Genomic DNA, 57,671 nt, shown 5'->3' with positions numbered 1-57,671 from the left:
CGGTGGTCACGCTCACCGCGTCGTAGGTGAGCCCTTCGACGCTATGCATCACCAGCGTCTTGATCTGCGGCACCAGCGCGCTCGCATCCGAATCCGGCCGGTACTTGATGAACACCGACGCCGAGGACGGCTTGATCTGCTGCGCGAGCGGATCGTTGTTCGGCAAGACGATCTGCACGCGCGCGACGATCACGCCATCGATCTTCGACAGCGTCGACGACAGTTCCTGCGACAAGCCGTAGATGAAGCGCACGCGCTCCTCGGTCGGCGTCGACACGAGGCCGTCGCGCTTGAACAGGCTGCCGAGATCGTCGTAGCGGCTGTGCGGCAGGCCGCGCTCGCGCAGCACCTGCATTGCGCGCACCATCTGGTTGCCGTCGACTTCGAGCATCCACGTCTTGCCGGCGTCGGCGGTCGCCTTGGACGCGTCGATGCCCTGTTCGAGCAGCGCCACGACCATCTCGTTCGCGTCCTGTTCGGTCAGGTTGCGGTACAGCTCCTTGTTGCACCCGGCGAGCAGCACGCAGACGGCCAGCGCGGCGCAACATGCGCCGGTCCGCAGCGCGCGGCCCGTGACGAAGACACTCTGTGCGCGCATGGCCTACTGGTTCTTCATCAGGGTTTCGATCGACGATTTGGACGAGTTGACGACGCCCATCTTGGCCTGCATGTCGAGCTGGGTGGTCGCCAGTTCGAGCGTCGTCTTCATCGCGGCGGCGGTCATCTCGGGCAACGACATGTTGCCCGCCTGGCTCGACAACGCGACCACGTCGTTCACCGACTGCTGCAACTCCGCGTCCTGCGTGACCGCCATCTTCGCGATGACATTGGTGTTCATGTCGTCGCCGTGGACCGGCGCGGCCATGCGCGGGTTCTGCATCATCGAGGCGAAGCGCTCGCCGGCCTGCTGCAACGCCGGGTCCGCGCCGGGCTGCGTGGCCGGCATGGAGGTGGCGGCCTGCAATGCGGCCTCGAATTGTTTGCTCGTGACGGGAAGTGTCATGTTCAGCCTCTCATCGTTCGATGCCCGCCGGCTTCGGCGGGTCGTGCTCAGATGCGCAGGTAGCCCTGCTGCCCGACGACGTCGTTCTGCGCGGCGGCGGTGGCCGCGGGCGCCGCCACGGGTTCCGCGGATTCGTCGGGCAGTTCGTCGTTCAAGGTCGCGATGGAGAGCGGCACCTCGAAGGTCCCGCCGTTGCGGTAGGTGCGGATCGCCTCGCGCAGATCCTCGCGCGCCGACAGCGCGCGCACTAGCTGGCGCGTGTCGCGGTCGGGATTCTGCGCCAGCGCCGCGCTCGCCCATTGCTGCCAGCCGGTGTCGCCCTTGACGGACAGACAGAAGGCGAGCAGCGCCTTCGCATACGAGAAATGCGGCGCCTCCTCGATCACGCGCGAGAACACGCGGATCGCGTCGTCCCAATGGCCGCGCTGCATGTACAGCACCGCTTCCATCGTGTCCAGCTCCGCCACCTGCGGGCGCAGCAGGCGCAACGCGTCGAGCACCAGTTCGATGTCGTAGGGATCGGCTTCGAGCGTCGGGAAATTGTTGAGCAGCGCGCAGGACAGGCTATCGATCAGACCGCCCACGATGGCCTGGCTGCAGTTGAGGTAGTTCGGCGTGACGGTACTCATGGCGCAAGACTCCTGCGGATGAACATGTCGATGGATACGTCGCGAACCGCTGCGGCACGAACGACGTCCAGCCCCGGCCCGCTCCATGCGAGAGCGATGCGCCCAGGATACCGGCTTCGCACCGCCGGCCAACCGCGCGACGCGAAGAGAACACAGTTCGCGCGAAGCAGGAAGCCAAGCAGGGAGAGAAGCAGGAAGCGAAGCGGAAAGCGCCGCGCGAGCCGCGCGGCGTCGCTTCGCTTGCCGCATGCGGGCTTCGCATCGGTTGCGCGCTACGCCGCCGGCCCCGCTACCGTCAGGCTTCGAGTGCGCCAATCCGCGACACGGCACGGCCTCGCGCACCCGGCCAACAGACCGGACCTCCATGAGCGAACAGAAGACCGAACAGCCTACCGACAAACGGCTGCGCGACGCCCGCAAGGACGGCCAGATATCGAAAAGCACCGATCTGGTCGAGGCGGCGACGATGGCCGTGGTGATCGGTCTGCTCGCGCTCGCGTCGGCGAGCTTCGCCGGCGCGTTGCGCGCGATCGTGATCACCGCGCTCGATTTCGTGCCCGGCCGTCACGACGAGCCGCTGATGTTCGGCCGGCTCTTCGAGCTAGGCAAGGAGGCGCTCGTCATCGTCGTGCCGTGCGCCGGCGCGGCGGCGCTGGCGGCGATCGCCGCACTGCTTCCGCAGGTCGGCTTCCAGGTCGCGACCAAGCCGGTCGTGCCCGACCTGAACCACGCGAGCCCGATCGAGGGCGTCAAGCGGATCTTCTCGTGGCGCACGCTGATCGACCTCGCCAAGATGATGATCAAGGCGGCCGTGATCGGCGTCGTGATGTGGGTGACGATCCGCTGGATGCTGCCGCTCATCGTCGGCTCGCTGTATCAGCCGCTGCCGGAACTGTCGAAGCTGTTCTGGGCGTTGCTGGTGAAGCTCTTCATCGTCGCGGCCGCGGTGTTCGTCGTGATCGGCGTGGTGGACGTCAAGCTTCAGCGCGCGCTTTTCATGCGCAAGATGCGGATGTCCAAGGTCGAGGTGAAGCGCGAGCGCAAGCAGATGGACGGCGATCCGAAGATCAAGGCGGAACGCCGCAAGCTCGCGCGCGAATTCGCGACCACGGCGGCGCCGCAGCAGCGGGTCGGCTTCGCCAACGCGCTGATCGTCAATCCCACGCATTACGCGGTCGCGATCCGCTATGCGCCCGACGAACATCCGCTGCCGCTCGTGATCGCGCGCGGCATGGACGAAAGCGCCGCGCAACTGCGGCGCTTCGCCCGCGAGGCGAACGTGCCGATCATCGGCAATCCGCCGGTGGCGCGCGCGCTCTACAAGGTCGGCGTCGACGAGCCGATTCCCGACGAACTGTTCGAGACCGTCGCCGCGATCCTGCGCTGGGTCGATGCGATCGGCGCGCGGCGTGACGACGGCGACGGCCGCGACAAGCAGCGCGCCGACATGGAGAATCGCGATGTTCAAGGCACTTAAGCTACCGGCAGGCGGTGAGATCGGCATCGCGATGCTGGTGGTCGCGATCATCTCGCTGATGATCCTGCCGCTGCCGCCGTTTCTCATCGATTTACTGCTCGCCATCAACATCACGATCAGCGTCACGCTGCTGATGGTGACCATGTACGTGCCGAACGTCGTATCGCTCTCGGTGTTTCCCTCGCTGCTGCTGTTCACCACGCTGTACCGCCTGTCGCTGAACATCGCGTCGACCAAGTCGATCCTGCTTCACGCCGACGCGGGCAACATCATCGAGAGTTTCGGCGAACTGGTGGTGGGCGGCAATCTGGTGGTCGGCATGGTGGTGTTCGTGATCATCACGACCGTGCAGTTCATCGTGATCGCGAAGGGTTCGGAACGGGTCGCCGAAGTCGGCGCGCGCTTCACCCTCGACGCGTTGCCCGGCAAGCAGATGAGCATCGACGCCGACTTGCGCGCGAATCTGCTCTCGCCCGAAGAAGCGCGCCGCAAGCGCGCGACGCTCGCGGTCGAGAGCCAGTTGCACGGCGGCATGGACGGCGCGATGAAGTTCGTCAAGGGCGACGCGGTGGCCGGCCTCATCATCACGCTGATCAACATCATCGCCGGCATCGCGGTCGGCATCGCGTATCACGACATGAGCGCGGGCGAAGCCGCCAACCGCTTCTCGATCCTGTCGGTCGGCGACGCGATGGTCTCGCAGATTCCGTCGCTGCTGCTTTCCGTCGCCGCGGGCGTGATGATCACGCGCGTGTCCGACGAGCGCGACGCGCGGCCGCTCTCGCTCGGCGACGAGATCGGCCGGCAGTTGTCGGCCAGCGCGCGCGCCCTCTACTTCGCGAGCCTGCTGCTGCTCGGCTTCGCCGCCGTGCCCGGCTTTCCGTCGATGCTGTTCCTGCTGCTCGCCGCGATTCTCGCGTTCTCCGGCTATCGGCTGGGCAAACGTCAGCCGGCCGCGACCTCGCACGCGGGCGAGGCCGTCAGCGCGATGCAACGCGCCGGCTCGAAAGCCGACACGCCCGCGATCCTCACGCGCGCGCCGCAGTTCGCCTGCCCGCTCGGCGTGCGGATTTCGCCGGACCTCGTCGCGCGCCTGTCGAGCGCGGCGCTCGAGCGTTCGTTCGAAGCGGAGCGCGCCCGTCTGCAACAGGTGTTGGGCCTGCCGTTTCCCGGCATCACGATGTGGACGTGCGACACGCTGCCCGCCTCCAGTTGCGAACTGCTGATGCACGACGTGCCGTACTGCGCGATCGAACTGCCGCCGGGCAAGGTGATGCTGCCCGACCCGGCGCTGACGGGCACGCACGAACCGATGCCCGCCGAACTCGCGGCGCTCGCCGAGCGCGGCGAGAAACGGCGCGGGCTCGACGGCGGCGCGGGACCGACCTGGTGGATCGACGAAAAGACGCTGCCGCCGAAGATGTCCGCATGGCGTGCCGAGCAGGTGATCGCGCATGCGTCGGTGGCGATGCTGCGCCGGCACGCGTCGCTCTTTCTCGGCATCCAGGAGGTGCAATGGATTCTCGACCAGCAGAACGCCGAGTATCCGGGCCTCGTCGCCGAAGTGCAGAAAGTGCTGCCGCCGCAGCGCATCGCCGACGTGCTGCGCCGGCTGCTCGAAGAACAGATCTCGATTCGCAACGTGCGCAACATTCTCGAAAGTCTCGTCGTGTGGGGCGCGAAAGAGAAGGACATGCTGATGCTCACCGAGTACGTGCGCGGCGACCTCGCGCGCTTTCTCGCGCATCGCGCGGCGGCGGGAAGCCGGCAACTGCCCGCGGTGCTGCTGGATCTGCCGGTCGAGCAGCACATCCGCCAGGCGATCAAGCAGACGCCCACCGGCAATTTCCTCGCGCTGCCGCCCGACGAAGTCGGGTTCCTGATCGACCGGATCCAGTCGTTCGTCGGCGATACCCCGCGCGAAGGCGTCGCGCTCGTCACGTCGATGGACATTCGCCGCTACGTGCGGCGCATGATCGAGGCGCGGCTCGGCTGGCTGTCGGTCTACTCGTATCAGGAACTCGGCGACCATGTCGAACTGCAGCCGCTCGGCCGCGTGACCATCTAGCGCGAACGGCCCACACGCACATGGCGATCATCGAACCGCGTCCGCTGCGCATCATTCCGTCCGCCGCCGATACGCATCCGGCCGCGGATGCGGCGCGCGCGCGCCGCTTCGATTACGCGGCGCTGGTGCGGCGCGGGCGCGCGCCACGGCCGCCCGCCGAAGCCGGTGAAAGCGCCGGGTCCGCGCCGGCCGATGCCTCGGGCAGCGAGGCGGACAGCCGCCGCGCCCAGGCCGGCTGGCTCGCGGATGGACAGGACGACGAGGCCCAGGCCGAAGCGCAGGCGAGCGCTGACGACACCTGCGCGCCCGACGCCGGCGCACTCGCCCACGAAGCGTTGCTGCGCCGGCTGCCGGGCGCCACGCTTCCGGCCATCGACGCACTGTTTCGCACCCAGGGCCATTTTCTCGAACTCGCGCGTTCGCTGGCGCGCGAAGTCGCGGGCTTCTGCGGCGACCCCGCCGTTGCGGACGCCGGCAACTGGGAGGTACGCATGCCGCTCGATAGCCGCATCCTGCCGGACACGACGCTGTACCTGTCTCTTTCGCGTTTCCTGTTGTCGCTTCGGTTCGACACGGGCGGCATCGAGACCCGGCAGCTACTCTTCGACCACAGTGCCATGCTCGAACGCGAGCTGGACTCGCTTCTACGCGCGTGGGGCACGCCCCGCGATATCGAACTGACGGTGTGGTGAGCGCACCGTTTTCCAGGCCGACGCTGGCCGTCACTTCCGCCGACCGCTGCATGGATTATTCGATCGTCGAAATGCCGGGCGCCGACGTTGCCGGAGCGCAAACCGCGGATGCCGCTCTTGGCGCTCATGGCGCAAACACCGCCGCCGCGCCGATCACCGCGTTGCCGATCCGCGCGGTGCCGCCGCTCGCGGCGCGCGCCGCGCGGCTCGTGTGCAACGCGCGGACCGCGCAGCTTCTCGGGCATGCGGCGGGCGTCAACGAATGGCAGGCCACGGTCGATGTCTCGCCCTCTCAGCCTCACGCGCGCTTCGAGCAACCCGGCACGCTCGAACTCGCGCATCCGTCCGGCGAGATCCGGGTCCTGTTCGACCTCGCCGCGCATCCGGCGCTCGAGATCGCCGCGTCTCCGGCCGGCCAGGGTCCGGCCGTGCCCGGCGACACCGCCCGCGCGCTGCGCGCCGCGGTCGCCGGCGTGCTGCTCGATCCGTTGCTGCAGCGGCTCGCGTCGCTCGGGCTGACAGGCGTGCATGTCGCGCAACTGGTGCGAGGCGCGCCGCGCGAGGCCGCCTCCGCCGAGGTCGCCGCGATCGATCTGACGTTCACTTTCGACGGCCGGCCTTACGCGGCCCGCGTTCTGCTTGGCCGCGCGTTGCTCGGCACGCTCGAAGCCTTGCATGCGACGCACGGCGCGGCGCTCGCCGCCGCGACACGCGCGTTGGCGAGCTCGTCCGAACGTTCCGCGGGTCTTGCCGGCAGCCTCATACCGGGAAGGCTGATACTCGGCCGGCGGCGGCTGCCGGTCGACACGCTGCGCGCGCTCGCCCCCGGCGACGTGCTGCTGCGCTCGCTCGCCGGCACGCTGCGCACGGTGCTCGCCCGCGCCGGCGAGGGCGCGAGGGAAGCCGCCACCGGCATCGTGGCCTGGGGCACCCCCGGCCTGATGCGGGTCCATGCACCGGTCAGCATCGACGGTCTCACGCTATCCATCACGAAGGAGCCCACCATGACCGATGAGCTGGATCCCGTTCGTCCGGACGATCTGCTTGCGCCCGATCAACACGCCAACGCGATCGAAATCGGCGAACTCGATCTACCCGTCCAGTTCGAAGTGGATACCGTGGCGCTGCCGCTCTCGCAGCTCTACGCGTTGCGCCCCGGCTATGTGCTCGAACTGCCGACGCCCGTGGCCGACGCGCAGCTCAAGCTCGTCACGCACGGCCAGACGATCGGCTACGGCGAACTCGTCACGGTCGGCGATCACCTCGGCATACGGATTCTGCGCATGGCGCACGGCGATGGTCCAGTTCAGTGACTTCACGGGCCTGCTGATCGTCATCATCGCGATCAGCCTCGTGCCCTTCGTCGCGATGGTGGTGACCTCCTACGCCAAGATCGTCGTGGTGCTCGGCCTGCTGCGCAATGCGCTCGGCGTGCAGCAGGTGCCGCCGAACATGGTGCTGAACGGCATCGCGATTCTGGTGTCGCTGTACGTGATGGCGCCCGTCGGCATGCAGGCGATGCAGTCGATGCAGGGCCAGCCGGTGGCCGGGCAGCCGACCCAGGCGCTGATCCAGGTGTTCAGCGCCGCGCGCGAGCCGTTCCGCGTGTTCCTGCAGAAGCACACGAACGAGCGCGAGAAGCGCTTTTTCATGCGCTCGGCGAACGTGGTGTGGCCGAAGGAGAACGCGGCCAGCCTGCATGAAAACGACCTGATCGTGCTCGCGCCCGCCTTCACGCTCACCGAACTGACCGACGCCTTCAAGATCGGCTTTCTGCTTTACATCGCGTTCATCGTGATCGACCTGATCATCGCCAACGTGTTGCTCGCGATGGGCCTCAACCAGGTGACGCCGACCAACGTGGCGATTCCGTTCAAGCTGCTGCTGTTCGTCGTGATGGACGGCTGGTCGACGTTGATTCACGGCCTCGTGATGACCTACCGCTAGCGCGGCATCGCACTTATCGCACTGACTCGCGGAAACTGCTCGCATGGATATCGACACGCTTGTTCGCTTCACGACCCAGGGCATGCTGCTGTGCATGTACGTGTCGCTGCCGATCGTGATCGTCGCGGCGCTGGTGGGCTTGGCCGTGTCGTTTCTGCAGGCGATCACGTCGATGCAGGATCAGACGCTGTCGCATGGCGTGAAACTGATCGCCGTGACGATCGCGATCGTGATCGCGGCGCCCTTCTCGGCGGCCGCCATCCTGCACTTCGCCAACGAAATCATGCACACGGCGGTGCCGCAATGACGCGGATCTCCACGCCGTCTCCCGCGCCGGCGGACCAGCCCGAACTCGCGCGCGAACAGGTCCGCAACGATGCGGGCACACGCGCCGGGGCGCAGTTCGCCGCGCTGTATCGCGGCACGACCCGCTTCGCCTATGCACGCACGCGCAGCGCGAGCGCGCGCCGCGCGTTGCTCGCGCGCAAGCTGCGCATGGCGGTGCCGCGGCCCCTCGTGGCTGCGGGCGAACCGGCGCGCGGCGCGGGCGCGGGAGGCAGTGGGCGGATCACGCGCGACGGCGGCGGAGGAAGCGGCGGCCAGTCACAGCATGGGCACGATGGCGGCGACAGCAGCGGTAACGGCAACGGTAGCGGACACGGCGGCGCGGCATCGTCGCGCGGCGAGATCGGCATACGCAGCAGCGGCAAGACCGAAGTACCGCTGCCCCGGCGCGGCGTGTTGCAGACGTTTGCCGCGTCGCAGCCGCCCGATGCGGATCTGTCGCACACATTGCCGAAGCTGTGGTGCGACGCGCTGCTCGCGTTGCGCGACGAGCTTGCGGCCAATCCCGAAGCGCGGATCGATGCGCGTGTGCATGAGCGCTTCATCGATCTGCTTACTGTGCAGCGGCAGTTGGGCGGGAGCGAGGGGGCTAGCGGCATCGACGGCGACCTGGGCGCGTGGCGTCAGCGTCTGATCGACGCCAGCTCGGCGCGGGCGCAGCCGCCGAAGACGATGCCCGCTGCCGTGGCGACGCCAGGAGAACCCGGACGCGTCGGGCGTCTGAACCTGCTGATGCTGCCGCTGCTGCTGATGTACAGCCGGCCGGCGACGCCCGCGATGCGCGAGCGCGCGCTCAACCTCCGCACGCTTCAGCGCGGCGCGGCCGTCGCGGCCGGTGCGGCGGACAAATCGCGCTGACGATACGCCGCGCAGTTTCGCATTCCCGTTACGCGCTTCACATTGCGCGAGGCCATCGTGCCGCACGCGTCGCTGCCGGCCGGTCGATCCATCGCGCTGACGATACGCCGCGCAGTTTCGCATTCCCGTTACGCGCTTCACATTGCGCGAGGCCATCGTGCCGCACGCGTCGCTGCCGGTGCGCGCGACCCATCGCGCCGACGCCGACATGAGGCCAACCGTGACGCCGCGCAGTTTCGCATTCCTGGTACCCGCTTCGCATTGCGTGCTTGCCCGTCATGTCGGACCGCTAGAGTAGGTGTCGATCGGCGCACCCACGCGCGCCGCCCCTTCTCGATCTACAGGCGCTCCATGACGAAGCTGCTGCGAATCCTGACTGGCACGCATGCCGGCGCGGAATTGCGCCTCGGTATCGGCACGCACCGGATCGGCGCGGACGACGATGCCGACATCCGCATCTCCGACTGGCGCGGCGACGACGTGCTGCTGGGCCTCGACGAAGGCGGCATCGTCACCGCGCGCCGCCTGACGCCGGTCACGGTGGAGGCGGACGACGCGGCGAACGCGCGGCAAGGCGAACCGGCCGATCTCGACGAGGAACCGGGCACGGTCATCCTGATCGAGTTCGTGCCGATGCAGTTCGGCGACACGGTGTTGTGCGTGGGCTCGACCGACGCGGCCTGGCCAAGCGACCTCGATTTGCTGTCGACGCTGCTCGTCAAGCCGGACGAAACGCGGCGCGCCGCCGAGCGCTCGCGGCGCCGCAAGATGACCGGCATCGTCTCCGCCTGCGCGATGCTGGGCGGCGTGATCGTGATCGGCTGCGTGCTGCTGACCACTGTGGTGAGCCGCGCGGCCCTGCCGCACGATGCCGGCGATCTCGCGCAGCGTGTGAACGTGGCGCTGCGCGCGGCGCATATGAAGGAACTGACCGCGCAGGCGCGCGGCTCGACGGTGAGCGTCACCGGAATGGTGGCCACGCCCGAGGAAGACACGCAAGTGCGCAAGCTGTTGACGCGGATTTCGTCGACCGGCATCGTACGGCGCTACGACATCGCGCAGAACGACGTGCGCAACATGGAGGATTCGCTCGCCATGCCGGGCGTGAAGGTCGCCTATGTGGGCCGCGGCGCGTTCGAGATTTCAGGCAAGGTCGCCAATCCGCGCGATGTCGAGAGCGCGCTGTCGCGCATGCGCCGCGATCTCGGCGAGAACGTCAAGGATCTGCGGGTGCGCGTCGTGCAATCCGAGGACGGCATGCCGTTGCCGACGGCCTTCTCGCTCGTGATGTCGTCCGACGATGTGCGCTACGCCGAAACGCCCGATGGCGTGAAGCATATCTACACGACGCCGGAAGCGGCCGCCGCGGCCTCCGGTCCTGAAGCGGCGGCGTCGGCCCCGGCCACGGAGATGTCCGCCGCTGATACACCCGCCGCTGCCGCCACCGACACGCCCGCCGCTGCCGCGGCGGCGTCGGGCACGCCCGTCGTCATCACCACGGGCGCGGCGCGCGGCGTGATGCAACCCGTCGAAGACATCGCCGCCGAGCCGCCCGCGCCGGCGCAGGCCAGGACCACGGCGTATCTGCCATTACCGAAGTGAGGTTCCGAGATGACCAACATGTATGCGCCGCTCGAAGCGTGCGCCACCGATTTCAACGATCTGCAGAAGACGCTCGCGGACCCCGACGGCGGTCCGCGGCTTGCCGCGATCCGCGAGGCGCTGGAGGCCACGGCGAAGAACGTCGGCGAAACGAACGGCGCGACCGAACTGGATCGCAACAATCTCGCGAAGCTGTACCGTGGCCTGCTCGCAGCGAGCAGGATCGTCGCGCAGCTCGCGGACAAACGCGGCGCGGCGTGACGCGCGCGGCACCTGGCTAGCCCTGTCAGGCGGCATCCGCGCCGCGAGGCAGAGCAGCATTTTCAACCTGAGAGTGAGGAGGTCTTATGGCTGTCGCAGGCACAATCGGAGCCATGCAGGGGATGGCGGCACAAGGGAGCGCCGGAGCCTTGGGCGCGGCCCAGGCGACGTTGCAACTGTCGCTGGCTGGCGCATTGGCGAACGTCGTGAAAGGGATGGGCCAGGCGGTCCAGAGCGGTACGGGACACTGACGGGCGTTCTTTCGGCTCGACAGCGTTCGACACCCTCGGCATCGTCGGGGTGTGCTCATCCTGCCTTACCGGCCGGCCCGCGGAGCACCGCGCGCGCCGGCCGTTTTCATCGCGCGCGCCGGTCATGCCGGCCGCCCCTCCCTTTGCCCGCACCCGCCCTTGGATACCAACGACACGTCCGAACGCTATGCGCAACTGATCCGCGACCTGTGCGCGACCGTGGGTCTCGCGGACGCCGAGCATGTGCTGCGCACGCGTTCGATCGAAGTGGAAGGCTTCGACGTGCGGCTCGAATACTTCGAGAACGATCTGGAGGCCATGTACGCCAACTTCCACTACGGCACCGTGACGGCGGGCCGCACGCTGGTCGTGTTTCGGCTGATGCTGGAGGCGAATCTGCTGATCTACGCGCAGGACCAGGCGCAGCTCGGACTCGATACGGATACGGGTGGGATCGTGCTGGTGCTGCGCGTGCCGATGACCTATGACGTCGACGGCAATACGCTGGCCGATCTGCTCGCCCACTATGCCGAGCATGGGCGGTACTGGCGGCAAAGCATCATCGAGTCGACGGATGAGATGTTCGAAGGCATCGTCGCCGGCGAATTTGTTTGGCTGCGGGCTTGAAGGGATGATGCGTGCGGTTGCGGGTGCGGGCGCGGGAATGACGGTGATGTGATGAGATGTCGCGGCAATGCGGATGGCCGCGCATTGTCGGATGCCGCGGGCATGCGTGGATGAGCTTGTGTTTGTCGGCGGTCGCTGGGCCGTGTGGGCGGCAATGCGGATGTGCGGCGATCATCAGATGCCGCGGGCATCCGTGGGTGTGCTTGTATTCCTCGGCGGTCGACGGGCCGGGCAGGCGGCCACGCGAATGGCCGCGATCATCAGATGCCGCGGCCATATATGGATGTGCTTGTATTCCCTCGGCGGTCGACGGCCGGCTAGGCCCGGACGCGTCGACGGCGTTAGGGATCGTTAGTGCGTCGCACCGTGAATCGTTTCGCCGGCACGTTGCATCACGCTAGCCAGCGCCATGAGGTGCTGGTGCTGGTCGAGTGCGTTGGCCGGGTTGAGACCGGGGTCGAGCATCGGCCCCGCGAGTTGCGGCTGCACATCCGAAGACGGCACCGGCAATGGCACGCGGCGCTGCGTGACCAGGACACCGCGCAGAGCGTCATCCGACAGGTTATCGCCGGCTTTCACGGCCGCCTGGTTGATCAGCGATTTCTTCGACATCGGCACCGGCAGTCTGTCGCCGTCCGTTGCCGTGCTGAACGCGCCGGGTTTGCGTGCGGCGCCGAGGCCGCGCAACGCGACGAGTTCGCAGCGCAGCGCGACGGCGGTCGGCGTGACCGGAACGACGGCACTGTCCGCGCCCGTGCGCGCATTGTCGTTCGTGCTGTCGACGCGGCCGACACTCCCTACGGGCAGCGCGGCGATGGCTTGGGTGCTCACGATTGGACTCTCCATCTCTCCATCATTTCGGCGCGGCAACGAACCCATGCCGCGGATGTCACCACGTTAGCGTTGTGCGTCGGCACGCGGCGAGCGCGGCACGAAGTCGCGACAGGTGATGCGAAGCACGCCGGGACGGTTCGAGGGATACGCGAATCGGTGGGACACGTGTCGCGCGCCCCGCTCGGCGCCACCGGCCGCACTCGACCTCATTCGGCTCACTCGACCTCATTCGCCACACTCGACTCATTCGCCTCATTCGCCTCATTCGCCTCACTCGACTCACTCGACCTCACTCGACTCACTCGACCGCGTTCGACCGCGTTCGTGCAACGCCAGCCCGCACGTTCGCATTAGCACATGCCGCTTCGCGGCAATCCGCTCAGCACGCCCGCCGGCGCTGACAATGGCTCGATCCGATGCATGGAGGCGACCCATGTCGACATTCCGCTTTCCCGGCCTGATCGAGTCGGACGAGTTGCTGATGCGGCCGCCCGAGCCACGCGACGCGCAAGCCCTGTTCGACGACATGCTGAGCGACGTCGCCACGACCCGCGACCTGAGTTTCGCGCGCCACACGCAACTCGACGAAACCCTCGCGTTCATCGACGAAGCGCAGGAAGGCTGGCGTACCGGCACGCTCATCCGCTGGGTGCTCGAAGACCGCGCCAGCGGCCGTCTCACTGGCCTCATCGAACTGCGGCCGCATCCGCCGCGCGTCGAACTCGGCGTCGTCATCAGCCGGCGCGGTGGCGCGCGGCGGCGGCGCGCCGGCCTGTATGCGCTGCGCAAGCTGCTCAAGTGGCTGATCGCGCAGCCGCCGTTCCTGCGCGTCTTCGCGTACTGCGCCGTCGACGGCGATGCGCACAGCAGCATGGAGCGGCTCGGCTTCACGCTCGAAGCGAAGCTGACGAACCACGAATGCCGCCCGAATCTGGGGCTCATCGCCGCCGACAGCTACCTCTATGCGATGACCCGTCCGCTGCATCCGCCGTCCGACACGCCGGCGATGCGCTGGCTCGAAGAGCACACGAGTCTCGAAACGATCTGACGCGAGAACGCGCGGCTGGAGGTGACAATTGCCGGCCGGCTAACCCCTCACCCCGCTCACCGCGACGGAGCGCTCGCCCCAGCGCTTCGCATTTCAGCGCACACATTCGGATCGCCCCGCACCCCGCAAAACGGCATGACACATTCGAAGACGATAGTGCAACGCGGCTCCCTCCTACCGCGTCGTCATGTCCCGTCATCGCCGTATCGATGTTTCGCCTGTCCCGCACCTGAGCGAGGCCGCAGCCGACGCACCCGCCCCGGTCACGGCCGAGACGGTCAAGCCGACGCCGCGCGGATGGTCCGGCTGGCTGCGCGCCGCGTTGCCGCGTCCGGCGCGGATGACCGGCGCCCGCCGCGTCGAGTTCAGCACCGCGCTGTTTCAGCACAGCACTCACGGACGCTCGTCCGGACCGGAACATCATGCGGACGGCGACAGCCGTTTCCCGCCCGCGGGCAAGAGCCGACATGCACGACGCGAAACGAGCCCGTTCGCGGCCGCCGCGCACGTGACGGCGCCCGCAACGGTGTCGCCGTCCGCGTCGAGCGAAACATGCGGGCAACCAGCCGACCCGCCCGCGCGGGAAGCCGCCGCGTCATGGCGCGCGACGCCGCTCGACGCGATCGTCTCGCGTGACGATCTCACCGCCTACGTGCAACAGCAATTCACGGACGGCGCGCCGGACCCCGCCGGCGAAGCCCACGCACTCGCCGCCCGGCTGCACGACTTGTGCCGCTCGAAAACGTCGCCCGCCGAGCATGCCGCCGCGGCGGTCCTATCCGGACGGCATGCGCGCCCGCCCGAAGCGACCGACGGCGGCTACCCCGACGCGCTCGCGGCATCCCGCGGCGCGTTGCTTGCGCAGGCGCTCAAGCTGGCCGGCGTGACGGATCTCCGCGCCGCGCCTATCGCTTTGCAACGCATCGGCATGCTCGACTTCACGGCGCCGCGCCGTCGTCGTTCGGATGGCCCGGCAGAGTGCGAAGCCTGGCGCGCCGCGCGCCTGCTCGCGCGCTCCGGTGTCGGGCGCGAGGTGCTCGACGCCTTGCGCGCAGCGACTCCCCAGACTCCACCGACTCACCACGACGAACTGCACCGCTTCGGCGTCGAAGCGCTGCTGACGAGCTGCGAGGCGCTCGATCCGGCCCGCCACGCCGATCCCCACGCCAGGCCCGATGGCGCGCCAGGCGCCGTCGCCGCGCGCGCGGGGCTGGTCGCGAACCCGCCGCTCACCGCGGACGAGCCCGGCGTCACGGCGCTCGCGAAGCGCGCGTTCGACGCCGCCGCGACCCTGCTCGAACACGGCCGCGACGCGTTGACGCCCGACCAGAAAGGCGCCCTCTTCGCGTGGCGGCAAGCGTTCACCGAAGACGGCCGGCACACCGACCTCTCGCAGGCCAGGCAGCGTCTCGGGCGGTTCGCGGGCAAGACCATTGCGCGAGTCGGCGAAAAACGCTGGAAGACGCTGCTGCCGCGCATGTTTCGCGGCAAGCACGGCTCGCCGCTGTCCGCGCTGCGCTTCGGCACGCAGGGCGTGCCGCGCAAGACGATCGCGCAGGAGCGCGCGAAGCTGCGCGACACCCTGCAGGCGGCGTTGGCGCAACTCAAGCGCAATCCGGCGATGGACCCGCGCGCGGCGCTCGCTCACGCACGGCCCGAGGCATCGCTGGCGGAACTCGCGGCGCTGCATGTGTGGCTGGAGCGCGGCGGCTTTCCGCCCGGCCGTCTCAGCGACGCGACGCTGCGCGCGATCGCCGAGCGGGCTCACCAGATGGCGGATGAAGCGACGCGGTTGCCCGATCCCACGGCGTCGCCGCCCTCGCCTGCCGCCGGCGTCAAGGTGCCGCGCCGCATCCGTGCCCGCGTGCGCGCGACCACCGCGCACTGGCTCGAGATGACGCCGCAGGAACTCGCCAGGACCAAACCATTCCGGACGATCGCCAAACGGCCGTTCACCGTCGAGCGGCTCGCGGTGTGGGGCAAGGTCGCCCATGTGCCGCACGACGCGCCGTTCTGGAACACGGTCGACGAACTGCGCGCGCTCGTCCAGCACGACGGCGCGTCGAGACCGGCGGACAACGTCGACGACGTTCGCGAGACGCTGCTCGACGTGGTGAGCAATCTGCAGTCGGGGCAGCGTCTGCGGCTCACGGACGGCGGCCGCCAGGGGCTCAGCACGCGCGGCTTGAACGTGACGGTGGAGACGCTGCTGAAAGGGCACGCGGTGCCGGTGTCGCCGCGCGTGGACCTGCGCGCGTCGCGTACCCGCGAGGCGGTCGTCGAGGTGAGCCGTTCGACGCACTGCGTGTCGCTGTTCGTGGGCACGTCGAAGTCGAGCATGCATCACGTCGGCGCCGGCCTGCTGGTCGGCTATGACGTCGAGACGGCGCTGACCACCGTGCGCGCGGGCCTCGTCACGAACGTGATCCTGCATGCGCGCGAGTTGTCGGAGCCGCGCGGCGTGTCGCTCAGGGTGGCGCGCCGGCTGCGGCCGGACGGGACCGGTTACGACGACGATGCGATGCGCGCGAAACTCGCGGCGCTGGTCGGGCATCTGTTCGACGAAGCGGCCGGCGCGCACGACGACGGACCGGCCGGCGTGTGGAACCGCCTCGCACAGCGCTACTGGGACGACCCCGACGTATCGCTTAGCTGGACCGACGGCCACGCGAGCAACCGGCGCCGCGGCGCCACGCTCGACGTGAACGCAACGGTCAAGGTGGCGAGCCTCGGCGGCGAAGCCGCGCGCGATCCGCACACGGGCAAAAGCGTGCGGCATCTATCGGCGCGCGCCGGTCCGTCGGCGGGCGGCGGCTGGGAACGCTCGCGCCAGAAGGCCGATATCGTGGAGCGCAGCGGCCGCGTGCGGATCGACGAACATCGGGTCGGGCTCGGCAGCCAATGGCAGGTGCGCGGGGCCATCGCGCCGGGCTTTTCGCATCCAGTGGGCGCGGACGGCCGACGCTCGGTCGGGCTGTTCTCGATCGACGCGCCGGCCGCGACGATGACGCTGCGCGAACGCAACCGCTCGGCCAAACGGCTGCTGGTGCGCGAGGACGGCAGGCTCAGTCATCGCGGCTGCATCCTCGACGTCGAATATCTCGACGCCCGCACGTACACCCGCGCCGTCGACGAGGCGCGCGCCGAGCTGGTCGCGCTGTTCGCGGCGCCGATCATCGCGCGACGCCGCAAGGAAGGACCGCCATCGCGCGGCCGTCATGCGCGGCCCGAGCCCGCGCCGGAAGTGCTGGCCGCGCAACGCATCGACACGCATCTGGCGGCCGTGCGCCGGAACCAGCGAGCGAACCTGACCTATGTGCGGCGCTACCGGCTGCGCCGGCACGCCGCGCTGCGGCTCGACGCCAACACGGCGACGCTCGAACAGTCGGGCGACGATCCGCAACTGAAGGAGCGCATCGACGCGGCCAATGCCAGGATTCTCGACGACCCGGCGTCATGGATGCCCATCGAACTGAAGGTGAAGGAGCGCAACGCCAATGCCCGCAGCTTCGGGCCGAACGTGGTGCTGCAACTCACCACGCGCATGGGCGCGGTCGGCGATCGCGAGATCGTCACGGAGGGGGTGCCGTTTAGTGTGCTTGAAGCGCTGGACCGGTAGGAATTGGGCGTTCGCCGGGGCGCTTCGTCATCCAAGGTGTGGCGTTCAGCGTGCTTGAAGCGTTGGACCGGTAGGAGTTGGGCGTTGGCTGGGGCGCTTCGTCACCCAAGGTGTGGCGTTCAGTGTGCTTGAAGCGCTGGACCGGTAGGAGTTGGGCGTTGGCCGGCGCGCTTCGTCATCGAGGGGGTGCCGTTCAGCGTGCTCGAAGCGTTGGATCAGTGGGCGGCGGTCCTTGACCGACGCGCTTCGTGACCGAGGGTGCCGTTCTGCGTGCTCGGAGCGTTGGATCCGTGGGAGTCGGTCGTTGGCCGGGGCGCTTCGTGACCGAGGGCTTGCCGTTCTGCGTGCTCGAAGCACTGAACCGGTAAGCGCCGCTCATTGGCCGGCGCACTTTCGCGGGCCGCGCGGTTCGCTCGACCGGCGCGGGGTTCGCATCGTCGACACGACGCCGTGCGCCGCTCGCCACAATCGCCAGATTGAGCCGCTCTGGCGGCGCGGGAGAAATCATGTCCACTCCAGTCGGCGACGGTTCGCAAGCACGCGGGCCTTATTGGTCGCAGGGATCGCAAGGGCCTCAGATGCCTCAAGGGCCGCAGGGACCTCAGGCTCCGCATGGTCCACATGGACCCTATGGTCCGCATAATCCGGGCGCGCAGCCGGGCGGCGCCCAGCCCCGGCCGTCGGCGGGTGCGCGGTTGGACAGTCTTTTGGGCGCGATACGCGCTCGCGCCACAGGCGCGGGGCAACAGGCCCAGTGGGGGCCGCCGCATCCTCCCGGTGGCGCGGGCGTCCCGCCTCCGGGCGGTATGGGCGCGCAGCAGCCCGGCATGGGCGGTGCGCCGCATCCGGGGGGCGCAGCGGGGGCAGCGGGTGCTCCGCCTCCGGGCAGCGCCGGTGCGCCGCAATACGGTGTGGGTGGCGCGCCGCCTCCCGGTGGTCCCGGTGCGGGTCCGTGGAACGCCGGCGCGGCAGATGGTCAGAACTCCGGCTATCCAGGCGCGCAGTACGGCGGTAACGCGTCGGGTCCCTGGCAGTCGGGCCCTTACGCGCAGCAATACTCGGCCATGGTTCAACCGCAATCCGGGCGACGGAGCTATCGGCCTCTCGCCGCGGTCGCCGGATTTGTTGGCGTTTCATTGCTGTCATTCGGACTAGCGAGCGGTGGCATGGGCTCGTTGGCGATGATCGGCATCATGGGCCTCGGCGCATGGGGTTACTGGAAGCAGCACAAGTCGATGGCGCAACGCAGTGATGCCAACGCCTATGGTCCGCGATACGGGGGGTACGGCCAGTGGCCACCGCCCCCTAATGGCGCGCAGCAACAGCAGGGATGGCAATCCGGTGGATGGCAACAGCCGCAGCAGGCGCAACCGCCGTATGGTGCGCCACAGCCACAGCCACAGCCACAGCCACAGCCACAGCCACAGCCACAGCCACAGCCACAGCCACAGCCACAGCCACAGCCACAGCCACAGCCACAGCCACAGCCACAGCAGCAGCCGCCGGCGCAAGCGCCCGCGGGTGCGCCCGCTTCGTGGCCGCAGGCGCAGCCGCCGTATGGCGCACAGCAACCACCAGCCCAGCCGTCCTCGGGCACATCCGCTTCGTGGCGGCAGCCACAGCCGCCCGCGCAGCCGCCGTATGCCCCTCCGCAACCGCCAGCCCAACCGCCCTCGGGCACGCCCGCTTCGTGGCGGCAGCCACAGCCGCCCGCGCAGCCGCCGAATGCCCCTCCGCAACCGCCAGCCCAACAGCCCTCGGGCACGCCCGCTTCGTGGCAGCAGCCACAGCCGCAGCCGCCGTATGCTCCTCCGCAGCCACCAGCCCAACCGCCCTCGGGTACGCCCGCTTCGTGGCGGCAGCCACAGCCGCAGCCGCCGTATGCCCCTCCGCAGCCGCCGGCCCAAGCGTCCTGGGGTGCCTCCGCTCCGTGGCTGCGGCCACAACCGCAGCCGCCCGCGCAGTCACCGTATGGCATGCCGCAACCGCCTTCCCAGCAGTCCTGGGGGACTTCCCAATCGATGCCAATGCGAGGTTCCCCGCCGGTCCCGCCGGCGCGGATACCGCCACCACTCGTGGAGTATGCGGAACGTCTCGACCAGCCGCCACGGCCCGCTCCACCTGTGGAAAGGCTCGCGATCGAAGCCGCTCCCGCCAGCCCGCCGCGCGCCAATCACGATGACGATCACGGCGACGATCCGCTACCACGCGCATGAGCCTCACCCGGACGCCGCCATGAACCCGCGCATCGTCCGCATCTGATGCCGATGCTTGCCGGTTCGCGAAATCGCATGCGATTTCGCGGGCGGCGATCCCGCGCGTTTGCCGCCCGCTACGCTGAAATCCGGCCAACGCTATTCACATCGCCATGTCGCTTGCCCCCAGCGTGCAGCAGTTCCTCGCGCGGCGCATGAGCGCCGGCGCGCAAAACATCGACGCCATCGAGCTGCGCGATGCGCGCCAACGGTTCGACTACTACACGCCGCTCGGCGACGTGGCGCCGCGTCCGCTCGCGGCGATCGAGGACCTGACGATCGACACGCGTGACCACGCGTCGCTCGACGCGCGCGTCTACTATCCCGCGCCCGCGTGCTGGGCCGATCCGCAGCCGGCGCTGCTGTTCTTCCATTCGGGCGGCTATGTGGTCGGCAGCGTCGCGGCCTCGGATGCGTTGTGCCGCACGCTCGCCGCCGACACCGGTTGCGCGGTGGTGTCGGTCGGCTATCGGCTGGCGCCCGAGTACCGCTTTCCCTATGCGGTCAACGACGCGATCGACGCACTGCGCTGGCTGCATCGGCAGGCTGCATCGCTCGCGATCGACGCCACGCGGCTCGCCGTCGGCGGCGAGAGTTCCGGCGCCACGCTCGCCACCGTTTGCGCATTCAGCGCGCGCGATGCCGGCATCCCGCTCGCGCTGCAACTGCTGATCTACCCGGCGGTCTCGGGCGGCATGGACACCGCGGCGCATCGCCTTTACGGCGACGGCTATTTTCTGTCGCTCGATGTGATCCGCTGGATTCAGAGCCACTATCTCGCGAGCGCCGATGATCGCCGCGACTGGCGCTTCGCACCGCTCGACGGCGATCGCGAGGCGCCGGCGGACTGGCGCGGTCTCGCGCCGGCGTGGATCGTGTCGGCGCAGTACGACCCGCTGCAGGACGAGCACGCGCGCTACGCGGAAAAGCTCGAGCTGCATGGCAACCGGGCGGAGGTCGTGTATTACCCCGGCATGATTCACGGCTTCTTTTCGATGGGCGGGATGATCCCCGAAGCGGCGCTCGCGCATCGCGACGCGGCCCGTGTGTTGCGGACCGCGCTGCGGCTGCCTTGACGCCTGAATGGGTTGACAGGCTAACGCTCTAGCGCCTGGCGCGCGCGGTTCGGGCGAAGCTGCCCGCATTTCGCGTCATTCGCCGCGTCCGCACGCCGGGCGCATCACGCCGCCGTCGGCGTGCCGGGTTTGCTTCGTGCCCACCTGAGCAGCGGGCATGTCACGCGACGTCGCGGACACCCGCTCCCGTGTGCGGCGGACCGCGGCTGCTTGACGCCCTAATGCGTTGACGGGCTAACGCTCTAGCGCCAGGCGCGCACGGTTCGGGCGAAGCTGCCCGCATTTCGCGTCATTCGCCGCGTCCGCACGCCGGGCGCATCACGCCGCCGTCGGCGCGCCGGGTTTGCTTCGTGCCCACCTGAGCAGAGGGCATGTCACGCGAGGTCGCGGACACCCGTTCGATGCCCGCGGACGCGGCCCGCTCGTCGCCGCGCATGCTCTGCTTCATACCTGCCTGAGCAGAGGGCGTGCCGCGCGACGTCGCGGACACCCGCTCGATACCCGCGGACGCGGCCCGCTCGTCGCCGCGCACGCTCTGCTTCACACCCGTCTGAGCAGCGCGCATGTCGCGCGGCGTCGCGGACACCCCTTCGATGCCCGCGGACGCAGCCCGTTCGTCGGGCAGCATGTTCCAGCGGCGCAGGATCGCGGCGATCTGCCTCGCGTAGCCGTCGCGCAGCGCGGGCGTGGCCGAGTGATAGGCGCCCACCGCGGCCCAGGTATTGCCGTACTTCACGATCTGCCGCCGCAACTGCCACGCCGCGATGTAAATGTTCTTGCACGGCGACATCAACGCATCGCGCGCGATGCCGTAGCGCGACAGCGTGGCGAGGTGGATCGAATTGATCTGCATCACGCCGTAGTCGGTCGAGCCGTTCGCGTTCAGATGGGTCGCGCCGGGCTGGTTGCGCGACTCCTGCCACGCGATCGCGCGCAGGATCAGCGGGTTGACGTGCTGATACGCGGCGGCATCGTCGAAACAGTTCGCGCGGGCCGGCAGCGCCGCGCCCGATCCGCAGACGAGCGCGGCGATCACGCACGCCCGCAGGCGCGCGACGCAGCGCATGCGCGTGCGATACGAGCCGCCACGTTGTTCGTGCCGGGACAGGTGATGAAAAGGCGCCACGATGATAGGCCGGATCATGCGGGATAGCGGGCATGCGAGTCGTTCTGGTCTCGCATGATGCGCGAAGCCGCGCAACAAGAAACGGCGCACGCGAACACGTGTGCCTCCAATGCGAAGCAGGACTCGACGGCACGTTCACGGGCCGCGTCATCGTGCGTATGATTCCATCGCCACGCTCGCGCGAAACGCGTCGCCGGCTACCCGCGCGGATCATCACGCCGGCGCACGACACGCCGCGAGCAGCACGCGACGCAGGCCATCACTTCCCATGCAAGAACGGGCGCCTGGCCGGCGCACATCGACGGCCATCCGACGAGGTCATCGCATGAATCAGAACATGGAGCGCGATGCAGCCGCGGGCAACGCGATCACGCCCACGCTTTTCGACATCGACGACGTCGTGGTCGATCCGGAAACCGCGGCGTCCACCGCCTTCGCCGCGCCGGGCGCGACGCTCGCTTCGCTCCCGCACGAACTCGCCACCGCGGCCGATGGCGCGACGCGGCGCGCATTGATGGACGCGGCGCTCGCGCGCGCCGGGTTCGACTCGCTGTGCTATGTGCGAATGCTGCGCATCGGCGAGCAGGTCACGCAAGCCGCGTGGCTGGAGAGCTATTCGCCCACCGGCTGGGCAAGCCGCTACTGCCGCGAGAATTTTTTCGCGGTCGATCCACGCATGGCGACCGCTTGCCACGTCGAGTGGCCGTTCACGTGGGACATGAAACGGCTCGCCGAAGCCGCGACCACCACGCGCAACGCAGCGGCGACAAGGCGCTTCGCGGATGCCGCACTCGACGCGGGTCTGCGCAGCGGCGTGTGCCTCGGCATCGTCACTGCCAACCGGTTCGAGCGATGCGTCGTCGCCTTGTCGGGCGCGCAGCCTGCCGACGCCTGGAAAGACTCGAACGCCGGGACCGCCATCGGCGCCGCCTATGCGTTGGCGGTCGGCGTCCATACCCTCGTCGACGCCTACGCGAGCCGGCTGCTGCCGCGCTATCACGCGAACGATCTCAGCGAAATCCAGCGCGCGGTGCTGCGCGATGTCGGCCACGGCAAAAACGATCGCGAGATCGCCGCCGCTCTGACGCTCGCCCCGCGCTGCGTAGCGCAACATGTTCGCGAGTTGCAGGCGCGCTATCACGCGCGAAACCGCACCCAGCTTGCCTACGTCGCGGGCGGCATCCTGAACCGCCAGGCGAGTGACGCGCCGACGCGCCGAACATGAGCGGCGGCCCGCCTTCGCCCCTCTAGCGCAAACCCATGCTGCCGGCGATGAACGCCAGTTCGGCGCGAGTCGTCGCGCGGTATTTCCGGCGCAGCGCACGCAGGTGATAGTCGACCCGGTGTTCGTTCGTGCGCAGCCGCAGCGCGATCTCCCGATTGCCGAGGCCGCTCGCGACGCCCATCAGGATGCGCGTCTCCGTATCGGACAGCGCGGCCGGATCGCCGGGCCGCGCGCGGTGCAGCGAGAGACCGACCGTGAGCGCCTGCGCGAGCACCACGTCGCTGATCCAGTCGGAGCGGCTGCGTCCCGCGCCGAGGCTGACGATCGCCCGCACGTCCCGCGCGCCGGTGGTGAACGCGAACATCACGCCGCTGCCGACCTGCTCGCGCGCGAGTTCGTCGAAGAGACCGTGCAATTCTTTGGGTGAACCGTTGCGCGACCACGCCTGCGCGAGCCAGCGGCTGTCCCAGACAAGCGGCGCGTTGTGGCGCAATGCCACGCGTAGTCGTGGATCGTGGTGGTGATAGCCGGCGCGAAAATACGCGCTGCCCGGATGCGCCGGCACGTCCACCCATTTGGAGGACCAGCGCGCCGCGGCGTCGCCCTCGAACTGAACGAAGCCGTTGGCAAACGACGTGAAGCCGATGACGTTCCACATCGCGCTCGCCATTCGCAGACGCTCCTGTGGATGACCCGCGCCGGCGAGATCGAGGGCGAGCCGGGTGTCGGCGAGGCAGGCGCCCGGACTGTCGAGGCATGCGTTGCCGCCTTCGCGCGAAGCCGGCGGCAGGTCCGCGTCCGTTGCCCGAGCCGAGCGCGCACGCTTGAAGCGCGATGCCTGCGGCGGCGACTCGACCCACGCGTGAGCTTTTCCCGATCTGACCATCTTCGCGCTCCTCCGACATCGCGCCCCTCTGTGCGCCGATGTGCGTTGCTGAACGAAAGTGCCGGCGCGCGCGGCGTTCGACGGCGCCGCGATCCGCGCGAGGCGTGAAGGGGAATTATGGCAGCGGGGTCGACGGCCGGCTTGCTGGAAATTCGTAGTCGATGCGCATCGGCGGAATGTTCGCAACGGACGGCCGCAAGCGGGGGGTCGGGGTCGCGTGCGGCCGCGTTGTGGGTTGGGTTGCGGGCCGCGTGGGTGCGCCGAGTCGTGTACCGCGTCGGTGGGTTGAGTTGCGGGACGAGCTACGTGCCGCGCCGGTGAGTTGGGTTGCGCGACGATCTATGTGCCGCGTTGGTGAGTTGAATTGCGCGACGATCTACGTGCCGTGTCGGTGAGTTGAGTTGCGCGACGAGTCACGTGCCGCGTTGGTGGGCCGTGTTGCGCGACGAGTCACGTGCCGCGTTGGTGGGCCGTGTTGCGCGACGAGCTACGTGCCACGCCGGTGGCTTGAGTGCGAGTTACGCGCCGCGTTGGTCGTTAGAACCGCCGAGTCAGCCGCCGTCCCGACGCGGCCAGCAATTACCAAACCGCCCCTCTACTGATCCGAAGGCCTCGCTCTTTTGCCAAGCCCCAGCTTGTCCATGGCCTCATGCGCATCGATCACGATCGTGGCGATCTCGCCCACCGTGACCCGAAGTTCCGTGGCGCGCGAGCGCATGTGTTCATACGCTTCGTTTTCGCTCAACCGGTGGGCTTCGATGAGGATGCGAATCGCCCGCTCGATATGACGCCGCGCCTTGATGGCTTCCTCGAGCTTGCCGATCTTGTGGTGCAGCCGCTGCTGATAGCCCGACGAGGCGCGCGCGAGGACGAGCGTGCTCAGAATCCCGGTGGAGCGGTAGGGCTTCGTTATCACGCCGTGCGCCTGCGTATCCAGCAGCATCTTCAACGCGGTCGGATTCTCGTAATCGGACAATGCGATCAAGGTGGCTTGCGTATCGGCGGCGCTCCAGTTTCCCGCGCTGCGCGTTTCCGGACCGACGAGAAAGAAAATCACGTCGGCATCCGCGGGCAACTGCGAAGGTAACGGCCAAAGCGCGTGGATCAGGCAACCGATCCGGCGCAACTGTTCGACCAGCACGTTGCGGTCGTCGCCGGGCGGATGGATCACCACGACGCGTAGCGTGCGCAGATCGTCGAAGAGCCGGCGGGCGCCCGTGTTCATGCCGGTTCTCCGTCGAGCCAGAATTCCGAAAAACCATACGACGTGAGATAAGGATCGGGCTTGATCGGAGCACGGCCCTCCCACACGATGTCGAACGCGCCGTCCGGTCGGCAGACGGCGATGCGCGGCGTCAGGATCGCGTGATTGTTGGCCCGGTCGATTCTCAGCATGCCCTCCGGCGAATCGAATTCGACGTCATGCACGGCTTCCACCAGCTTGGCCGTATCGAGGCTTCGGGTGCGGGCCAAAGCCAGCGCAAAGAGATGCACCTGGTTGTACGCCATCTCCGACCACATGCTGGCGGGCTGGTCACCGAAGCGCGCGCGCCACGACTTCAGGAAGCGCTGGTTGCCCGCGAGGTTCAGCGTGTTCACATAGCTAGCGGAAATGATGTGGCTCGCGCACAGTTCAGGGCCGATCATTCGCGTTTCGCCCTCGGTCATCGTCAAGCTGGCGATCGGCACGCGCGCGGGGTCGATGCCATGTTCGCGATACAGACGATAAAAGGCGCGCGCGCCGCGGCCGATCAACGTGGAAAACACCACGTCGGGCTCGACGGCCCGGATCTGCCGCACCACCTCCTCCAGCGCCGCGGGGTCCGCGTCGCTCGGCAGATAGACTTCCTCTACGATTTCGCCGCCATGCTGCTCGACCATGTCGCGCATGATGCGGTTCGATTCGCGCGGGTAAATGTAGTCGGCGCCCACGAGGAAAAAACGGCGGCCGTGATTGCGCAGCAAATACGCGGCGAGCTGCATGCTGTTCTGGTTAGGCACGGCCCCGGTGTAGATCACGTTGGGCGAATACTCGAATCCTTCGTAAATCGAGCAATACCAGAGCAGCGCGTTGTTGCGCTCGATCACCGGCAGCACCGCCTTGCGGCTCGACGATGTGGAACAGCCGAAGATCACCGTCACGTCGTCTTCCTGCAGCATGCGCGAGGCGAGCCGGCGATATTCGTCGGGATCGCTTTTCGGATCGTAGACAACCGGGTCGAGCATGCGCCCGTCGACGCCGCCCGCCGCGTTGACTTCCTCGATCGCGAGGGCGGTGCCGAAAAAGTGTTCCGACTCCGTCGCCGCGGTCACGCCGCTACGGGAGTACAGCACGCCGATACGCCATCCGGCGTCCGCGGGCAGCGCTCTCGCCGGCTGTTGCTTCGCCTCCATTCGATGTTCTCCTTGCATCGTTAAGTCATTCACCGCGCCGCCGGATCACGTGCCGCCGTGGCGGCTATCGCATGCTCGACGAACGCGGCGGCCTGCAGGCATGCGCGATCGTCCCACGGCCGGCAGATCACCTGCACGCCGATCGGACCGCCTCGCTCGCCCCGCAGCCCCGGCACGTTCACGCAAGGGCACCCGAGCAGCGTCCAGTTGCGATTGAACGCGGGGTCGCCCGTCGATCCGAGCCCGTCGAGCGCTTCGTCGGGCGCGCTCGGCGTCAGCAAGGCGGTGACGCCGTCGAACAGTTCGGCAAGCCGCTCCTTTCCCTGCTCCATCAAGACACACGCCTCGGCGTAAGAAGCCACATCGACCGCCGCCGCGCGGTCGAGAAAACCGGCGAGCATCGGCGACAGATCGGCGCGATGGTAATCGTACTCGAAGCCGAGCGCCTGCCACGCTTCGTAACGCTGGATCGTATCGTGCGCCGCGATCAGCTCGGTCATCCACGCGCCGAAGCGCATCTGGCGCACGCGCCCGCCCGCCGCTTCGATTGCCCGCACGGCGGTGTCGAGCACGGCGCAGGCATTCGCCGACGGCTCGGTCCAAGGGTAGCTCAGCGGGACGCCGAACACCGGGCCGGCGCGGCTATCGTCCACGGCGAGCGGCCGGCCGGACAACACCTGCGCCAGGTAAGCCACGTCGCGCACGCCGGCGGCGAACAGACCCACCGTATCGAACGACCACGAGAAGCACTTCATCCCCACGGTAGGCAACATGCCGAACGTAGGCTTGAAGCCGGCAATGCCGCAAAACGACGCGGGCCTGATCGTCGAGCCGCCGGTCTGCGAGCCGATCGCGAACGGCACGATGCCGGCCGCCACCGCCGCCGCCGAGCCGGATGACGATCCGCCCGCAGTGCGTTCGAGGTCGCACGGATTGCGCGTCACGGTGGGCGCCATATAGGCGAACTCGCTCGTGACGGTCTTGCCCACGATGACCGCGCCGTTGCGCCGCAACAGCGTGACGATCGCGGCGTCGGACTTCGGCTGATGACCTTCGTAGATCGGCGAGCCGTACCGGGTGACGAAGTCGGCGGTGTCGAAGATGTCCTTGACCGCAACCGGCATGCCCGCAAGCGGCCCTTTCGCCGCGACCGCCGCCGCCACCGCGTGCTCGCGGCGACCGACGGCCGTCATCGCTCTGACGGCCGGCTCGGCTTTCTCGATGCGCGCGAACGCTTCGAGCATGACGAGGCCGCGCTCGCGCGGGTCGTTCGCCGTGCGCTCCAGCAGGTCCACGCCCGAGAGCGGCCGATAAAACGAATGTGCTGTCATCATGCCCCGAGTATCGTGAAGATCACACGCGCAAGTGTTCGAAGATCGACGCCGCCGCGGTTTCGTCCTTGGCGTCGCCGTGGTCGATGATCTCGCCCTGCTTGAGCACGGCGTACCGGTCGGCCACCTTCAACGCGAACGGAACGTTCTGCTCGATCAGCAAAAGCGTGGTGCCGTGACGGTTGCGCTCCCATAGCAGCGCGTCGGCCAGCCGGTCGATCACCGACGGTTGCAAGCCCTCGGTGATTTCATCGAGCAGGATGATCGACGGACGCATCATCAGCGCCCTCGCCACCAGCAGCATCTTCTGCTCGCCGCCTGACAGCGTGCCGGCATACTGGCTCAGACGGCTCTTGAACACCGGAAAAACGGGCTCGATCTCGGCGAAGCGTTCGTCGAACACCGACACTTTGGCAAGCCCCAGGCGCAGGTTGTCGCGGATGCTGAGATCCTGGAACAACGCATGTTCCTGCGGCGCGTAGGCAATGCCCGCGCGCGCGATGCGATGCGGCGGCAGGCGCGTGATGTCTTGCCCATGCACATGCACCGCGCCGCTCTTCTTCGGCAGATAACCCATGATCGTCTTGAGCAGCGTGGTCTTGCCCATGCCGTTCTTGCCGAGCAAGGCGACGGCCTCGCTGTTGGCGACGCTCAACGACAGCTTGCGCAGCACGACCGAGGCCTTGTATCCGCTCGTGACGTCCTGCAGATTCAATGCGATCTGGCTCACGAGGCCTCCTGATAGGTAGCGGCGCCGCCGGGCGCGTCGGCTTGCGCGGTTCCGGCATAGATCGTCCTGACCAGTTCCGAATTGACCACTTCGTCGAAGTTGCCTTGCATCACGATCTGCCCTTGATGCAGAACCACGATGCGGGTCGCGATCTCCGCGACGAAATCCAGATCGTGCTCGACCAGCAGGCAGCAGAGCCGATACTGGTGAGCCAGCGCGGCCAGCACGTTGCCGATCTGCGTGCGCTCGGTTTTGGTGAGCCCCGCTGTCGGTTCGTCGAGCAGCACGATCCGCGGTTCGAGCGCGAGCACCATCGCCAGTTCCAGTGCCTGCTGTTCGCCGTGCGACAGATCCTTCGCCACCGCGCTCAGCTTCCGGTCGAGGCTGGTGGTGCGGACCACCTCCAGCGCATACGGCGGCAAGGCGAGCGTGGCCGACTGTCTGAAGAGCGACGGCGGCTCGATGATCGTCCCCGCGATTCGCAAGCACTCGGCCACCGTGAGCGTTTCGAAGATGTTCGCGTTCTGGAACTTGCGGCCCAGGCCGAAATGCACGCAGCGATCCGGCGGCAGTTGCCGGATATCGTGACCGCACAGCACGACCGTACCGGCGGAGCGTTCCGCGCCGTCGCTCATGCATCGCATCAGCGTGGTCTTGCCGGCGCCGTTCGGACCGATCAGGCCGACCAGCTCGCCGGCGTCGGCGTTCAGGTCGATGCCTTGCAGCACCTTGAGATTGCCGAAATGCCGGGCGACGCCCTCCATTTGCAGCGCGGGCGGAGATGCCGCCGCACGCCCATGCTCCGCCCGCATCACCCGTTCGACCAGTTCCGGTTCGGCGCCGTTGCCGCCCAGATGACGGAACGGTTTCAGAAGCAGCGGCACGAGACCTTGCGGCAGCAGGACGATCACCGCGACGAAGGCGGCGCCGAGTATCAGTTGCCACGCAAAGGGCATGAAGCCGCTGAGATAGGCCGTCCCCACGTTGATCAGCAGCGCGCCGATTACGGGCCCCCACAGCGTCCCCCGGCCGCCGAGCGCGACCCAGATGATGAGTTGCGTACCCAGCACGAAGCCGGTCAGCTCGGGCGCGACCACGCCGCTGAACGAGCCATAGCCGAAGCCCGCAAGGCCCGCGACGGCGGCGGTCGCCACCAGCAGAACGATCTTGACCCGAGAGGTATTGATGCCGAGGTACGAACAGCGCGATTCGTTGTCGCGAATGGCCGCGAGCACGCGGCCGCCGTCGCTGCGCACGAATAGCCAGGCCAGAAGGGCGACAACCGCGAGCGCCGCCCCGGCGATCCAGTACCAGGCCTCCAGAGAAAGATCGAAGGTCGGGTAGCCGGTCAGCCCCGAACTCGAACCCGTCCATTCCCCACCCGAGAGCAGCAGTTGGCTGAGGACGATCGGCAAGACCAGCGACATCACCGTCGCGAAGAATGGCGACGCGCCCCGGTAGAACGAGAGCCAGCCAAGCAGTGCGGCGACGCCCGCGCTCACCGCGACGGCCGCGCCCAGCGCCAACGCCACATAACCGGCGGAGAAGCCGCCGTGCGTGAAGACGAGGCCCGCCGCATATGCGCCGAGACCGAAGAAGGCCGATTGCCCGAACGTCAGATAGCCGGTGTATCCCCACAGGATGTCCACCGTCACGGCGACGATCGAGAAAAAGAATGCCTGAATCAGCACGTTCAGCAGATAAGAGCCGAACAGCCACGGACCCGCGGCCATCAGCAGAACGCCGATACCGCCGAGCACGACGAGTCCCCTGCCCTGCGCGTTGCGCCGGTCGCGCACCGGCCTGCCGGTCCGTGCCGGATCACCGCCGACGTGATTGAGCGATGCGTTCACTTTAGCCATGAGAGAACCCCTTCGGACGGGCACGCAGCGTGAGCGCCGCCAGCACGGCGATGGTCAGCCCACCGAGCACCGGACTGACGAACGTGCTGACCAGCACCTGGCAAGCGCCGAACACGAGGCACGTGAACAGCAGGCTCAACATCGAGTGCCCGGACACCATCACCAGCATGAAGGCGCTCACCAGCCACGGCAGCCCCATGTCGGGATCGACGCTCGACAGCGGCGTGATGAGCGTGCCCGCGAGCGAGCCCAGGGCCGCGCCGAGACTGAACGTGATGAAGCGGATACGGCCCGAGTGAATGCCGAGCCCGCGCGCCAGGTCTTCGTTCATGATCACCGCACGGGTCTTGACGCCGAAGCGGGTGCCCGTGAGCAGCGCCGTCATGAGCGCGCATAGACCGAGCGCAACGGGTATCAGCAACAGGCGATAGGCGGAATACTCGGTCCCCGCGATGGAAAAGACGCCTTTCAGCGGTGTTTCCACGAACTGGACCTCGCGGCCGAACGCCATCACGATGATCTGTCCGATGACGATGCCGAGCCCCCACGTGGCGAGGATCGCGTCGAGCGGCCGCTTGTAGAGGGGCCGCACGATCACCAGCTCGACCAGCATGCCGACCGCCGTGCCGATCACGATCGCCAGCGGCACGCCGATCCACGGATCAAGCTTCAGTTGCGTGATTACGAAGCTCGCGTACGCGCCCATCGTGAGCAACGCGCCGTGAGCGAAGTTGACGATTTTCATCACGCCGAAAATGACCATCAACCCGGCGGTCACGATGAACAGCACCGCCGCGGTTGTCAAAACATCCAATACCAGAACCATTGTCGTCTCCCATCACATCCGCCTTGGCGCCGGTCGGAACCCGCGAGCGGCGGATGTTGCATGTCTGATCGTGCTTACCTGATATTCGGGCACTGAGCGCCGGGGTCCACGTCCGGGAAAGTTTGCAGGATCTTGACCGAACCGTCTGCCTGAATCTGACCCAAACGCATCGCGAGGGGCGTATGCCGGCTTTTGCTCATCTCGACCTGACCGCGCGGGCCGTCGAAAGACACTTGATCGAGCGCCTTGATGACCTTGCCCGAGTCGGTGGAGCCCGCTTTCTCGACCGCCGCCTTGTAGAGGAAGAAGGCTTCGTATTGCGGCTCGGATAGCTCGTTCGGCGTCTTCACGTTCTTGCCGAACCGCTTGTCCATGGCCGCGAGAAACTTCTTGTTGCCCGACGTATCGATACTCGTCAAGTAGGAGCCGGACATGTAGATGCCGGTCGCGACGTCGCCCATGCTTCTCGCGGTGCCTTCGTCGATAGCCAGGTTGCCGTACGGCACGGCGAGCCCCGAACCCTTCAACTGTTTGGCGAGCGCCACGTTGGGCGCGCCGCCGGCCGTCGCGCTGATCAGCGCGTCGGGATGCGCCGCGCGAATCTTGGAGAGCACCGGCGTCCAGTCGGTGCCGTCGATGGGCAGATACTCTTCGCCGATCACCTTGCCGCCATGCTGCTCGATGTACTTCCTGGTGAACTGCAACATGCCGCGGCCAAACGCGTAATCGTTGCCCACCAGATAGAACGTCTTGGCGTTCTTGCTCTTGGCGAAGTAGTCGACCACCGGCGCGACCTGTTGCTCGGGCACCCAACCGTTCACGTACATCCACGGGCTGCACGAGCGGCCTTCGTAAAACGACGTATAGATGAGCGGCTTCTTGCCGCGCGCCACGATCGGCAGGGCCGCATTGCGGGCGGCGCTGGTCTCCATCGAAATGATGGCATCGACGTTCTTCTGGAACACCAACGTGTCGTAGGCTTTTTGTGCGCCGACCGCGCCGGACGCGTCGTCTGTGATTTCGAGCTGGATCGGGCGGCCCATGATGCCGCCGGATGCGTTGATCTCGTCGACCGCAAGCTGCGAGGACTGAACCACCGCGGGCGCGACCACGCTATTGGCGCCGGACAACCCGACTGCGACGCCGATCTTGATCGGCTCGGCGGCAAACGCGTTGATGCAGGCGCAGGCGCCGGCGAGCGCCGCGATCGTGGCAACGAGGAACTGTTTGTCGAACGGTCTCATGGCGTTTCCTTTAATGGATGGAGTGAATCGGGAAGTACATGCGGGCGCCGGTCTTTCACGCGAGACAGAAAGACCGGGCGGTGCCGAGCATCCGGCCGTACACGTCGGCGCGCCGATCGCGCAACACATGATTGAACGTGTTGAGCGTGCGCCCGGAGCGCGTGCGCTTCACGTCGATCACCGCGTACAGAATTTCCTCGCGATCGACGCTGGCCGGCCCGGCCACCGGCCAGCCGTCGCCCCCGACGATCAGGCTCTGGCCGATGAACGGCTGACCGCGTTCGGTGCCGATCCGGTTCGCGCAGGCGATCGCAATGCCGTTGCTGTGCGCGGCGGCCATGGTGAGCGTCGCCGCCATCGCCGAGCGGTCGTCAGGCTGCGACGGCATGGGCACCCAGTTCGTCGGCACGCAGACAATGTCCGCGCCTTGCATGGCCGCCAGCCGATAGGTCTCGGGAAACCATCCGTCGTAGCAGATCGCGATCGCGATGCGCCCGAGCGGCGTGCCGAACACCGGCACACCGCGGTCCCCCGCCTCGAAGAACAGGTTTTCGTTATTCCAGAGATGCAGCTTGCGGTACACGCCGATGTAACCCGAAGGACCCGTGAAGAGGGCCGAGTTATACAGACGCTTGCCGGCCCGTTCCGCGATACCGGTGACGAGATGAATGCCGAGACGCTGCGCCGTGTCGGCGAAGATGCGAGCGGTTTCTCCATCGGGCAGCGCTTCCGCCAGCGCGAAAGCCTCCTCGCGATTCGCAAAGGCGTAACCGGTGTTGGCCAACTCGGGCAAGACCACGAGCGATGCGCCGTTTCTCGCGGCGGTTTCGATGTGCCGGATCGCTCGTGCCACGTTATCGCGCTTCGCGCCGACATGCGGCTCCATCTGCACGCATGCGATCACGAGACTTTGAAGCTCAGGTTTTGCGGGGTCGTGCAACATCGCTTTTCTTCTCCCAAAACAAAAAGCCCCCTCACTAGCGTTGGACGCAAGTTCGGGGGCTGCATAGCCTTCCATGTGTGGCACGGCAACGTTGCCGTGGTGTCGCCGGAAAATCATGGCGACTGATTCGGGGTGAATTTATGAAACCAAATTCTCGATGTCAAGAGATTTGGGCAGCTTATAGGGAAAGTACTTCTCTCAAGCTCTCTCAAGCCGCGACGCCGGGACCGCGGGGCCCCGGCATCCGAATCAACTCACAGTTTGCGCGTGACGCGCGATTACAGCAATTCCTGGTGCAGCGGCGAATTCACCGGCAACGTACCGCCGTGACGCACGACGAGCTTCTGCGTCGCGAGAATCGCCGATGCGATTGCGCCGCTCGCGAACCCGCCCTCGTAGGTGAGCTTTTCGCCCATCGGAATCACGCCGTCGTCGTGCCGTTCCGTGAGGAAGCCATAGAGCCGGCGGCTGTTTTCCAGGTCGCCCGGTGCGTCCATCTTGAAGGCGGCCCAGACATGCCGCTCTTCCGCCCAGTTCGTGTAGAAGAAGCGGTCGCGATTCGCTTCCACGAGATCGGCGAGCTTGCCGATCTTCTGGTACTCGGGATTATCCGGCTCGCGTGACGCGACGCTGCGCAACAGCTTGATGAATCCGTCTCGCCGATCGTCGACGGTCATCCCCACCGCCTTGTCCGCGTTCTTTCCTTGCGCGTACTCGGAATACACCGCACCCGTACCGTCGGGCTGCAGCATCATGTAGACCTGTTGATTGAACTCGTCCGTCTGGATGTTCGCCGGCAATTCGTCGGCCCGGATACTGCCGACCGCGATCCCGAATCCCGCCTTGGTGGCGGACACCAGGTTGGCGTTTTTCAGCGCTGCGACGAATTCATCCGGCAACATCGGCTCCGTGCCTGGTGCGGGCGCATGCAGACCGAGCCGGAGCGCCTCACGCGGACTGCCGGAGAAGAGCAGTTCGTCGTACACCTTTTCGTCGGTCTTGCCGGTTGTCTTGTCGAGCACCGACACGCGGTACTTGCCATCGACCTTCCTGATCTCGGTGACTTCGGTATTGAGCTTGATGACCTGCTTGTCCTCGAGCGACCCCACGCCTTCGGGCAGCCCCTCGCGGTCCGCGACGAGCTTGTAAAGCGGTGCATCGGCGCCCTCCTTCAGCCCCACGTGATCCTTCAGACGGCCGTCGCTGACGAAGCGCGCTTCCTCGAGAAAGCCGATGTCCGAATAGCCTTTGTATCCGCCCACGCCGATGCCGACCGCACCGAACGTTTGCCATTCCTCCTCGCTCCATTCGATGCCCTGTTCGGCCAGCAACTGGTCCACGCCGGAGCGGAACGAGTGGCTGTCGAAATCCTTCTTCGCCTTGTCCCAGAGTCTGCGGACCTCGGCCGTGTCGCCCGCCTTGCGCGCCTCGTCGATCGGCTTGAAGAAGGGGTCGATCATCGCGCGCTGGATGTCGTGCGCGACCTTGCGCATGACGGGATCGTCGGCCTGCTGGCCGGGCTGGACCGTGGCCACCTTGCCGCCGAGCAGATAGGTGATCGGCACGCCCGGCGAACCCGGATTGGGAAACGGCTCGAATTCGAGGCCGTAGTGTTCGGCCAAACCCCAGTACGCATTGTTCCGATCCCGGTGGAAACGCATGCCGCCCGGATGAAAGGGCGTCGAAATTCCCTCCCAGTGTTTCGCCGCGATCCGCCCGCCGATCTGGTCCGCCTGTTCGAGCACCTCGATGTTCTTGATGCCGGCCCGGTTGGCCAGGTCCGCCGCCATGATCCCCGCGGGCCCCCCGCCGACGATACCGATGCTGATGTCCTTCTCGCCTTCGGGCAGTTCGCCGACCACACGGTTGGTCCGTTCGAGGAAACCCCGATAGTCGACCTGGTGATCCACCGGCATCGACGCACTCACGTCGGCGAAGCGATCATCGAGCAGCGCCTTCAGACGAGGCTCCGCGTCGACGACTTGCATCGGCGCCGTCAGCGCCTGCTCCGCTTCGGGCGTGCACGAGCCGAGCAGACGCGCGGCTTGCTCCGGCTTCATGTTGACGGCCATGTGGTCGAGCCAGTCGCGCACCGGCGTGCGCGGCAGATCCTGGGACGCCGCGCGCGTGGTGTCGCCGAGCAATGCCGCCTGCTCCGTGCCCAGCGAGTTGAGCACGTCGCCTTTTTCGGCCTCGCACAACGCGAGCCACATCGTCGTGATTTCCATATGCAGCTGGTTGCGCTCCCGCCCTTCTCCCAGCGTGCCCAGCAAGTTCAGATTCTTCGTGACGGCGGGCGCGAGCTTCTCGCGGTCGGCCCGCGGCCATTGGCCGACCGGCTCGCTGAAATCGCAGCCGATGGCCTGCGGCGTGAGTGGCGGCAGCGCGCGGCCGCTGGTTTTCAGAGTCGGGTCACGAAGCAGCGCGTCTGAGTTGCCCGCTTTCAGATAGCTCCCCATGAGCGCCTGGCCGTAGGGCCATTTGTCCGTGATCACCGGCCGCGTCGCCTGCGCGCCCTGGCTTGACGAGGCGGGAGGCGGCTGGCGCGGACGGTCGGCGGCGGAGCCTTCTGCTGGACCCGCTTTGCGCCTTTCGGCGGGCCCCGGCATGCCCGGAGGCACTTGCCGCGGCGAGGCGGCCGGCGGTGGAGGTTCCGCTGCAACGTCGCCGAGCGGCGGTATGTCGGGGTTGTTACCGGGGGTGGACGAGCTTGGATTGACGTTCATGTTGGCGATGTCCCTCGTGGGTTGTCTCGTGAGTTATGTCGAACAAAAGCAATCGATCGTTATGAGAACAGGCGAGCGCTCGGCGATAACCGTCACCCCGGAAGAATCGACACGCTATGCGAAACGCCGCACGCTCGTGCTGGCCCGGCCGCGCTTCAAATTACGCGCTTCAAATTACTTTCGAAGCTGCCGTCTTATTTTCGGAAAGGCATTGCGCCGTGGGTCCAGCACTTTCCAGACGGTGCACGTCTTCGGTGCGTCGGATTCGTCGCCCACTACCGAAGATTGGAGAGAAGAGATGAAACGCCTGAATCGATGTGCCGCTTTGCTCACCGCTACCCTGGTAGCGCTGACGTTCGCCACGCATGGCGCGGCCACGTTCGCCGCCACCGCTGCGCGCGGCGCGGCGACGCCCTGCGAGGCCCAGACGGGCAGCGCGCAATCCTCACCAGGCCCGCTGACGCTGCTGGTCGATCCGCCCGAGGGCGGCACGTTGCGGCTCACCTATGTGCCGCTCGATGGATGGAGGCTCGACACCGCGAACGGCGCATCCACGCAGGCCGAAGGCCGCGTGTCGCCCGTGGGCGCGTCGCGTCTCAAGGAAAAGCGTGCCGCGAGCGAGCCGATGACCGTGTTCATCGACGGCCCGAGCGGCTTTGCCTACGTCTGGACACAGGACCGCGGATGGAAATTCACCGGCCGCGTCACCGACCGGATTCGATGAGCGGCGCGCGAACGAGCAACACGACGGGAGTCGCGTGAAGCGTCGCGCGTTTTATCATGCAGGCTCATGTCTGCTTTGGCCGCGCTTCGGCCACTATCGACTCCACGCCCATGCCCTCTTCGATCAGAAACTCGCTCGTCTGGATCTTCGACGCATTCGAGCGCGATGCAACCTACCTTCGCAAGCGAATGTTCGGCTCCGATGCCGCGTATATCGACGGCCAGTTGTGTCTGGTCGCCGCCGATCGCGCCAAGCCCTGGAACGGCTTGCTCGTATGCACATCGCAAGAACGCCACGCCGCGCTCATCGACGACATGCCCGCGTTGCGGCCGCATCCCGTGTTGCGCAAATGGCTCTATGTGCCGCAAGACGATCCGGCGTTCGAGTCGATCGCGGACCATCTGACCAAGCTCGTGCTCGCGCGCGATCCGCGCGTGGGCGTCGAGCCCAGGCCGCGCAAACCGAGGTTCAAGGCGTGAAGCGATGAGCGGGGCCGTTGCGGGCCGTCGTCCTTCAGCCGTGCTCGGCGCCCGGCAACGCCGCATTCAACACCAGGGCGAGCAGGCCGACCACGATGAGGCTGGAGGCCCAGAACGCATCCAGGTTGAACCAGCTTCGTGAGACGAACTTCAGCCCGAGATAGCGATAGACCAGCCAGGCGATCAGCCCGCCGACCACGATCATCGCGGCGGCATGCACGCCGGAGACCGCGAGCGCCATCGTCAGATTGCTCTGCATCAACGCCTGCGCGGCGCGGTGCCCGCGATCGATGTCGTCAGCGCGGCACAGGCCGAGGTAGACCGGCACGAGCATGAGTCCCGCGCCGTGCGCGATGGCGACCGCGAAGGACCACAGCGCGAGCCGCGACGGCGGAATTCGCGCAAGCACGCGCGGATGACGCCGCCAGATCAGCAGGCCCACGCCGAAGCCGATGACGAGCACGCTCGCGCCGATCTGAATCTCGCGTTGCCACGCGAGCAGCATCGCGAGCATGGCGAACGGCAGCATCACGAGGAACATCGCCAGCACGTGCCCGGCCGCGAGATACAACAGCGTGGCGAGCAGCGCGCGGGCGCGCCGCTCCATCAAGCCGCTCGACACCGCGAGCGGCCACCCCATCGCCGGATTGACGCCGTGATAGAGACCGCTCGCCACCACGGCCAGCCACAGGCCGGCCTGCGGCCAGCTATTCGCCATCAAGTGCCCACCGACGGATAACAGAACGAATCGGTCGAGCAGTCGCCGCCTTCGAGCCGGATCTGATGAGCCCGGTAGCCGTCGGGAAAGTCCACCCAGTATTCTTCGGCCAGCGCGAGGCCGCCGCCGGGTTCGGCGCGCGCCATCACTTGCGCCGCGGGCACGCCGTTCGGATAGAACTGGTCGTCCCACGTGGAGTACAGCGAGTTGGTCCAGTAGACGCGCTTGCCGTCGCGGCTGATCTCGACCATCTGCGGGCCGCCCGCGAAGGTCTTGCCGTTCGGGTGCGGCGCGCGCCGCACGATCCCGCCGATGCGAACCGAGCCCGCGAGCTTCGGCTTGCGCGGCTCCGTCACGTCGTATTGGCGCATCTCGCCGGTTCCCCAGCAGGCGACGTACAGAAACTTGTCGTCGATCGACAGATCGATATCGGTGACGAGCGGCGGCACCGCGCCGAAGCCTTGCAGCAACGGCGGAAGCTCGTCCGCGGCCGCCGGCTCGGGCGGAATGGTCGCGGTCTTTTCGATGTGGAATTGCCCGTCCTCGCGCCACCACGTCCAGATCGAGCCTTCCAGGTTGGTCGTGTCGACCACGACGCCGATGAAGCCATATTCGCGGCTCGGGTCGTGCGCGGGCCGTACTTCGAGCGCCATCTGATGATTCGCGCCGAGATCGATGGTCTGCACGTTGCGTCGCGCGCGCAGATCCCAGAAGTGAATGCGGTGCCCGTATTTGTTCGACAGCAGATCCTCGGGCACGATGCCGTTCTCGAATTGCGGCGGCAACGCCCACTCGCTCGACACCATGTAGTCGCGCGGCAGATTCCACCAGAAATCGTAGTGCTTCTCCTGCGGCCCTCGATCGATCTCCCAGCGGCCGAGCACGTCGAACGTCTCGCAGTCCATGATGAAGATGCCGGGCGGGCCGTCGGTGCCGTCCTTTCCGCCGCCGCCGAGCGTGCTGACATAAATGCCTTCGGGACCGCAATGAACCGTGTGCGGACGCGAGTAGCCCGTCTTGCGAAAGATCTCCTCCGGTTCGATGATCTTGTGGATCCGCGCCTGGGTCGGATGAGGCTTGGTGTCCACGATATAGATGCGCGAGGAGCGCATGCCCGGAATGATGAGATAGCGCCGTTCGAGGAAAGCGTGGCCCGTTAGCGGCGACAGCGCCGACGAGCACGCATTCCATCCGAAGTGGTGGAATTCGTCGCCCTTGTTCGGCATGGGCACCGTGTGCACCACCTGGCTGTAAGTGGGCGAATCCGGCTTCACGTCGAGGACGGCGAGCATGTCCGGCTGCGAGAAGTCGGGACTCAGCAAGACCGTGTAGGCGTAGTCTTCCGCCGGCGCATCCATCGCGAGTTTCGGCGATGCGTGGAACGTGGGATCTGGGCGCATGGAGCACCTTGGAGTGAATGAATGATCGAGGGTGGCCGCGCGCGGCGGCGACGCGGATGCTGCATTGCCGAATCTTCTGTTTCCGCATGCGATGTCGCGCAGGCGAGCGGGCGGTCGATTAGATTTGTAGACCACCGTGCTGACGAGGGCAACAGAAATGTTGCGCGCGGTTTGCGCGTTCGCGCGGGTCCACCTGGTTTCCGCTTAGTTGTCATGCGCCACGGATAGCCAACGCCCGCCATGCGATGTGACGCAAACCGCACGCACGGTATTCCTATCGTGATCGTGATCGTGATCGTGAGTACCGCATGCGCGCGTGCGTACTTTCCCTATACGGCCGTCGTCTCGCCGATCGCTCCCGGCGCATCGGCGGGCGCGCTATCGTTTGGCGTCACATGGCTCTTTCGCCATGCGGCCGGCGGCATGCCGAACTCGCGCTTGAATGCGCGATTGAACGCCGCCTCGGAGTCGTAGCCGACCTGCTCCGCCAGCGCGGCGAGCGATTTGGCGCCGTCCAGCAGTTCATGCGAGGCGAGCTGCAAACGCCAGCGCGCCAGGTATTGCATGGGCGGCTGACCCAACAGATCGGTGAACCGTTGCGCCAATGCGGAGCGCGACAGCCCCACTCTTCGCGCGAGTTCGTCGACGGTCCACGAATACGCCGGTTGCGCATGAAGCAGCGATAGCGCGGGCCCGACGAAGCGGTCGCGCACACCCGCGAGCCAGCCCTTGCGGTCCGCCGGCAAGGCGTCGATACAGCGGCGCACCGCTTCGACGAACAGCAGTTCCGACAGCCTCGCAAGAACGATGGCGCTGCCCGCGCGCCACTGCGCCGCCTCGCCGACAGCGAATCGAAGCGACGATTCGAGCCACGCCGAATGAGGATCGTTGCGCATGTCGACTTTGAAGAGCCTCGGCAGCGAGGACAGCAGCGGATTGCCCAACGTATCGTCGCAAGCGAGAAAGCCGCATACGACCCGCGTCGGCGCTCCGCCGCCGCCATAGGAGAGCGTCATCACCTGGCCCGGTGTCGTCTCCATCTGGATCGCGAGAAGCGGTCCTGCCAGCTCGGGGGAGAGATCGAGGGCGCTGCCGAAAACATGCGCCTCGCCTTGCGGCACCACCAGCAGTTCACCGGCCTTGAGATGAATGACGGATGCGGGGTCGCTGGCGAGTCGCGCCGAACAACTGCCCTCGGTGATCAGATGGAATGAAATCACGCGTTGCGAGCCCGGCAGAAAGGCGTCGCAGAGGGCCGAATCCGCCTGGCCAAACAGGCACCACGGGGTCGTGAAGTCTCCGTTGAGGTAGACCGCACCATTGAGCCGCACAACGCGAAGAACGTCGGAAAGCGCATCCATGAACAGCGTCCGTCAATCCCGGCGTTCCGCGCAAGAGATCTGGACGCCTGGTCATTCAACGATATGAACTACGAGCAGATACTAGCACCCACCTGAACGTGCAACAACGCGCGAATCAGGCACCCGGCGACAGTAGCGGCACATGCAATGCAAACCATCAAGGAGACATCTCATGAGCAATGAAAGCACTTACGAGGGCGGCTGTTTTTGCGGCGCGGTTCAATTCACGGTGAGCGGCGAGCCGGCCGGAATGGGCTATTGCCATTGCGATTCATGCCGAAGCTGGTCGGCCGGACCCGTCAATGCGTTCACGCTGTGGCAACCGGAAGCGGTGCGCATCACGCAGGGCGCGGACAACATCGGCACTTACAACAAAACGCCGAACAGTTATCGGAAGTGGTGCAAGACGTGCGGTGGTCACCTCTTCACCGAACACCCAGGCATGGGACTCACCGACGTGTATGCAGCGTCCATTCCACAGTTTCCCTACGAACCCGGCGTGCATGTTCACTACGAGCACACCAGGCTGCGCATGAAGGACGGCTTGCCGAAAATGAAGGACGTGCCGAAGGAAATGGGCGGTTCGGGTATCACGATCGCCGAATAGCGGCCGCACGGCGCGTGCATTGCCGCGCCATGCGACGCGATGCACCGCGGAACATTTCCACTCCATGCTTAACAGGAAGTACAGCCATGTCCACAGTCACTTCTTCCTCGCCCGCCGTCGATCTCGCCGCGCTCAAGAGCCGCCAGCAAGCCGCCTGGTCCTCGGGCAACTATGCCGTGGTGGGCACCACCTTGCAGATCGTCGGCGAACAGTTGTGCGAGGCGCTCGATCTGCGCGCCGGCAGCCGCGTGCTCGACGTCGCCGCCGGCAACGGCAATGCAACGCTTGCCGCCGCACGCCGCTGGTGCGACGTGACCTCCACCGACTACGTCTCGTCGCTGCTCGAAGCCGGGCGCACGCGCGCGCAAGCGGAAGGTCACACGATCCGGTTCCAGCAAGCGGACGCCGAAAGCCTGCCGTTTGCGGACAAATCGTTCGATGTCGTGATGTCCACCTTCGGCGTGATGTTCACGCCGAATCAGGAGCGGGCCGCGAGCGAACTCGCGCGCGTCTGCAAATCCGGCGGGAGAATCGGCCTCGCGAACTGGACGCCCGATAGCTTTATCGGCCAGGTGTTCAGGATGATCGGCAAGTACATACCGCCCGCGCCGGGCGTCAAATCGCCGGCACTGTGGGGCACGCAGGCCCGGCTCGCGGAACTGTTCGGCGAAGCCGCGCGAGAGGTTCGCACGACGAGCCGCGAGTTCGTCTTCCGCTATCTGTCGCCGGCCCACTGGCTCGAAGTGTTCCGCACCTACTACGGTCCGATGAACAGGACGTTCGGCGCGCTCGATGCGGCGCAACAGGCCGCGTTGACCCAGGATCTGCTGACGCTCATGGAAAGCCGCAATCGTTCCGGCGACGCCACGCTCGTGCTGCCGAGCGAATACCTCGAAGTGGTGATCGAGCGGAACTGATGCCGCGCGATGGCGCTGACGGATACGCGGAGCGTCGAGACGTGCTGTCTGTCGCGCCCGAACTATTTGCTCAATGAACGTCGTCGAATAAACGACACTTGTCCCCCTCGCATCGCCACTGAAGGCCGCAACGCCTTCCAGTCAAGGCTCGTGTAAAGCGCGCATGGTCGATGCTTAGGTACGGCAGTTGAGTTGAACCGCTGCCCGCGATTCGCGGCGGCGGATTCACTCCAGACCGCATCGATTATCGGAGTACACCATGCTCGCCTATCTTGCCAGGATGCTGCGCAACTTGCTCGAACGCGCGGAACATAGCCGCCGTAATGCGTTCCTCGCGTCGTCGGTCGATATAGGCGAGTTGGAGCGGCGCATGCGCTCGTTCGAGATCAACGGTTAGTCGAACGGGGCCTCTTAAGCCGCCTACGCACGCGCGGCGGCAATCACCTGCGACGCGAGCGCATGATGCTGCCCGCGCCGCGAGCGGATTGCGTGAATCTCCTCGATCACGCCTTCCGCACGGCCCAGCGGGCGCAGTCCCCGCAGCAGCGACACATCGTCCGCGCCCAACTCCGCGAGCGGGAACACGCCGAGACCTCGCGCGGCGAACACCGCCATGAGCGCGCTGTCCTCGAATTCTCCGGCGATCCGCGGCCGGATGCCTTCGGTTTCGAACCAGCGTTCGAGCCGTGCGCGCAACGCGCCGTGCCCGGTCGGCAGCAGCACCGGCACCTCGGACAGACAGTGCGGAAAACCGGCGCGAGTCGACTTGCGGACGATTTCCGCGGGACCGTACCAGTCGACCGGCGAGCCCACCAGACGCTGGCTCACGACGCGCAGGTCCGCGTTGTGCGGCGCGGGCTGGCAGGCCAGCACGAGATCGAGCCGATGCAGCGCGAGTTCCGACAGCAATTGCGCGTGTTCGCCTTCATGACATAGCAGCCTGAGCGACGGCGTGCCGAGCACCGGCGCGAGCAACGCGTGCGCCGCGAGCTTCGAGATGCCGTCGGACAGACCCACCGCGAGCCGCGCGACACGCTCGCCGCCCGCCTCGCGCATCTCGTCGAGCAGCGCCTCACCGAGCTGAAAAATCTGCTCCGCGCGGCTAAACGCGGCCTGCCCTGCTTCGGTCATGGTGACGCCGCGCCCGGCCGGCTTCAGCAACTGGCGCCCAATGGATTTTTCGAGTTCGCGCACTTGCGCGCTGATTGTCTGCACCGCCATGCCGAGACGTTCGGCGGCACGCGCGAAACCGCCCTCCTTCACGACGATCCAGAAATAGTAGAGATGGCGGTAATTGAGCATGGTGAACAGTCTTCGGAAAAAACGATGTATCGCTCAGGGTAACACTGGTTTATCCGAACCACGAAAACGCGGATCATCAACGAATTCCGGCGTCATTCTCCTTAACCTCAATCACCTATTCCCATGGACTATCTACTCGCACTCGTTACCGACCCCGCCGCATGGGCGGCGCTTCTCACGCTGGTCGTGATGGAAGTCGTGCTCGGCATCGACAACCTGATCTTCATTTCGATTCTCAGCAACAAGCTGCCCGAAGCGCAGCGCGCACGCACGCAGCGCATCGGCATCATGCTTGCGCTCGTGCTGCGGTTGGCCCTGCTCGGCACCGTCGCGTGGATCGCGCAGTTGACCCAGCCTGCCCTCACGCTCTTCGGCCACGGCTTTTCCTGGCGCGATCTGATCCTGCTCGGCGGCGGCCTGTTCCTGGTCTGGAAAGCCACGCGTGAAATGCACCATCACGTCGCCCCTGCCGACGAGGCACAGGGCGCGGCGGGCAAGGTGGTTCAAATGACCGCTTGGGCCGCGATTAGCCAGATTCTGGTGCTCGACATCGTGTTTTCGGTGGACAGCATCATCACCGCGGTCGGCATGACCGAGCATGTGCCGATCATGTTCGTCGCGGTGATTGCCGCGGTCATGGCCATGCTGTTCGCCGCACATCCGCTTTCGCGCTTCATCGATCGCAATCCCACGATCGTCATGCTCGCGTTGAGCTTCCTGCTCGTGATCGGCATGGCGCTCATCGCGGAGGGCTTCGGTTCGCACATCCCGAAGGCTTACATCTACGCGGCGATGGCGTTCTCCGCGTTCGTCGAGGCGATGAACATGCTGGCGCGCCGGGCGCACGCGAAGCGAGCCGCCGTGGCGAAGCAGTGAGGCGTGCACTGAGCGCGGGCATTGCGCCCGCGCATGAAGGGCGGCTCGCGAACTAGCCGGACTATCGCCGGAGGCCGCCCCCGAATCGAACGGCCCGCCATGTTTGGCGTTCGATGTTCTTGGTACTTTTGAGGAGCGACATGATGAAATGCCCCGTTTGCAAGACAACCGACCTGCTGATGACCGAGCGCCGCTCGATCGAAATCGACTACTGCCCGAACTGCCGGGGCGTATGGCTCGACCGCGGCGAACTCGACAAGCTGATCGCGCAGGATGCGGAAAGCCACGACGCGCCGGCTAGCGCGCGCGTGAGCCGGGACGATGACCGCGATCACCGCGATCACCGTGACCACCGCGAACGTGAGCCGCGATACGAAGGCCACCGCTCGTATGACGATCACCGAAGCGGCTATCAGGGACATAAACGAAAGAAGCGTTCGATTTTCGACGTATTCGATTTCGACTGAACGCCGTGGTCGCGCCATGCGCGCCATGCATGGAATGCGCAGCGGTCCCGTTTGCAATGAAGCAGCGGGACCGCATCGCCACCGAAGCACCTTCAATCCAGGCTCGCCGCGCAGGCGAGCTCTTGTTATAATTCTTTCACCAAGTCGAACAAAACATAACGCCAATTCCAACTGCGCCAACTGCGCGAACCGCACCGCGCGACAGGACCTCCATGCTGAAACCCGACCGCCTCCGCGTCCTCGGCGACGCGCTGGGCAAGCAAAACGTGATGCGTCTGCGCGACGCCGCCACCCTGCTGGGCGTATCGGAGATGACTGTCCGGCGCGACATCGCGGGCAGCCCGGAACGCTTCACGTATCTCGGCGGCTATATCGTCAGCGCCACTGACGTACCGAACACCGCCGGCTATTCACTCGAAGAAGAAAAAGACCATTTCGCGCAGGCCAAGGCCGAAGCGTCCGCGATTGCCGCGGGGCTGATCGGCAACAACGAAACCCTGTTCATCGACTGCGGCACGACGCTCACCACGCTTGCCCGGCTGATTCCGGTCGAACGCCATGTCACCGTGGTGTGCTATTCGCTGAACGTCGCCGAGATTCTGCGGCGCAAGCCGAATGTGCGAATGATCCTGCTGGGCGGCGTCTATGTGCCTTCGTCCGATTCATTCGCGGGCGAGGAGAGTTTGGAGATGCTGCGCCGCATGGGGATCAACAAGGCTTTTATTTCCGCGGGCGGCGTGGACGCCGCACGCGGCGTCACCTGCTGGAATTTTCACGAAGTCGCGCTGAAACAGGCGGCGATGGCGAGCGCCGTCGAACGGCATCTAGTGGTGGACGAGAGCAAGTTCGGCGTGGTGAAGGCGGTGCGCTTCTCGCAAGTGGACGACTTCGATTCGATCATCACCGAGAAAGGCCAGGCGCTGCGCCAGCGCAAATAAGCGCGCAGGCCGCGCAGCGTCACAATTCAGCGCTTGCGCTGCAACGCGAACAGCGTCCCCGCGATCAGAATGAATGCGCCGATGATCACCTTCTGCCAGGTGCTCGGCACGCCGACCAGAATCAGCACGCTCTTGATCAACGTCACGAGCACCACGCCGAGCAAGGTGCCGACTACCGTGCCCGTGCCGCCCGTAATGCGTGCGCCGCCGAGAATCACCGCGGCGATCACATCGAGTTCCGATCCAACCAGATCGAATGGATTCGCGAGCCGGTTGTTCGACACGTGCAGAATGCCGGCGATACCGGCGAGCATGCCCGTATAGCCGAACACGAACAGATGAATCGCGCGCAGGTTGTAGCCGAGCCGCTCCGCAATCGCGAGACTGCCGCCCATCGCATAGACGCCGCGCCCCATCATCGTCCGATTCAGCAGCCACCATGTGACGAACGCCGCCGCCACCAGCGCCAGCACCGAAACGGGCAGCACCGCGCGCAGGCCGTCGGCCGTGTGATAGAAAAACAGCGGAATGCGGCCGAAATGATCCATGCTGTGCGGAATGTTCATGAAGAACGTCGTGCCGATGAACGTCAGCAACATGCCGCGATACAGATACTGCGTGCCGATCGTGACGATCAGCGAAGGCGCCTTCAACCGGTGCACGAGCAGCCCATTGACCACGCCGAGCATCACGCCGCCGAGCGCGCCGGTGATCAGGATCAGCGCGAACGGCGCATCGGGCCACCACGCGAACACGGCCTTGGTGATGCCGTACATGGTGAGCGCGGCGATCGCGGTGAACGACACGTCGATGCCGCCCGACGCCAGCACGACGAGCGTGCCGAGCGCGAACAGCGACATCGTGGTGGCCGAGTGCAACAGATCGAACAGCGTCGCCAACTGGAAGAAGCGCGGATTGATCGCGCCGACCAGCAGGCACGTCAGCACGATGAGCGCGACCGTGAACCATTCGGGATTGCGCGCGAGCCGGGTCCGCAGGCTCGGCGGCTTGACCTCGGGAGCGACTTCGACAACGGTCGGGGTGGTCATGGGCTGGTTCATGCGCGGATTCAGGCGCGAGTTCATGGGTGGGGCGTCCTCTATGCCGCTTCGGAAAGCAGCGCGTGATACAGATCGGCTTCGCTCAGTTCGTCGGCGCGGTATTCGCTCGCGACGCGTCCTTTCTTCATCATCAGGATGCGGTCGCAGTTTTGCAGCAGTTCCGGCAAGTCGTCGCTGATCAGAATGATGCCGATGCCGCGTTGCGACAGCCGCTGCATGATGCGGTAAATGATGTCCTTTGATCCGACATCGACGCCGACCGTCGGTCCGTGCAGGATCAGCACGCGCGGATCGATCGCGAGCCAGCGGCCGATCAGCACGCGTTGCTGGTTGCCGCCCGAGAGCGATTGCACCGGCTTGTCGACGCCGGGCGTCGCGATCTGCAAATCCTTCACGGTCTGTTCCGCGAGCGCCTGCGCCCGCGCGCGGTCGATCTGGCCGAAGCGGTCGCGCAAGCTGGAAATCATCGCGGTAATCACGTTGTCGCGGATCGGCTTGTCGAGAAACAGCCCTTCATTCAGGCGGTCTTCCGGCACATAGCCGATGCGATGGCGTTTCGCATCCGACGGCGTGCGCAATGCAATGCGCCTGCCGTCGAGCACCACCTGCCCCGACTGCGCCGGCGCGACGCCCGCGAGCGCCCGCGCGAGTTCGTTGCGCCCCGAGTCGAGCAGACCGGTGACGCCGAGAATTTCCCCGCCATGCAGGCGAAACGACACGTCGTCGAACTGGCCGGCGCGCGTGAAAGCGCGCACGTCGAGCACGACGTCTTGCCCTAGCCCGCCCTCGCGATAACGTTCGTTCGACAGATGGCGCCCCGTCATCAACTCGCTGATCTGCGCTTTCGTGAATTGCGCAATCGGGCCTTGCGCCATTTTCTGTCCGTCGCGCAGCACGATTACTTCGCCGCCGATCGCGTAGCATTCGTCGAGCTTATGGCTGACGAACAGCACCGTCACGCCCTGCGCGCGCAGATTGGCGAGCACGGCAATCAGGTTGTCCACTTCTTTTTGCGTGAGCGAAGTCGTGGGTTCGTCCATGATGACGAACTTCGCCTCGCTGGCGATCGCGCGTGCAATCGCGACGAGTTGGCGCGTTGCGAGCGGCAACTGTTCGATGAGCGTCGCCTGAAACTCCGCGTCGCCGGGCAAGCCGACCGCTTCTAGCGCGCGGGCCGCCGTGCGCGCCAATTCGCGCCGGTCGAAGGTGCGGGCGAGCCGGCCTTCATGCAAAGCCAGTTCGGAAGTCAGCGCGACATTTTCGGCCACGCTCATGTTGGGCAGCAGCGACAGATCCTGATAGACGGTTTCGATGCCCGCGGCGAGCGCTTCGAGCGCGGAGAGCCGCGCATGCCGCACGCCTTCGATCACGAGCTCGCCTTCATCTGGCGGCTGCGCGCCGGAAATGATCTTGATCAGCGTGCTCTTGCCGCAGCCGTTCTCGCCGAGCAGGTGATAGATCTGCCCGCGCTCGAACGACAGGCTCACGCCGCGCAGCGCATGCACGCCGGTGAACCGCTTATGTACGCCCGCGACCTGCAGGAAAGGCCGCGACGCTTCGGGCTGTACGGATGACGATACGTCTTGATTCATGATGGCGAGCCGCAAGTTGAGGCGTGCCCACCGGGGCACGCCGTGACACATGAAGCAACGGACACAAGTGGAATCAGAACGGATACTGCTTGTAGTTCGACTTGTCGACGTTCACCCAACCCTGGCCGCGCACGATGATCCCCTTGCCCGGTCCCTTCGCCACCGTGACCTTGGTGTAGCCCGGAATGCCGAGATCGGCGCCGTTCTCGACGGTTTTGCCGTCCACCAGCATCTTGGCGACCTTGTTCATCGCCTCGCCCGCGAGCTTGGGGTCCCAGAACGCGATGCCGTTGATAGCGCCGCTTTCGAGGAACTTGCCCGCCTCGGTCGGCAAGCCGGTGCCGTACACGCAGATCTTGCCCTGCATGCCGGCTTCCTCGACCGCGCGGCCGATGCCGATCACGTCCAGCGACGACGAGCCCTGAAAGCCCTTCAGGTCGGGATGCTTGCGCAGCACTTCCTTCGCGACTTCATAGGCGCGCTCGCCGTCGTTATTCGTTTCGAGCTTCGGTTCGACCAGGTTCATCTTCGGGTACTTGCCCTTCGCATTGCCGATGCCGCCGTCCGCCCACTGCACCTGCGAACGGCTGCCGAGCGAACCGACCAGCACGGCCCACTTGCCGTCGCTGTGCATGCACGAGGCAAGACGCTCGTTCAGGCCGGCGCCGTAGGCGGTATTGTCGAACGCCTCGATATCGACCATCGTGTTCTTCGCGTTGTCGGCCTCGTGCGTGACCACCTTGATGCCGCGATCCATCGCTTTCTTCAGCGCCGGTTCGAGCGTGGGCGGATCGTAGGGGACCACCGCGATCGCCGTGACTTTCTTCGCGATCAGATCTTCGATGATCTTCAACTGCTGCGCCGCGTCCGCGCGGCCTGGGCCCGTCTGATACGCGCTCACGCCGGGGTTCTCCTTCGCGAACTCCTTCACGCCCTCGTCCATCCGGTTGAACCAGTTGATGCCGGTGACCTTGACGACCGTCACGATCGTTTCGTTCGTTGCCGCCTGCGCGGCGGCGATCACGCCCACCGCGAGGGCGCCGGTAGCCAGCGCGGCACCCAGTCGAGTCAATTTCATGCGATGTCTCCTTTATCGTTCGATGTCGCCCCTCTTCACGGTCGCGGACAACCAGGGCTCGTTGTCCGCCGTGTACTGAATGAAACCGTTCGCAGGCGTTGGGTCGACAGCTAACGCTTCGGCGCGGCGCTCGCGCCAACCGCACCGGCACCACCGCCGCCACCGCCAAAGCCGAAAATCGCCCGCACCCGCTCACCGCCCGCGAACGCCAGCGACAACAGCAACAGAAAACCCCACGCGCAATCGCCGAAGAACTGCGATACGCCGAGCAGATTGAACAGGCTCGACAGAAATTGCAGCACCGTGGCGGCAAAAAACACGCAGATGATGCGGCCATGACCGCCCGCCGGATTCACGCCGCCCATCACCGCGATCAGGATCGCGATCAGCAGATAGGAGTTGCCGTAGTCCCATTTCGCGCTGGACGTATGCGTCGCGCTGATGAGCCCGGCCAGCGACGCGAGCACGCCGCACATCGCATACGTCGTGATCAGCATCCGCGCGCGCGGAATGCCGGCATAGAACGCGGCTTTGGGATTGGTGCCCATCAGATAGAGGCGCAGGCCGAATGGGCTGCGTTTGAGCAGCCATCCCAGCACGATCACCGCCGCGATGAAAATGCAGAACGCGATCGGCACCTGAAACACCGTGCCGTTACCGATCGCCGACAACGGGTCCACATAGTCGACGTGCACCGACGCGCCGTTGCTGAGCACCACCGCGAAGCCGGTAAACAACAACTGCGTGCCGAGCGTGCAGAGAATCGGCGTGAGCCTGAGCCACGCGATCACCACGCCGTTCAGCATTCCGCCGAGCAGTCCCATCACGACGACGATCGAGCAGAACAGCGCCGTATAGAGCACCGGCGAGTCGTCGCCGTTGACGAAATGCGGCACGGCCAACGCGGCGACCATGCCCGACAGATTGGCAAGGCCGACACCGGACAGGTCGATCCCGCCATTGCCCGACACCATCGAGAGCATGATGCCGAGCGCGAGCAAGCCGAGCTCGGGCAACTGGCCGCCCATCGATTGCAGATTGTCGATATCGACGAACTGCCCGCGCGAGAGCCACGTCGCGACCAGCACGACGAGCACGTTGACGATCAGCAGGAAATTGAGTTGCCGGTCGGCGAACGGTTTGCCGCCGCCAAACCGGGACTCGAGCAAGGACCCAAACGAGGACTTCATGATGATGACGATCTCCTTGAACCTGCGCGAATGCTCAGAGCGCCTGTGAGGTCTGATCCGACTGGCTCAGTACCCGCTTCACTTCATCGAGCGTCGGCATCGAGGGCGCGGTGCCCGCGCGCGTTACCGAGATGCCCGCGAGCGCGCAGCCGAAGCGCATCGCGGCGATCGCATCGTCGCCGCGCGCGAGCGCCGCCGCGAAGCCGCCCGTGAAGCCGTCGCCGGCCCCGGCCGTTTCCACCACGCGGCCGCAGCGGTACGCGGGCACGAGCACCGATTGGGTCGCCGAATGCAGCAGCGCGCCGCCCTCGCCGAGCGTGACGACCACCGTGCCGACACCCTTGGCGAGCAGCACGTCGGCGGCGCGGCGTGCATCGTCGGCATTCGCGATCGGCACGCCAGTGAGCGCGGCGGCTTCGGTTTCATTCGGGGTGATGTAGTCGCACAACGGGAAGATGCCGTCGTCGAGCGGCAACGCGGGCGCCGGATTGAACACGGTGACGACGCCGTGCTTGCGCGCGACCTCGAGTCCGCGGCGCGCGGCGGCGAGCGGCTGCTCCAGTTGCGTGACGAACACTTGCGCGGCGGCGATGTCGGCTTCGATCGCGTCGACGTCGGCGGCATTCAGGGTGCCCGCCGCGCCCGAGGCGACGATGATCGCGTTCATGCCGGTGGTGTCGTCGACGAAGATATGCGCCGCGCCGGTGGACACGCCGTCGATCACCGACGCGCGCGCCGTGATGCCCTCGGCGGCCCACGTCGCGCGGGCGATCGCGCCGAACGCGTCGTTGCCGATGCGGGTGCAGAACACGACCTTGGCGCCGGCACGCGCGGCGGCCACGGCCTGATTCGAGCCCTTGCCGCCCGGCCCCATCGCGAACGCCGAGCCGGCGATGGTCTCGCCGATCAACGGCATGCGTTCGGCGCGAAACGTCAGATCGGTAACGTAGATGCCGAGAATGACGACGCGTCCCGCTCGTTCGTGAGGCGCGTTCATGCGTGTGTCCCTCGCGGAGCGTTTGCGAAAGGGGCGTGTTTCAGCAGAGCCAGATTCTTCAGCACGTTGTCTCCTCCATTTACTGGTTGGCGTGCGCGTTGTTCAAGTCCCTGGAACGCCCGGTCAGTCTCCGTAGGGGATCCAGATGTTCTTCACCTGCACGGCCTGGCGCAGAAACGGCAAGCCTTCGCTCGCAGGGTCGAACCAGTCGAACTGGCGCCCATGATCGACAAAGGTCCGCTTCAGGTTGCCGATCGACTCGCGTTCCGCCAAAGCCGAATCCGCCGCATTGCCGAAGCACCAGAGCGCGTCGACGTCGTCGTGTCGGGCGAGCGCCGGCAGCAGCGCGGCGCGCTCGCCCGTCACGATGTTCAGCACGCCGCCGGGCACGTCCGAGGTCTCGACCACCTGATAAAAGTCCGTGACCGCGAGCGGACACGCCTCGCTCGGCAACACCACGACGCGATTACCCATCGCGAGCGCGGGCGCGGCCAGCGACACGAAGCCGAGCAACGGCGCCTCGTCGGGACACGCAATGCCGATCACGCCGAGCGGCTCGTGCATCGCCAGCGCGACGCCGCGCAGCGGCGGCGTATGCACGGCGCCGTCGAACTTGTCGGCCCACGCCGCGTAGGTGAAAAGACGCGCGACCGCCGCCTCCACTTCCGCGCGCGCCGCGGCCTCGGTCGCGCCGTTTCGCACGACGAGCTGCCGCGCGAATTCGTCCGCGCGCACAGCCAGATTTTCCGCCAGGTAGTACAGCACCTGGGCGCGGTTATGCGTGCTCGCCTGCGACCACTTCTGCGCCGCGCGTGCCGCTTCGACCGCGTTGCGAATGTCCTTGCGATTGCCCTCGCCCACTTCGCCCACGGGCGTTCCATCCGGCGCGTACACCGGCAGCGAATACCCGCTATCCGGGCGCGCCTGCTTGCCGCCGATAAAGAGCTTGGCCGTGCGGTCGATCAGTGCAACGTTCGACGGCTCGCCGCGTTGCTCGACATGCGCCGCGCGCTCCACCGGCCGGCGCTTCGGAAGATTGAGCCACGCGCGCGGTTTCAGATATTCGTAAATGCCCTCACGTCCGCCTTCGCGCCCATAGCCCGATTCGCGATAACCGCCGAAGCCGACCGCCGCGTCGAACAGGTTGGTCGCGTTGATCCACACGACACCGCATTGAAGGCGCGGCGCGATGTCGAGCGCGCGGCCGATGGTTTCGCTCCACACGCTGGCGGCGAGTCCATAGCGCGAATTGTTGGCGAGTGCAATCGCTTCGTCGGGCGTGCGAAAGCTCATCGTCACCAGCACCGGGCCGAAGATCTCTTCCTGCGCGAGCGTGGAAGCCGGCGCCACGCCGGTCACGAGCGTGGGCGGATAGAAGCAGCCGCCCGCGGGCAGCGCCGCATCGGACGACTGCCACACCGCACAGCCTTCGCGCCGCCCGCTCTCGACCAGCGACTCGATGCGTTCGAGCTGCACCGGATCGACGATCGCGCCGATATCGATGCTCTTGTCGAGCGAGGTGCCCACACGCAACGTCTGCATGCGGCGTTTGAGCTTTGCGATGAAGCGCGCCTCGATGCCTTCCTGCACGAGCAGGCGCGAGCCCGCGCAACAGACCTGCCCCTGGTTGAACCAGATCGCGTCGACCACGCCCTCGACCGCGCCGTCGAGATCGGCGTCGTCGAAGACGATGAACGGCGACTTGCCGCCGAGTTCGAGCGTCAGCGATTTGCCCGAGCCGGCCGTGACCTGGCGAATCAAACGCCCGACTTCCGTCGAACCCGTAAAGGCGATCTTGTCGACTTGCGGATGCGCGACGAGCGCCGCGCCGGTTCGTCCATCGCCGGTGACGACGTTCAGCACGCCCGCCGGCAAGCCCGCGCGATGCGCGAGTTCGGCGAACAGCAACGCGGTAAGCGGCGTGTATTCCGCGGGCTTCAAGACGACGCAGTTGCCGGTGGCCAGCGCGGGCGCGATCTTCCACGCGAGCATCAGCAAGGGGAAATTCCACGGCACGATCTGCCCGATCACACCGAGCGGCGCGTAAGCCGCGAATTCGCTGTCCTGCAACTGCGCCCAGCCCGCGTGATGCAGGAAGTGCCGCGCGACGAGCGGCACGTCGATATCGCGCGTCTCGCGGATCGGCTTGCCGTTGTCGAGCGCCTCCAGCACGGCGAACAGCCGGCTATGGCGCTGGACCATGCGAGCGAGCGCATACAGATGCCGCGCGCGCCCCGCGCCGCCCAGTGCGAGCCAGCCCGGCTGCGCGGCGCGCGCGGCGGCCACCGCCGCGTCGATATCGGCCGCATCGCCCTGGGCGATCTCGGCGAGCCGTTCACCCGTGGCGGGCGCGTGCGACACGAAGCGCTCGCCAGCGGCCGGCGCCTGCCACTCGCCGCCGATGAAATGCCCGAAGCTCGCCGCGTGCCGCGCGAGCCATGAGCGCGCCGCTTGATCGTCCTCGGGTGCGGGACCGTACTCCATCGATGAAAAATACTCGGCTACGCTCATGGGATCGGTCTTGTGTTCAGGCTACGGGGTGACGGTTGAAAGCGGAATAACGGCCGCTCACGTGATGTTCGAGCTGGCGTTCGATATCGGCCAGCAGACTCGACGCGCCGATGCGAAAGAGCTCCGGTTCAAGCCACGCGCGGCCGAGTTCTTCCTTCATCAATATCTGATACGACAGCACCGACTTGGCAGTCGAGACGCCGCCCGCCGGCTTGAAGCCGATCGGCACGCCGGTGCGCTCCTGGTACTCGCGGATCATGCGCACCATGACGAGCGACACGTCGAGCGTGGCGTTCACGCCCTCCTTGCCGGTGGAGGTCTTGATGAAATCGGCGCCCGCCATCATGCAGACCATCGAGGCGCGCGCCACGTTGGAGAGCGTGCGGATGTCGCCGGTCGCGAGAATCGTCTTCAGATGCGCGGGGCCGCAAGCGGCGCGAAACTCGCGCACTTCGTCGTAGAGCGCCTGCCAGTTGCCGGTGAGCACGTGTTCGCGCGTCACCACGATGTCGATTTCCATCGCGCCGTCCGCCACTGAAGCCTCGATCTCCTTGAGCTTCAGCGGATGCGGGATCAAGCCCGCCGGAAACCCGGTCGATACGGCGGCAACGGGAATGCCGCTGCCCTCGAGCGCATCGACAGCCGCCGCGACGAAGCGGTGATAGACGCACACCGCGCCCGTCGTGATGCCCTGCGGCGCGATGCCGAGCGCTTCGAGCAGATCGGCGCGCACCGGCTGACGCGCTTTGGCGCACAGGCGGCGCACGCGCCCTTCGGTGTCGTCGCCATTGAGCGTGGTGAGGTCGATGCAGGTCACGGCCTTCAGCAGCCACGCCGCCTGTGCATCCTTCTTGACGGTGCGGCGCGTGCCGAGCGTGGCCGTGCGCCGTTCGACCGCGGACTGGTTGACGCGCAGCCCGTCGAGCCACGATGCGTCGAAAGGCGTGCCCGGATTGCGCACCGGATGAACGAGCGGCCCGCCGCGCAGCGCGATGACCGAGGAAGACAACGAAGGAGCTTCAGGCATGAGACGTCCGGAAATTTGTGACGCGACGCACAACAGCGGCCGACAGATTTGGTTCGCGTCTATGCTACAACGATTGGGAGAATCATAACAAGCGCTGCGAGCCGATTGTTACATCGTTACCGGGAAAGCCCGTATTGCAACGATGAAATGTGATTGGCGCACCAGAATCATGAAGTAAAGATCACAACAGCGTCACGCGTGGCCGTCAGACCAAGCAAGGAAATTTTCGCCGCATCGGCGAAGCGGGCATGCCAGATGAGTGAGCCGCGAGGGTCACGGCCGCTTCATCACCTCAGGCTTCGTCGATTCACGGATAGCAGAGTGACGGGCGTGCCGCGTCCGCGATTGTCAAAGTCCTGGCGTGTTGACGGATCGCGTGCAATTGGCTTTGAATGGCGGGACTGCAACAACATGGAGGAAACATGCCGGCCCGCAAGATCATCGCGCTCATCGCATACGCAGGATTCACCGCACTGACAGCGACAGCGCATGCCGCGCGCGCCGCTGAAATTCCCGTGGAAACGATCACCCTCGAAGGCCTCGCTCGACCCTCGGACATCCTGATCGACCGTTGGGGCGTGCCGCATATCTTCGCGGCGAACGAAAGCGACGCGTTCTTCGTGCAAGGCTTCAACGCGGCGCGCGACCGGCTGTTCCAGATCGACCTGTGGCGCCGCCGCGGCCTCGGCCAGCTTGCCGAGGTGTTCGGTCCGGCCTACGTCGAACAGGACAAAGCCGCGCGTCTCTTTCTCTATCGCGGCGACATGAACGCGGAATGGAAACGCTACGGACCCGACGCAAAACCGGTGGCCTCGCGCTTTGCCGCCGGCGTGAACGCGTATATCGACTGGCTGGCCACGCATCCCGACCAGATGCCCTATGAGTTTCGCAAGGTCGGCTACTGGCCCGCGAAGTGGTCCGCGGACGACGTCGTGCGCATTCGCAGCCACGGCCTCACGCGCAACCTGACAAGCGAGGTCGCGCGCGCGAAGGTGGCCTGCAAGAGTTCGCTCGCGGCCGATTCCGTGCGCTTCGGCCTTCAGCCGGCATGGCAGCCGCATAGCCCGGAAGGACTCGATCCGTGCCTGCCCGACGATGTGCTCAAGGTTTTCACCCTCGCGACGCAAGGCGTGCGCGTCACGCGCGAATCACTGAAAAGCGCCGACGCATCGGCCACCGTGATCGCCGCCGCGGACAACCCCGAGGAAGTGACGGAAGGCAGCAACAACTGGGTGATCGCGCCGGCCAGATCGGCGACGGGCCGCGCGATCATGGCGAACGATCCGCACCGCGCGTATGCGGCGCCGAGCCTGCGTTATATCCAGCAGATCAGCACGCCGACGCTCGACATCATCGGCGGCGGAGAGCCGTCCGCGCCAGGCGTGTCGATCGGACATAACGGCGCGATCGCGTTCGGCCTGACGATCTTCAACATCGATCAGGAAGACCTGTACGTCTACGAATTGAATCCGGCGAATCCGCGTCAATACCGCTATCGGGATCGCTGGGAGCCGATGCGCGTCGTGCGCGAGACGATTGACGTGCGGGGCGGCGCGCCCGTCGTCGCCGATCTCGCGTTCACGCGGCACGGTCCGGTGATCTATACCGAGGACGCGAAACATCGCGCATTCGCCGTGCGCACCGCGTGGCTCGCGCCGGGCATGTCGCCGTATTTCGATTCCGTGCGCTACATGCGCGCGAAAAACTTCACGCAGTTCAAGCAGGCGCTCTCGACCTGGGGCGCGCCGACCGTCAATCAGGTGTATGCGGATACGCACGGCGATATCGGCTGGGTGCCGAGCGGTCTCGCGCCGAAGCGCCCCAACTGGGACGGCCTGATGCCGGTGCCGGGCGACGGCCGCTACGAATGGGCCGGCTTCTGGCCGCGCGATGAGATGCCCTCGGCCTACGATCCGCCCAACGGCTACTTCACCACGTCCAACGAGATGAATCTGCCGGCCGGCTATCCGTATGCCGAGCGCAAGCTCGGCTTCGAATGGACCAACGGCTCGCGGCATCAACGCATCGACGAAGTGTTGAAGGCGCTGCCGAAGGTGTCGATCGAGGATTCCGAGCGCTTGCAGAACGATATCGAATCGATCCCGGCTCGCCGGCTGGTCGCGCTCGTCGCACCGCTGTCCAGCGACGACCCGGACACGCGCGCCGCGCTCGCGATGCTGAAGGGTTGGGACGCGCGGATGCGCGCCGACTGCCCGCAAGCCGCGCTGGAAGAAATCTGGCTCAGCCGTCACCTGGGCCGCGCCTTCAAGCAAGCCGTGTTGCCGAAGGCCGCGGCGGCGGCGTTCGCCGCGCCCGATACCGCCGTCATGCTCGATTCGCTGGAGCATCCCGAGACGCGCTTCGGTGAGAACGCGGCGACGAAGCGCGACGCCGTGCTGCTGGCGAGCCTGCGCGACGCCTACGCGGAAATGGTGAGCCTGCAAGGCGCGGACGCGGGCCAATGGCAATGGGGCAAGCTGCAAACGAATCTGAACGCGCATCCGTTCGCCGATCTGGTCGACGCGGACATGCGCGCGAAGC

The 57,671-nt window shown here is 66.5% G+C and carries 49 protein-coding genes and 1 pseudogene (2 of these 50 running past the window's edge); 23 read left to right on the top strand and 27 right to left on the bottom strand.

What is annotated here, in order from left to right; genetic code table 11:
* The 3 genes in view from sctJ to ACTJLC_RS16235 are tightly spaced (at most 47 nt apart) and all read right to left on the bottom strand, a layout consistent with a single transcriptional unit that may run on beyond the window.
* Window positions 1–598, bottom strand: the 5' portion of a protein-coding gene (gene sctJ, locus ACTJLC_RS16245) for a type III secretion system inner membrane ring lipoprotein SctJ (protein ID WP_310133132.1). Its footprint begins 224 nt before the window's first position; the window shows 598 of its 822 coding nt (coding positions 1–598); it begins with the start codon at window positions 596–598; its stop codon lies beyond the left edge, outside the window.
* Between the two features lie 3 nt (window positions 599–601).
* A complete protein-coding gene (locus ACTJLC_RS16240; RefSeq protein ID WP_154873301.1) occupies window positions 602–1,003 on the bottom strand; it encodes a type III secretion protein HrpB2 in 402 nt (133 codons plus the stop codon).
* A 47-nt stretch (window positions 1,004–1,050) separates the two neighbouring features.
* Entirely contained in the window at window positions 1,051–1,632 is a 582-nt protein-coding gene (locus tag ACTJLC_RS16235) for an HrpB1 family type III secretion system apparatus protein (protein ID WP_310120543.1), read from the bottom strand.
* 364 nt (window positions 1,633–1,996) lie between these two features.
* On the opposite strand from ACTJLC_RS16235, the gene sctU reads away from it, so the two are divergent.
* From sctU to ACTJLC_RS16185, 10 genes are all read left to right on the top strand, one after another.
* Entirely contained in the window at window positions 1,997–3,109 is a 1,113-nt protein-coding gene (gene sctU, locus ACTJLC_RS16230; protein WP_310120545.1) for a type III secretion system export apparatus subunit SctU, read from the top strand.
* A complete protein-coding gene (gene sctV, locus ACTJLC_RS16225; protein ID WP_073428339.1) occupies window positions 3,093–5,177 on the top strand; it encodes a type III secretion system export apparatus subunit SctV in 2,085 nt (694 codons plus the stop codon). The genes sctU and sctV overlap by 17 nt, the downstream gene beginning before the upstream one ends.
* A 20-nt stretch (window positions 5,178–5,197) precedes the next feature.
* Complete coding sequence (sctP, locus tag ACTJLC_RS16220; protein WP_310133127.1) at window positions 5,198–5,869, top strand: type III secretion system protein SctP; 672 nt, start codon at window positions 5,198–5,200, stop codon at window positions 5,867–5,869.
* Window positions 5,866–7,182, top strand: a complete 1,317-nt coding sequence (sctQ, locus tag ACTJLC_RS16215; protein WP_310133124.1) for a type III secretion system cytoplasmic ring protein SctQ — start codon at window positions 5,866–5,868, stop codon at window positions 7,180–7,182. Before sctP ends, sctQ begins: the two co-directional genes overlap by 4 nt.
* Window positions 7,166–7,816, top strand: a complete 651-nt coding sequence (gene sctR, locus ACTJLC_RS16210; RefSeq protein WP_073428341.1) for a type III secretion system export apparatus subunit SctR — start codon at window positions 7,166–7,168, stop codon at window positions 7,814–7,816. Before sctQ ends, sctR begins: the two co-directional genes overlap by 17 nt.
* 43 nt (window positions 7,817–7,859) lie before the next feature.
* Complete coding sequence (gene sctS, locus ACTJLC_RS16205) at window positions 7,860–8,123, top strand: type III secretion system export apparatus subunit SctS (RefSeq protein ID WP_073428342.1); 264 nt, start codon at window positions 7,860–7,862, stop codon at window positions 8,121–8,123.
* The gene (locus tag ACTJLC_RS16200; RefSeq protein WP_440844566.1) at window positions 8,120–9,019 is read left to right on the top strand and encodes a hypothetical protein; all 900 of its coding nucleotides are present in this window, start codon (window positions 8,120–8,122) and stop codon (window positions 9,017–9,019) included. The genes sctS and ACTJLC_RS16200 overlap by 4 nt, the downstream gene beginning before the upstream one ends.
* Before the next feature lie 351 nt (window positions 9,020–9,370).
* Window positions 9,371–10,621, top strand: coding sequence for a secretion protein (locus ACTJLC_RS16195; protein WP_440844564.1), 1,251 nt, complete (start codon window positions 9,371–9,373; stop codon window positions 10,619–10,621).
* Between the two features lie 18 nt (window positions 10,622–10,639).
* Window positions 10,640–10,882: a type III secretion protein gene (locus ACTJLC_RS16190; protein ID WP_073428482.1), complete on the top strand. Its 243-nt coding sequence runs from the start codon at window positions 10,640–10,642 to the stop codon at window positions 10,880–10,882.
* 410 nt (window positions 10,883–11,292) lie between these two features.
* Window positions 11,293–11,760, top strand: a complete 468-nt coding sequence (locus ACTJLC_RS16185) for a CesT family type III secretion system chaperone (protein WP_073428346.1) — start codon at window positions 11,293–11,295, stop codon at window positions 11,758–11,760.
* A 351-nt stretch (window positions 11,761–12,111) separates the two neighbouring features.
* Here the strand turns inward: ACTJLC_RS16185 and ACTJLC_RS16180 are convergent, their stop codons facing one another.
* Window positions 12,112–12,591, bottom strand: a complete 480-nt coding sequence (locus ACTJLC_RS16180; protein WP_310120555.1) for a hypothetical protein — start codon at window positions 12,589–12,591, stop codon at window positions 12,112–12,114.
* A gap of 436 nt (window positions 12,592–13,027) precedes the next feature.
* Between ACTJLC_RS16180 and ACTJLC_RS16175 the strand changes: the two genes are divergently transcribed.
* Both ACTJLC_RS16175 and ACTJLC_RS16170 read left to right on the top strand, forming a co-directional pair.
* Window positions 13,028–13,642 (top strand): GNAT family N-acetyltransferase, encoded by a 615-nt coding sequence (locus tag ACTJLC_RS16175; protein WP_310120558.1) that lies wholly within the window; start codon window positions 13,028–13,030, stop codon window positions 13,640–13,642.
* 187 nt (window positions 13,643–13,829) lie between these two features.
* Entirely contained in the window at window positions 13,830–17,261 is a 3,432-nt protein-coding gene (locus ACTJLC_RS16170) for an autotransporter (protein ID WP_310133114.1), read from the top strand.
* Window positions 17,262–18,412: 1,151 nt separating this feature from the next.
* On the opposite strand, the gene ACTJLC_RS16165 is transcribed toward ACTJLC_RS16170, so the two are convergent.
* Entirely contained in the window at window positions 18,413–18,772 is a 360-nt protein-coding gene (locus ACTJLC_RS16165) for a hypothetical protein (protein WP_440844561.1), read from the bottom strand.
* 857 nt (window positions 18,773–19,629) lie between these two features.
* Between ACTJLC_RS16165 and ACTJLC_RS16160 the strand changes: the two genes are divergently transcribed.
* Complete coding sequence (locus ACTJLC_RS16160) at window positions 19,630–20,592, top strand: alpha/beta hydrolase (RefSeq protein ID WP_310120561.1); 963 nt, start codon at window positions 19,630–19,632, stop codon at window positions 20,590–20,592.
* A gap of 601 nt (window positions 20,593–21,193) precedes the next feature.
* Here ACTJLC_RS16160 and ACTJLC_RS16155 read toward each other — a convergent pair.
* A pseudogene (locus tag ACTJLC_RS16155) lies at window positions 21,194–21,658 on the bottom strand (lytic transglycosylase domain-containing protein); the annotation flags it as partial.
* 385 nt (window positions 21,659–22,043) lie between these two features.
* Between ACTJLC_RS16155 and ACTJLC_RS16150 the strand changes: the two are divergent.
* Complete coding sequence (locus ACTJLC_RS16150) at window positions 22,044–22,943, top strand: helix-turn-helix transcriptional regulator (RefSeq protein WP_310133111.1); 900 nt, start codon at window positions 22,044–22,046, stop codon at window positions 22,941–22,943.
* 22 nt (window positions 22,944–22,965) lie between these two features.
* On the opposite strand, the gene ACTJLC_RS16145 is transcribed toward ACTJLC_RS16150, so the two are convergent.
* The 10 genes from ACTJLC_RS16145 to ACTJLC_RS16100 form a co-directional block, all read right to left on the bottom strand.
* A complete protein-coding gene (locus ACTJLC_RS16145; protein WP_310133109.1) occupies window positions 22,966–23,829 on the bottom strand; it encodes a helix-turn-helix transcriptional regulator in 864 nt (287 codons plus the stop codon).
* A 595-nt stretch (window positions 23,830–24,424) separates the two neighbouring features.
* Window positions 24,425–25,054, bottom strand: a complete 630-nt coding sequence (locus ACTJLC_RS16140; RefSeq protein ID WP_073428355.1) for an ANTAR domain-containing response regulator — start codon at window positions 25,052–25,054, stop codon at window positions 24,425–24,427.
* Window positions 25,051–26,223 carry a transporter substrate-binding domain-containing protein gene (locus tag ACTJLC_RS16135; protein WP_310120567.1) on the bottom strand — a complete coding sequence of 391 codons (1,173 nt, stop codon included), beginning with the start codon at window positions 26,221–26,223 and terminating at the stop codon, window positions 25,051–25,053. Before ACTJLC_RS16135 ends, ACTJLC_RS16140 begins: the two co-directional genes overlap by 4 nt.
* Before the next feature lie 29 nt (window positions 26,224–26,252).
* Window positions 26,253–27,557, bottom strand: coding sequence for an amidase (locus tag ACTJLC_RS16130; RefSeq protein ID WP_310133106.1), 1,305 nt, complete (start codon window positions 27,555–27,557; stop codon window positions 26,253–26,255).
* 19 nt (window positions 27,558–27,576) lie between these two features.
* Window positions 27,577–28,284, bottom strand: coding sequence for a branched-chain amino acid ABC transporter ATP-binding protein (locus ACTJLC_RS16125; RefSeq protein ID WP_310133103.1), 708 nt, complete (start codon window positions 28,282–28,284; stop codon window positions 27,577–27,579).
* Complete coding sequence (locus tag ACTJLC_RS16120) at window positions 28,281–30,146, bottom strand: branched-chain amino acid ABC transporter ATP-binding protein/permease (protein ID WP_310133098.1); 1,866 nt, start codon at window positions 30,144–30,146, stop codon at window positions 28,281–28,283. Before ACTJLC_RS16120 ends, ACTJLC_RS16125 begins: the two co-directional genes overlap by 4 nt.
* On the bottom strand, window positions 30,139–30,972 hold the full coding sequence (locus ACTJLC_RS16115) for a branched-chain amino acid ABC transporter permease (RefSeq protein WP_073428360.1): 834 nt from the start codon (window positions 30,970–30,972) through the stop codon (window positions 30,139–30,141). Before ACTJLC_RS16115 ends, ACTJLC_RS16120 begins: the two co-directional genes overlap by 8 nt.
* A 74-nt stretch (window positions 30,973–31,046) precedes the next feature.
* A complete protein-coding gene (locus ACTJLC_RS16110) occupies window positions 31,047–32,216 on the bottom strand; it encodes a substrate-binding protein (RefSeq protein WP_154873286.1) in 1,170 nt (389 codons plus the stop codon).
* Between the two features lie 55 nt (window positions 32,217–32,271).
* The gene (locus tag ACTJLC_RS16105) at window positions 32,272–33,159 is read right to left on the bottom strand and encodes a nitrilase family protein (RefSeq protein ID WP_073428362.1); all 888 of its coding nucleotides are present in this window, start codon (window positions 33,157–33,159) and stop codon (window positions 32,272–32,274) included.
* Between the two features lie 278 nt (window positions 33,160–33,437).
* The gene (locus tag ACTJLC_RS16100) at window positions 33,438–35,654 is read right to left on the bottom strand and encodes a flavin monoamine oxidase family protein (RefSeq protein WP_310133093.1); all 2,217 of its coding nucleotides are present in this window, start codon (window positions 35,652–35,654) and stop codon (window positions 33,438–33,440) included.
* Between ACTJLC_RS16100 and ACTJLC_RS16095 the strand changes: the two genes are divergently transcribed.
* Window positions 35,641–36,609, top strand: coding sequence for a hypothetical protein (locus ACTJLC_RS16095; RefSeq protein WP_310133092.1), 969 nt, complete (start codon window positions 35,641–35,643; stop codon window positions 36,607–36,609). The two genes, ACTJLC_RS16100 and ACTJLC_RS16095, sit on opposite strands and share 14 nt — an antisense overlap.
* 110 nt (window positions 36,610–36,719) lie before the next feature.
* On the top strand, window positions 36,720–37,088 hold the full coding sequence (locus tag ACTJLC_RS16090; protein WP_310133089.1) for a hypothetical protein: 369 nt from the start codon (window positions 36,720–36,722) through the stop codon (window positions 37,086–37,088).
* A gap of 34 nt (window positions 37,089–37,122) precedes the next feature.
* On the opposite strand, the gene ACTJLC_RS16085 is transcribed toward ACTJLC_RS16090, so the two are convergent.
* The 3 genes from ACTJLC_RS16085 to ACTJLC_RS16075 all read right to left on the bottom strand — a co-directional run bounded on the left by ACTJLC_RS16085 (window position 37,123) and on the right by ACTJLC_RS16075 (window position 40,567).
* On the bottom strand, window positions 37,123–37,806 hold the full coding sequence (locus ACTJLC_RS16085; protein ID WP_073428364.1) for a hypothetical protein: 684 nt from the start codon (window positions 37,804–37,806) through the stop codon (window positions 37,123–37,125).
* Window positions 37,806–39,206: a selenium-binding protein SBP56-related protein gene (locus ACTJLC_RS16080; protein ID WP_310133086.1), complete on the bottom strand. Its 1,401-nt coding sequence runs from the start codon at window positions 39,204–39,206 to the stop codon at window positions 37,806–37,808. Before ACTJLC_RS16080 ends, ACTJLC_RS16085 begins: the two co-directional genes overlap by 1 nt.
* Before the next feature lie 329 nt (window positions 39,207–39,535).
* Window positions 39,536–40,567, bottom strand: a complete 1,032-nt coding sequence (locus tag ACTJLC_RS16075) for an AraC family transcriptional regulator (RefSeq protein ID WP_083082345.1) — start codon at window positions 40,565–40,567, stop codon at window positions 39,536–39,538.
* Window positions 40,568–40,739: 172 nt separating this feature from the next.
* Here ACTJLC_RS16075 and ACTJLC_RS16070 point away from each other — a divergent pair, with 172 nt between their 5' ends.
* From ACTJLC_RS16070 to ACTJLC_RS16060, 3 genes are all read left to right on the top strand, one after another.
* Window positions 40,740–41,174 (top strand): GFA family protein, encoded by a 435-nt coding sequence (locus ACTJLC_RS16070; RefSeq protein ID WP_073428367.1) that lies wholly within the window; start codon window positions 40,740–40,742, stop codon window positions 41,172–41,174.
* An 86-nt stretch (window positions 41,175–41,260) separates the two neighbouring features.
* The gene (locus ACTJLC_RS16065) at window positions 41,261–42,091 is read left to right on the top strand and encodes a class I SAM-dependent methyltransferase (protein ID WP_310133082.1); all 831 of its coding nucleotides are present in this window, start codon (window positions 41,261–41,263) and stop codon (window positions 42,089–42,091) included.
* Between the two features lie 259 nt (window positions 42,092–42,350).
* Entirely contained in the window at window positions 42,351–42,488 is a 138-nt protein-coding gene (locus tag ACTJLC_RS16060; RefSeq protein WP_073428369.1) for a DUF3563 family protein, read from the top strand.
* Window positions 42,489–42,511: 23 nt separating this feature from the next.
* Here the strand turns inward: ACTJLC_RS16060 and ACTJLC_RS16055 are convergent, their stop codons facing one another.
* Window positions 42,512–43,393, bottom strand: coding sequence for a LysR family transcriptional regulator (locus ACTJLC_RS16055; RefSeq protein WP_073428370.1), 882 nt, complete (start codon window positions 43,391–43,393; stop codon window positions 42,512–42,514).
* Window positions 43,394–43,516: 123 nt separating this feature from the next.
* On the opposite strand from ACTJLC_RS16055, the gene ACTJLC_RS16050 reads away from it, so the two are divergent.
* The 3 genes from ACTJLC_RS16050 (at window position 43,517) to ACTJLC_RS16040 (ending at window position 45,674) form a co-directional block, all read left to right on the top strand.
* On the top strand, window positions 43,517–44,269 hold the full coding sequence (locus tag ACTJLC_RS16050) for a TerC family protein (protein WP_310133078.1): 753 nt from the start codon (window positions 43,517–43,519) through the stop codon (window positions 44,267–44,269).
* A gap of 143 nt (window positions 44,270–44,412) precedes the next feature.
* A complete protein-coding gene (locus tag ACTJLC_RS16045) occupies window positions 44,413–44,736 on the top strand; it encodes a zf-TFIIB domain-containing protein (protein ID WP_083083051.1) in 324 nt (107 codons plus the stop codon).
* A 212-nt stretch (window positions 44,737–44,948) separates the two neighbouring features.
* Entirely contained in the window at window positions 44,949–45,674 is a 726-nt protein-coding gene (locus ACTJLC_RS16040; RefSeq protein WP_310133071.1) for a DeoR/GlpR family DNA-binding transcription regulator, read from the top strand.
* Window positions 45,675–45,700: 26 nt separating this feature from the next.
* Here the strand turns inward: ACTJLC_RS16040 and ACTJLC_RS16035 are convergent, their stop codons facing one another.
* The 7 genes from ACTJLC_RS16035 to deoC form a co-directional block, all read right to left on the bottom strand.
* Window positions 45,701–46,759 carry an ABC transporter permease gene (locus ACTJLC_RS16035; protein ID WP_154873276.1) on the bottom strand — a complete coding sequence of 353 codons (1,059 nt, stop codon included), beginning with the start codon at window positions 46,757–46,759 and terminating at the stop codon, window positions 45,701–45,703.
* 14 nt (window positions 46,760–46,773) lie between these two features.
* Entirely contained in the window at window positions 46,774–48,327 is a 1,554-nt protein-coding gene (locus tag ACTJLC_RS16030) for a sugar ABC transporter ATP-binding protein (RefSeq protein WP_310133068.1), read from the bottom strand.
* 73 nt (window positions 48,328–48,400) lie between these two features.
* On the bottom strand, window positions 48,401–49,405 hold the full coding sequence (locus ACTJLC_RS16025) for an autoinducer 2 ABC transporter substrate-binding protein (RefSeq protein ID WP_073428374.1): 1,005 nt from the start codon (window positions 49,403–49,405) through the stop codon (window positions 48,401–48,403).
* Between the two features lie 110 nt (window positions 49,406–49,515).
* On the bottom strand, window positions 49,516–50,595 hold the full coding sequence (locus tag ACTJLC_RS16020) for an ABC transporter permease (RefSeq protein ID WP_310133065.1): 1,080 nt from the start codon (window positions 50,593–50,595) through the stop codon (window positions 49,516–49,518).
* 34 nt (window positions 50,596–50,629) lie between these two features.
* The gene (gene rbsK / locus ACTJLC_RS16015; protein WP_083082363.1) at window positions 50,630–51,592 is read right to left on the bottom strand and encodes a ribokinase; all 963 of its coding nucleotides are present in this window, start codon (window positions 51,590–51,592) and stop codon (window positions 50,630–50,632) included.
* A 123-nt stretch (window positions 51,593–51,715) separates the two neighbouring features.
* Entirely contained in the window at window positions 51,716–54,103 is a 2,388-nt protein-coding gene (locus ACTJLC_RS16010; RefSeq protein WP_310133061.1) for an aldehyde dehydrogenase family protein, read from the bottom strand.
* A gap of 16 nt (window positions 54,104–54,119) precedes the next feature.
* Window positions 54,120–55,130 (bottom strand): deoxyribose-phosphate aldolase, encoded by a 1,011-nt coding sequence (gene deoC, locus ACTJLC_RS16005; RefSeq protein WP_310133058.1) that lies wholly within the window; start codon window positions 55,128–55,130, stop codon window positions 54,120–54,122.
* Between the two features lie 422 nt (window positions 55,131–55,552).
* Here deoC and ACTJLC_RS16000 point away from each other — a divergent pair, with 422 nt between their 5' ends.
* Window positions 55,553–57,671, top strand: partial view of a penicillin acylase family protein gene (locus ACTJLC_RS16000; protein ID WP_310133056.1) — the 5' portion only. Its footprint extends 305 nt past the window's final position; only the first 2,119 of its 2,424 coding nucleotides appear in the window; it begins with the start codon at window positions 55,553–55,555; its stop codon lies beyond the right edge, outside the window.

This window comes from Paraburkholderia sp. 22099, from assembly GCF_052045835.1.
GTDB classification, from domain to species: Bacteria; Pseudomonadota; Gammaproteobacteria; order Burkholderiales; family Burkholderiaceae; genus Paraburkholderia; species Paraburkholderia terricola.
This window is presented reverse-complemented; position numbering and strand designations above follow the sequence as displayed.

Bases quoted from the DNA above. Each gene is read 5' to 3' on its own strand.
- ACTJLC_RS16240 (WP_154873301.1), bottom strand. From the start codon at position 1,003: ATGACACTTCCCGTCACGAGCAAACAATTCGAGGCCGCATTGCAGGCC.
- ACTJLC_RS16235 (WP_310120543.1), bottom strand. From the start codon at position 1,632: ATGAGTACCGTCACGCCGAACTACCTCAACTGCAGCCAGGCCATCGTG.
- sctU (WP_310120545.1), top strand. From the start codon at position 1,997: ATGAGCGAACAGAAGACCGAACAGCCTACCGACAAACGGCTGCGCGAC.
- sctV (WP_073428339.1), top strand. From the start codon at position 3,093: ATGTTCAAGGCACTTAAGCTACCGGCAGGCGGTGAGATCGGCATCGCG.
- sctP (WP_310133127.1), top strand. From the start codon at position 5,198: ATGGCGATCATCGAACCGCGTCCGCTGCGCATCATTCCGTCCGCCGCC.
- sctR (WP_073428341.1), top strand. From the start codon at position 7,166: ATGGTCCAGTTCAGTGACTTCACGGGCCTGCTGATCGTCATCATCGCG.
- sctS (WP_073428342.1), top strand. From the start codon at position 7,860: ATGGATATCGACACGCTTGTTCGCTTCACGACCCAGGGCATGCTGCTG.
- ACTJLC_RS16200 (WP_440844566.1), top strand. From the start codon at position 8,120: ATGACGCGGATCTCCACGCCGTCTCCCGCGCCGGCGGACCAGCCCGAA.
- ACTJLC_RS16195 (WP_440844564.1), top strand. From the start codon at position 9,371: ATGACGAAGCTGCTGCGAATCCTGACTGGCACGCATGCCGGCGCGGAA.
- ACTJLC_RS16190 (WP_073428482.1), top strand. From the start codon at position 10,640: ATGTATGCGCCGCTCGAAGCGTGCGCCACCGATTTCAACGATCTGCAG.
- ACTJLC_RS16175 (WP_310120558.1), top strand. From the start codon at position 13,028: ATGTCGACATTCCGCTTTCCCGGCCTGATCGAGTCGGACGAGTTGCTG.
- ACTJLC_RS16170 (WP_310133114.1), top strand. From the start codon at position 13,830: ATGTCCCGTCATCGCCGTATCGATGTTTCGCCTGTCCCGCACCTGAGC.
- ACTJLC_RS16160 (WP_310120561.1), top strand. From the start codon at position 19,630: ATGTCGCTTGCCCCCAGCGTGCAGCAGTTCCTCGCGCGGCGCATGAGC.
- ACTJLC_RS16150 (WP_310133111.1), top strand. From the start codon at position 22,044: ATGAATCAGAACATGGAGCGCGATGCAGCCGCGGGCAACGCGATCACG.
- ACTJLC_RS16145 (WP_310133109.1), bottom strand. From the start codon at position 23,829: ATGGTCAGATCGGGAAAAGCTCACGCGTGGGTCGAGTCGCCGCCGCAG.
- ACTJLC_RS16140 (WP_073428355.1), bottom strand. From the start codon at position 25,054: ATGAACACGGGCGCCCGCCGGCTCTTCGACGATCTGCGCACGCTACGC.
- ACTJLC_RS16135 (WP_310120567.1), bottom strand. From the start codon at position 26,223: ATGGAGGCGAAGCAACAGCCGGCGAGAGCGCTGCCCGCGGACGCCGGA.
- ACTJLC_RS16130 (WP_310133106.1), bottom strand. From the start codon at position 27,557: ATGATGACAGCACATTCGTTTTATCGGCCGCTCTCGGGCGTGGACCTG.
- ACTJLC_RS16120 (WP_310133098.1), bottom strand. From the start codon at position 30,146: ATGGCTAAAGTGAACGCATCGCTCAATCACGTCGGCGGTGATCCGGCA.
- ACTJLC_RS16115 (WP_073428360.1), bottom strand. From the start codon at position 30,972: ATGGTTCTGGTATTGGATGTTTTGACAACCGCGGCGGTGCTGTTCATC.
- ACTJLC_RS16110 (WP_154873286.1), bottom strand. From the start codon at position 32,216: ATGAGACCGTTCGACAAACAGTTCCTCGTTGCCACGATCGCGGCGCTC.
- ACTJLC_RS16105 (WP_073428362.1), bottom strand. From the start codon at position 33,159: ATGTTGCACGACCCCGCAAAACCTGAGCTTCAAAGTCTCGTGATCGCA.
- ACTJLC_RS16090 (WP_310133089.1), top strand. From the start codon at position 36,720: ATGCCCTCTTCGATCAGAAACTCGCTCGTCTGGATCTTCGACGCATTC.
- ACTJLC_RS16085 (WP_073428364.1), bottom strand. From the start codon at position 37,806: ATGGCGAATAGCTGGCCGCAGGCCGGCCTGTGGCTGGCCGTGGTGGCG.
- ACTJLC_RS16080 (WP_310133086.1), bottom strand. From the start codon at position 39,206: ATGCGCCCAGATCCCACGTTCCACGCATCGCCGAAACTCGCGATGGAT.
- ACTJLC_RS16075 (WP_083082345.1), bottom strand. From the start codon at position 40,567: ATGGATGCGCTTTCCGACGTTCTTCGCGTTGTGCGGCTCAATGGTGCG.
- ACTJLC_RS16070 (WP_073428367.1), top strand. From the start codon at position 40,740: ATGAGCAATGAAAGCACTTACGAGGGCGGCTGTTTTTGCGGCGCGGTT.
- ACTJLC_RS16065 (WP_310133082.1), top strand. From the start codon at position 41,261: ATGTCCACAGTCACTTCTTCCTCGCCCGCCGTCGATCTCGCCGCGCTC.
- ACTJLC_RS16060 (WP_073428369.1), top strand. From the start codon at position 42,351: ATGCTCGCCTATCTTGCCAGGATGCTGCGCAACTTGCTCGAACGCGCG.
- ACTJLC_RS16055 (WP_073428370.1), bottom strand. From the start codon at position 43,393: ATGCTCAATTACCGCCATCTCTACTATTTCTGGATCGTCGTGAAGGAG.
- ACTJLC_RS16050 (WP_310133078.1), top strand. From the start codon at position 43,517: ATGGACTATCTACTCGCACTCGTTACCGACCCCGCCGCATGGGCGGCG.
- ACTJLC_RS16045 (WP_083083051.1), top strand. From the start codon at position 44,413: ATGAAATGCCCCGTTTGCAAGACAACCGACCTGCTGATGACCGAGCGC.
- ACTJLC_RS16040 (WP_310133071.1), top strand. From the start codon at position 44,949: ATGCTGAAACCCGACCGCCTCCGCGTCCTCGGCGACGCGCTGGGCAAG.
- ACTJLC_RS16035 (WP_154873276.1), bottom strand. From the start codon at position 46,759: ATGAACTCGCGCCTGAATCCGCGCATGAACCAGCCCATGACCACCCCG.
- ACTJLC_RS16030 (WP_310133068.1), bottom strand. From the start codon at position 48,327: ATGAATCAAGACGTATCGTCATCCGTACAGCCCGAAGCGTCGCGGCCT.
- ACTJLC_RS16025 (WP_073428374.1), bottom strand. From the start codon at position 49,405: ATGAAATTGACTCGACTGGGTGCCGCGCTGGCTACCGGCGCCCTCGCG.
- ACTJLC_RS16020 (WP_310133065.1), bottom strand. From the start codon at position 50,595: ATGAAGTCCTCGTTTGGGTCCTTGCTCGAGTCCCGGTTTGGCGGCGGC.
- rbsK (WP_083082363.1), bottom strand. From the start codon at position 51,592: ATGAACGCGCCTCACGAACGAGCGGGACGCGTCGTCATTCTCGGCATC.
- ACTJLC_RS16010 (WP_310133061.1), bottom strand. From the start codon at position 54,103: ATGAGCGTAGCCGAGTATTTTTCATCGATGGAGTACGGTCCCGCACCC.
- deoC (WP_310133058.1), bottom strand. From the start codon at position 55,130: ATGCCTGAAGCTCCTTCGTTGTCTTCCTCGGTCATCGCGCTGCGCGGC.